The sequence below is a fragment of the Candidatus Arthromitus sp. SFB-turkey genome (genome assembly GCF_001655775.1).
GTDB classification, from domain to species: Bacteria; Bacillota; Clostridia; order Clostridiales; family Clostridiaceae; genus Dwaynesavagella; species Dwaynesavagella gallinarum.
Window position 1 is genome coordinate 57,672 of record NZ_LXFF01000023.1, and the last position, 57,671, is coordinate 115,342.

The following is a 57,671-nucleotide window of genomic DNA, read 5'->3' on the forward strand; positions in this document are numbered from 1 at the left end:
TTATTTTAGTGGTATAGATGAAGGGAAAACTAAGTTTATATATAAAACAATAAGAAGTGGACAAAAAGTTTTTTTTAATGGTAATGTCGTTGTAATTGGAGATATAAATAGTGGAGCAGAAGTTATAGCAACTGGGAATGTTATTGTTTTAGGTGAGTTGAAAGGAAGAGTTCATGCTGGGTTTAGTGGGAATAGGCAAACTGTTATTGCTGCATTTAGATTGTATCCTGAAATTTTACAAATAAGTGATACTGTAGCTACTTCACCTGAAGGATATCCAGAAGTTGCAAAATTAAAAAATGGTTGCATTGAAGTGGAACCATATAGTATAAATAAATATGTATATTAGTAAAAATTTCCAATTCTTAATCATTAAATTTTATTAAAGTTATATTTTAATAATAGTGGTATTTGTAGGGGGTATACTATGAGTGAATCAATAGTTATAACATCAGGAAAAGGTGGAGTAGGTAAAACTACTACAACTGCTAATATAGGAACTGCACTTGCTTCTTTTGATAAAAGTGTTATAGTCGTTGATGGAGATACGGGGTTAAGAAATTTAGACGTTTTGATGGGGTTAGAAAATAGGATAGTTTATACTCTATTAGATGTTATTGAAGGTAAATGTAAACTTAAGCAAGCTATTATAAAGGATAAGAGGTTTAATAATTTATATCTTCTTCCTACGGCTCAGACTAGAGATAAAAATGATATTACTACTAAGCAGATGCAAAAATTAATAAATGAGCTTAAACAAGATTTTGATTATGTTTTGATAGATTGTCCTGCAGGTATTGAACAAGGATTTGAAAATGCAATTATAGGTGCTGATAGAGCAATAGTTGTAGTTAATCCTGAAATAACATCTGTTAGGGATGCGGATAGAGTTATAGGGAAATTAGATGCCAAAGGTCTTGATAGGCATCAATTAATAATAAATAAGCTTAATTATTCAATGACTAAAAAAGGTGATATGTTAGATGTTGATGATATAATGGAGACGTTATCAATAAAACTTTTGGGAGTTGTACCTGATGATAAGGGTATAACTATATCTACGAATAAGGGTGAACCTGTAGTTCTGTCTAATAAGTCTAAAGCAGGTAGTGCTTATATTAATATTGCTAGAAGAATAATGGGTGAAGAAGTTCCATTTATGAATTTAGGAGATGAAAATGGATTTTTTAAGTCTTTAGTTAATATTTTTAAAAGATAGTAAAGGTTTTGGGAGGTGTGTCATAATGTTAAAATTTCTTTATAGTAGACCTTTACCTAAAGAAATAGCTAGAGATAGACTTAAGTTTATAATTATTAATGATAGGGACGGTATAACACCTTATGTTTTAGATATTATTAAAAATGAAATTCTAACAATAATTGTTAAGTATGTAAATATTGATGTTAATAGTGTTTCAATTAATTTGTACAATGGTGGAGAATTTGATGTTGAGGGGAAATCTTCGAGGTTAGTGCTAACGGTTCCTTTTTATCAAAATTGTAATAAATAAAGGTGAGAGTTTATTGAAATATATTTTGTTAAAAATTCGTCAGGTTAGGCGAATTGATTTTGTTATATTATTTAGTGTAATTGTTTTAGCTTTATATGGAGTTATCAACATATTTAATGCAACTAATTCTAATTCTGCAAGAAGACAATTGTTGTTTGTTATAGTGTCATTAATTATTTTATGTATAATTTTGTTTATAGATTATTCCAATATAAAGCCATTTATATCTTTGTTGTATTATTCGAATGTTATATTACTTATATTTACAAAGATATTTAGTGAAAAAGTAAATGGTGCGAATGGATGGATTCAAATAGGTAGTTTTACTTTACAACCTTCTGAGTTTATGAAAATTTCTTTGATTTTAATGTTAGCTAAGGTTATAGATGAGAATGAGGGTAAGATAAATGAAAAAAATATGATTTTTAAATTAATGTATTATATAATTGTACCTGTTATAGCTATTGTTATTCAACCCGATATGGGAATGACCTTGGTTTGTTTTATAATGAGTATGGGTATTTTATTTGTGGCTGGATTAAATATTAAATTTTTTTTGGGAGGTTTTTTACTTTCTATTTTTTCTGTGTTATTAATTTGGGATACAGATATTTTACCTCAGTATTGGAAAAGTAGAATAATTTCTTTTCTTAATCCGTCAGCAGATTCTTTAGGAAATGGACTTCAAGTGTTACAGTCTAAGATTGGGGTAGGGTCTGGAGGAATTTGGGGTAAGCATAATATTCTTTCGGGTAATAATCAAGATAGTTATGTATCTCAGTTCGTGCCTGAACCACAAAATGATTTTATATTTTCAATTATTGGAGAGTATTGGGGATTCGTAGGTGCTATAGTATTATTAGTTATATTTTTAATTATAATTTTAAGAATGATTAAGGTAGCTAGAAATTCTAAAGATGTTTTTGGAGAATTATTTTGTGTTGGAATGATATTTTACATATTATATTCGGTTTTTCAAAATATTGGAATGACTATAGGATTGTTACCTGTTACTGGTATTAATCTTCCTTTTATAAGTTATGGAGGAAGTTCAATATTAAGTAATATGATTGGTATTGCTATGGTTTTAAATATTAATATGCGTAAAGATCCTATTGCATTTAGTGTTTAGTTTTTATTAGTTATATAAAGTTAATTCGGGAAATATATTTATAAAATAATTAATTAAATTTTATAGGTGTATTTTTGTATAGTGATTATAGAATATTAAAATTCATTTTAATTATTTTATATTGTGTTATTTTTATAAAGAATATCGAGTATGTTTTATTTTCAGTTTTGGCTATTTGTATACACGAATTAGCACATATTGTATTTTTGAAAATTAGTGGTGTAAGTATAGTAAATTTTAAAGTTTCATTTTTAGGTTTTGAAATATATTTAAGAGAAAAAAAATGTATTAATAGGGAACTTATTGTATATTTTGTAGGAAGTTTATCTAATATATTGATTGGTATTTTATTTTTGGTTATTAAAAATATATTTACTGTGGAGATTTTTGATAAATTTATAATTGTTAATTTTGTAATTGGATTTGTAAATTTGATTCCGGTATTTCCTTTAGATGGTGCTATTATTCTTAAAAATATATTATTTAGAAAGTTTAGATTAAATACTGCAGTGTTTATAAGTATTTTTGTAAGTGTATTTTTAGCAATTATTATATTGATATTTATTATGAGTTTATTTTTAAAATTTTCATTTATTAATATTACTTATGTAGTAGTGTTTATTTTTGTAATTGTAAGTACATATAAAGAGTATAGGTTATTTATAAGTACTTTTGTAGTTAGTAAAATTGATTATAAAAAATATTTGTTTTTGAAAGAAAAGTATCTTAAGACTGTTTTAATTTCAGTGACTTATGATACTGAATTATTAGATCTAATTAGATTATATAAGTTTAGTAGATTCTCAGTATTTTGTTTTTTAGATGGTGAACTTAAAATTATAGGAATGATGAACGAATTTAATGTATTGGAATGTTATAAGAAATTTGGAAATATTACGATTAGGAAGTATTATGAAAAAAATTTAAAATAGATTGGGAAATATTTTCCCAATCTATTTTTTTAATTTAATACAAGACCGATAAATAAAATGAATATTATCCAAAATGAAAATAATGCAACCTGAAGTTTCATTTAATATCTCCTGCAATATATTTGTGCAAATACGATGACAATTATAATATAAAATTTTAAAATTTACAATATAAATATGTTTATATTTGCATTTTTTCATGAAATATGTTACAATCTCTCAAGTAACCGCACTTTATAGGTATTTAAGATAATGGTTCACCTATTGGGGCGAGTCTTATTTTTATTGAGGAGGTTTTTTATGTATGCTATTATAGAAACTGGTGGAAAACAGTATAAAGTAAAAGAAGGGGACATTATATACATAGAAAAATTGGATTTGAATGCTAATGATTCATATGAGTTTAACAATGTTTTAGCTGTTTTTGGTGAAGGTTCAAATGTTAAATTTGGAAAACCTTTTGTAGATGGAGCTAAGGTTAAAGCAAGTGTTGTTGCTCAAGTTAAAGGTAAAAAAATAATAGTTTTTAAATATAAGCCAAAGAAAGATTATAGAAGAAAAAATGGACATAGACAGCCTTATACAAAGGTAAAGATTGAAAAGATAGAGGCTTAATTTTGATTAATATACGATTAGTTCGTAAAAATGATAATTTTATTAAATTAGAAGTATGTGGTCATTCAGGTTATGATATATTAGGTAGAGATATTGTTTGTGCTGCGGTTTCTACTATTACTCAAGGTGTTGTTATTGGGTTAGAGGAAGTTATATGTAAAGATTTTTATTATCGTATAGATGATAAAAATGCTTCTGTTTTTATAGACATTTCTCGTTATGATAAAGGTAATATGAGTAAAGCACAAATATTATTAAATACTTTTAAGTATACTATTGATAGTTTGATTTTAGATTATGGAAAATATATTAAAATGAGAATTGAGGAGGAGCAATAAGGATGAGAATTAATATTCAATTGTTTGCATCTAAAAAAGGTGTTGGTAGCTCCAAGAATGGTAGAGAAAGTCATTCTAAAAGACTTGGGGTTAAAAGATCAGATGGTCAATTTGTTTTAGCTGGTAACATATTGATGAGACAAAGAGGTACCAAAATTCATCCAGGTACTAATGTTGGTCTAGGTAAAGATCATACTCTTTTTGCAAAAGTTGATGGTGTTGTTAGATTTGAAACATTCGGTAAAAACAAAAAGAGAGCTAGTGTTTATCCAGTTGAAGTGAGTATTTAGTTTTATTTAATATTTTAAAAGACAGGGTGGTTAATTTTTATGTTAATCATCCTAATTTTTTATAAAAATATTCTGATGGAAGGTGAATTTATGTTTGTAGATGTGGCAAAAATTTATGTGCGTTCTGGAAAGGGAGGAGATGGATGTGTTTCTTTTAGGCGTGAAAAATATGTTCCATTAGGTGGGCCGGATGGTGGTGATGGAGGAAATGGAGGAGATGTATTATTTGAAGTTGATAACAACATAAATACGTTAATCGATTTTAAATATAATAGAAAATTTATTGCAGAAAACGGTGAAAATGGTGGCACGTGTAAATGTTATGGAAAAGATGGAAAAGATGTTGTTATAAAGGTTCCAGAAGGTACTATAATTCGTCATGCTGAAAGTGGAAAAATTATTGCTGATCTATCTGATAAGAATCAAAGATTTTTGTTATTGAAAGGAGGAAAAGGAGGAAAGGGAAATTGTAAGTTTTGTACTCCAACTAGGCAATCTCCAGATTTTGCAGAACCAGGTATGCCTCATGATGAAATGGAATTAATTTTAGAATTAAAATTAATTGCAGATGTAGGTCTTATTGGTTTTCCTAATGTAGGGAAATCTACATTAATTTCAAAAGTTACCAATGCTAAGCCTAAAATTGCAAATTATCATTTTACTACATTACATCCTAATTTAGGTGTTGTTGATTATAAGGGTATAAAAGGATTTGTTATAGCAGATATACCAGGAATTATTGAGGGTGCTTCTAAGGGAATTGGTCTTGGACTTGAATTTTTAAAACATATTGAAAGGACAAGGGTTCTTGTACATATATTAGACGCTTCAGAAATTGATGGAAGAGATTCTTTTGAGGATTTTAAATTGATTAATAATGAATTGAAGCAGTATAATTCTGTTTTAAGCAGTCGTCCTCAGATTGTAGCACTTAATAAAAGTGATATAGTGTTTGGAGGAGATAAAGAAAGATTAAAAAGATTAAAATCTAATATAAATTCTTTAGGATATGAAAATATATTTGAAATTTCAGCAGTTACAGGTGAAGGAGTTTTAGAGTTATTAAGTAAGGTGAAAGAAATTGTGGATAATACGCCTAAAACTATTTTAGATTTTAGTGATGAAGATATGTATGTGTTTGAACCAAAAAGATTTACTTATGAAATCTCAAAAGAAACTGATGATTTTGGAGAAGAATATTATTTAGTTACAGGAAGTTTTGTGGAAAGGCTTTTGAATTCTGTTAATATTTATAATTTTACTTCCCTTAGATATTTTCATAAAGTTTTGAAAAATAAAGGTGTAATTGATGAATTGAAAAAAATTGGGGTTAAAGATGGAGATCTAGTAAAATTAAATGAGTTTGAATTTGAGTTTATGGGATAAAATAATCTTAAAAAATTTAATTGAAGGTGTTTAACTTTGAAGTTTGGAATTTTTGGAGGAACATTTAATCCAATTCATAATGGACATATAAATATAGCTTTAAAAATTTATGATAAATTTTCTCTAGATAAAATTTTGTTTATGCCTAATAAAATACCACCACACAAAAATATCAAAAATGTATTGGATGAGAAAATTCGTCTTGATATGATTAATATTGCTATAAAAAATTATGAATTTTTGAATATTGAAGATTATGAATTAAAAAAAGATAATATTTCCTATACTTATGAAAGTTTAGAGTATTTAGATAGGATATATAAGGGAATTGAATTATTTTTTATAATAGGTTCAGATAGTTTTCTTAATTTTGATAAATGGCAGAAAATCGAAAGAATTTTTAGAAGTTCAAATATTGTTGTTTATTTGAGAGAAGAAGCTCATAAAGATAGAATAATTAAAATTAAAGAAAGATATGAAGAGCTTTATAAGGGAAAAATATATTTACTTTTTGATAAAATAATAGATATATCTTCTACAGAAATTCGTGAAAAAATATTTAATGGAGATGATATATCTAATTTAGTTCCTAAGTGTGTGTATGAATATATAATTTCAAAAGGATTATATAGGGAGTAAATTATGGATTTTGAAAAAATAGATAGTTATTTGAAAGAAAATTTAAATGAGTTTAGATATCAACATACTTTAAGGGTTGTTGATATGGGAATTATTTTAGCTAATAAGCATGGGTATGATGATATTTTAAAAGTTAAGCTTGCTTGTTATTTTCATGATGCTGGAAAAAATTTATCTCCTAATAAAATTTTAGATATGGTTTCAAATGAAGGATATAAACTTACATGTGAAGAAATTGAAAATATTCATATTTATCATGGTGTTGCTTCTATGATTATTGCACGTGATAAATTTAATATTAATGACATGGAAGTTTTAAATGCTATAAAAAATCACGTTACAGGTGTAGAAAAAATGACTATTCTTGATAAAATTGTTTTTTTGGCTGATTTTTTTGAAATGGGTAGGGATTTTGATAGAGTTCATAAATCAAGAGATGCAGCTATAATAGATCTAAATTTAGATGAGGCTTTAATTTTAGCATATGATTCTACAATTAATGAGTTGGTTTCAAAAAGAAGATTTATACATGAAAATACTTTAAGGGCAAGAAATTTTATTTTAAGAAAACTTAATAATTGTTGTTGATGAAAGGAATTTTTGAAAGCTTGAATTTTTTAAAATATAAAATTTTACATGATATTAAAGATGTTAAAATAAGGGATTATTTAAAGTATGAAAAAGGATTAAGTTCTAGATTTATTAAACAGGCATCTATTGAAAGAAGGGTTTTGGTTAATGGTTCTAGTGTAAAATTGAACTATTACCTTAAAAAAGGTGATGAGATTAATATAAAAATAAATAGAAAAGATGAAACTCAAAATATAGAGCCGATTTTTATGGAGTTAGATATTATTTATGAAGATGAATTTATACTTGTTATAAATAAACCTCCATTTATAGTTGTTCATCCAAGTAAAAGCCATGAAATATCTCTTGCAAATGGTATTATGTATCATTTTAAAGTTAATAATAGTGATTCTATTGTTAGGCTTGTAAATAGACTTGATATGAATACTTCAGGAATGTTGGTTGTTGCGAAAAATCAATATTCTCATATGTTTTTGTCCAAACTTATTCAAGAGAATATTTTTAAGAAGGAGTATCTAGCAATTGTTCATGGAAATCTTAAAGAGGTTGAGGGAGTTATAGAGAAAAATATTTTTAGACCATCAGATGATTCAATTAAAAGAGTTGTTCATAATACAGAAGGGCAATATGCTAAGACCATTTATAAAGTTATTGAACGATATGAAAATAGTGATCTAGTTAATGTTTTAATAGAAACTGGCAGAACTCATCAAATAAGAGTACATATGAATTATTTAGGACATCCTATAGTTGGAGATGATTTGTATGGATTTGAAAATTCTGAGGTTAAAAGACAATTGCTTCATGCACATAAGATAAAATTTCATCATCCATATACAAAAGAAGTGTTAACTTTTAAATGTCCGATGCCTGATGATATGTTAAATTATATAGAAAAGCAAAATAATCTTAAAATTTAGATTATTTTGCTTTTTTATTTTGAGGTTATATGTATTTTTTTAATTTTGCTAAATCCGTAATCAAACAAATTGATTATATCTTGAAGATATTCGTCTTTACTTTTTGCTTTTAAAGCAACTGCTATTAAATCTATGTTGTTATTTCTTGCTGAGGCTGCAAAAGTATATTGAGCAGGTGTTGTAAATCCTGTTTTTCCAAGCAGTGCGTGTTTATAATAATATTTACCGTTTTTTAGCAAGAGTTGATTTTGATTACAGATATTAAAGAAATCTCCATTTGTTCCTAGAATTTTATGAGATTTTGATGTTGAGATTTCAACGAATTTTTTGTTTTTGATTGCGTAACCTAAAATTTTGCTTAAATCATATGCACAAGTGTAATGATCATCATCATGAAGACCACTTGAATTTACAAAGTTTGAATTGTGAGCTCCTATAGAATGAGCTTTTCTATTCATAAGTTTTGAAAATGTTGCTTCACTTCCACAAACATGTTCCGCTAGTGCTATTGCACAATCATTTCCAGAATTTAACAAAAGTCCATATAAAAGATCTTCAACTGTGTAAAATCCTCCAGCATATAGACCAACTTTTGTTCCATTAATATTGGATGCTTTTTTTGAAACTTTTACTCTTTCATCTAAATCTAAGGTTTCAAGAACTATAATTGCTGTTAAAATCTTTGTTGTTGATGCAGGATAAAATTTTTCGTAAGCGTTTTTTTCAAATATTACATCAGAGTTTTGAGGTGTTATAAGTATTGCAGATTTACTTTTAATAGATAGAGTTGAATTGTTTAAAGAATATGGGTATATTTTAAATAAGAATATATTAATAAATAAACTGATAATTAGTATTTTAAATAGAATTTTCATTTAATCCTCCGAGTCTAAATTTCAAAGCATTGTTTATTATTTACATTGTTTGTTTAAATTATTAATTTTAAGCACTGAGTATTGTGTAAAAACTTTAAACTTTTTTGTTTAGAAAATGTTAAATAATGAAATGAATATAAAAAATATTTTTAGGTGAGTTGTAATGTTTAAAAAAGAGAATTTGTTAAAATATTTGTTGAGTATTGCAATAATAACTATTTTTTTATCAGTGTTTTTGTTTTATAATATTTCTTCAAGTGAAACAGAAAAACAGATTTTATCATTAAATGAATTTACTCATGAAGAAGAGAGTAATGAGATTAAAATTGAAGATGTTCAGGAAAATATATTTGTTGAAATTAAAGAGAAGTTTTAAATCCAGATGTTTACGAACTTGAAAAAGGAAGTATTGTAAGAGATTTGATTTTAATCTCAGGAGGTCTTACAGAAATCGGAGATACTTCAAATATAAATCAAGCAAGAGAGCTTCAAAATGGTGAATGTATAGTTGTATTATCAAAACAAGAAATATTAGATATGAAAAATAATTCAAATGAAATTTTAAAGGTTGATAATGTTAGTAGTTTTAATGTTGAGTCTTCTTTTGATGATGATAAAGTAAATATAAACACTGCGTCAAAAGAAGAACTTAAAACTTTAAGTGGAATAGGAGACGGTTTAGCGGAAGCTATAATTAGTTATAGAGAAGAAAATAATGGATTTAATACAATTGATGATATAAAAAATGTTTCAAGAATTGGGGATAAAACTTTTGAAAAATTTAAAGATAAAATAATAGTTTAAATATATGTTTAAAAATGCTATACTTTAATTCATAAAAAATTAAGGAGGGGGATATAAGTGTGGATAAATATAAATTAACACATTTTAGTCAAACCTCTGGTTGAGGAGCTAAAATAGAACCGGAGGTTCTTTCAAATATTTTAAAAACGTTGCCAGTGTTTGAACATAAAGATTTAATAGTTGGATTTGAAAATAGTGATGATGCTGCTGTTTATAAATTAACTGAGGATTTAGCAATAATATCTACATTAGATTTCTTTACTCCAATTGTTGATGACCCGTATGTATTTGGACAAATTGCTGCTACAAATTCTTTAAGTGATGTCTATGCAATGGGTGGAGATCCTATATTGTGTTTAAATATAGTTGGATTTCCAAAATGTTTGCCAATAGAGATTTTATCTAAAATTTTAAATGGAAGTGCTAGTAAGGTTAAAGAGGCCGGTGCCATTGTAATAGGTGGGCATTCTATACAAGATAATGAACCTAAGTTTGGATTATCTGTGGTTGGAAAGGTTAATCCTGAATTTGTTTATAAAAATTATGGAGCAAAAATAGGAGATAAACTTGTTTTAACCAAAAAACTTGGAGTTGGTTCTATTATAACGGCAATAAAAGGGGAAATATGTTCAGATCAAGCGTACAATGAAGCTGTTAAATACATGACTACTTTAAATAAGTATGCTTATGAAGCATCAAAATCAGTAAAAGTAAATGCTTGTACAGATATAACAGGGTTTTCTTTAATGGGACATGGATATGAAATGGCATATGGTTCTAAGGTTTCATTACATTTTGATAAAAATAAGATTCCTATTATAGAAGAATGTGTTGAGTATGTAAAAGATGGATTTGTACCAGAAGGAACTTATTCAAATAAACGTTATTTAAATGGAAAAGTTTATTGTGAATGTGAGGAATGGTTTGAAGATATATTATTTGAGCCACAAACTTCTGGGGGATTATTGTTTGCTGTTGGTACAGAGTGTTTGGACAAGTTTAAAGAAAATTTGGATAGTAAGGATGTATTTTATGAAGTTGTTGGTGAGGTTAAGGAGTTATCAAATAAATATATATATGTAAAATAAAGGAATGATTTATTTTTGAAACATTTATACAAAAAAATTCCAAAAATAGATGAATTATTAAATTTAGAAAATGTGAAAAAGTCGCTTAAATTATATCCAAGAGAATTTATATTAGAGATATTGAGAGATATTTTAAATATTTATAGACAAAAAATAAAAAATGGGGAAAACATAGAAATAAACCTTAATATAATTTCAAATGTTTTTGATGAAGAATTACATAAAAAATCTCAAAAAAATCTCAAAAGAGTTATAAATGCTACAGGAGTTATAATACATACAAATCTTGGAAGAAGTAAGATGTGTAAAGATGCTATTAATCATATAGTTGAAGTTGCTGAAAATTACTCCACCCTTGAGTATGATTTAGAAAATGGAACTAGAGGCAGTAGATATTCTCACGTAGAGGATATTATTTGTAAAATATTAGGTTGTGAGGCAGCGCTTGTAGTAAATAACAATGCTGCAGCTATAATGATAGTTTTAGATACATTGTGTAAAAATACTGAGGTTATAGTTTCTCGTGGTGAATTAGTTGAAATTGGGGGCTCTTTTAGAATACCTGAGGTTATGAAATTTAGTGGAGTTATTTTAAAAGAAGTTGGCTGTACAAATAGGACTCATTTATTTGATTATGAAAATGAAATAACTGAAAATACAAGTGCGTTTTTAAAAGTACATACTTCTAATTATTACATTGATGGTTTTGTTAAGAACGTTAAAGTTGAAGAACTTAATGTTCTTAAAAATAAATATAACAAGATTATTATAGAAGATATTGGAAGCGGGACTATAGTAGATTTTTCAAAATATAAAGTATATTCAGAAGAGGATTTAGTACAAAATTCATTAAAAAATGGTGCTGATATTGTAACTTTTAGTGGAGATAAAATGTTAGGTGGACCTCAAGCTGGTATTATAGTTGGGAAAAAAGATTTAATAGAAAAAATTAAGAAAAATCATTTATTAAGGGCTTTGAGGATTGATAAATTTACACTTGCTGCACTTGAGTCAACTTTTAGATGTTATTTAGATGAAAAATATGCTATTGAAAATATCCCTACACTTAAAATGATTACATATAAAGAAGAGGATTTAAAATTTAAAGCAGAACAATTATTAGATTTATTGAAAGATTTAAAAGAGTTTAGTATAGAGGTAGAAGAAAATTTTTCTATAGTTGGCGGAGGTTCTATGCCTAAAACTAAACTAAAAACATATGTTTTAGATTTAAAACATGATAGATTTTCTCCTGAAGATTTAGAAGTTAAATTAAGAAATAGTAAAATTCCTATTATAGTTAGATTAGAAAAAAATTCTATAAAATTAGATGTTAGAACTATAGAAGAGGATGAATTTAAATATATTTTGGAGTCGCTTGTTGAACTGAGGTGTTATTAATTTGAAAAATATTATAATAGGAACGGCAGGGCATGTTGATCATGGTAAAACATCACTTATAAAACTTTTGACTAATATTGATACAGATTCTTTAGCGGAAGAAAAGAAACGAGGTATATCTATAAATTTAGGATTTGCGTTTTTTGATCTTCCATCTAAAAGAAGAGCTGGTATAATTGATGTTCCTGGTCATGAAAAATTTATAAAAAACATGCTTGCTGGTGCTACTGGAATTGATGTTGTTTTATTAGTTGTTGCGTGTGATGAGGTAGTTAAGCCACAAACTAGAGAACATTTAGATATTTTAAGTATGTTAAATATAAAAAAAGGAATAGTTGTTTTAACAAAAAGGGATTTAGTAGATGATGATTGGTATGAATTAGTTAAAGAAGAAGTTAGAGAAGAAATTTCGCATACTTTTTTGAAAGATTCTAAAATCATAGCTTTTTCCTCTAAAACTAAAATTGGTTATGATGAGCTCGTAAATGAAATTGATAGAATATTAGATGAAGATTTTGAAAAAATTGATAATGGAATATTTAGAATGCCTATAGATAGATGTTTTACTGTAAGTGGTTTTGGAACTGTTGTTACGGGAACTATTATATCTGGAAAAATTGGTTTAAATGAAAGTGTTGTTATATATCCAAATCAAATTGAAGCTAAAGTTAGAAATATTCAAGTTTATGAAGAAAATTGTGAAGAGGCATTGGCAGGGCAAAGATGTGCTCTTAATTTATCTAATATAAAAAAAGAGGATATTGAGAGAGGTTTTGTTGTTTCTAAAAAAGATGTTTTAATTCCTAGTTATATGATTGATTGTAAATTTTATTCTTTGTCTAATTTGGATAAAAACATTTTAAATCGTCAAAGAATAAGGTTTTTTCATGGAACGAGTGAAATAATTGGTAGAATACATATTTTAGATAAAAGTGAGATTCAAAATAATTCTGAAGCTTATGTTCAGTTTCATTTAGAAAAACCAATAGTATCATTAAAAGATGATAGGTATGTTGTTAGGCTGTATTCTCCTATGATAACAATTGGAGGAGGATATATTATAAATCCAGTTGCAAAAAGAGTTAAAGGAAATAAAGATAAATATTTAGAGAGTATTAAGATAAAGGAAAAACAATTTGGAACTGAATATATGTCTTTAATTTTAAAAGATGATAAAGATATTATTTTAAGTGTTGATGATATATGTGAAAAATATTTACTATCTAAAGATAATGTTGATATTGAATTAAAAAAAATGGTTAACAATAATATTGTAATTGAATTTGAAGATGGTTTTAAAAAATATTTTGTACACAAAGATAATTTGGAAAAGATTTTTTTAAATATGAAAGATATTTTGTCTGAATATCATCAAAAAAATAAATTTAGGATTGGATTTTTAAAAGAGGAACTTAAAAATAAGATTGGTATAAAAAATTTAAAACCTAAGATTTATGATAGAGTTTTAGATTATTTTGAAAAGGAAGGATTTATTAAATTAACTTCTAAATATGTTTTACTTTCTGATTTTGATATAAAATTTTCAGATGATATTCAAAAAATGGTTGATTCAATTATTGAGGAATATAAGATTAAAAAATTTATTCCCCCTAAAATTAAAGATTTGGAAGTTAAATTTAATTCAAAGTATTTTGCACAAATTCATGAATATTTAGAAGATATAGGTATTTTATATAAATTAAATCCAGAAATGTATTTATTAAAAGAGGATTTTTTATATGCTAAAGACAAAATTGTTGAATTTTTGAAAAATAATGGATTTATAGAATTAAAAGATGCAAAAGAAATTTTAAATTCTAATAGAAAATATTTAGTTATTTTACTTGAACATTTTGACGAGTTAAAGATTACTCGAAGAGATGGAGATAAAAGAGTTTTGTTTTAATTAAAAAAGGAAATGTATATTTTACATTTCCTTTTTTAATTTTATACTTTACTTGGTTTGAGTTTTCCAGCTAAATATATAAATGGTGTATCTAGAAGAGATACTATCATTTTTAGAATATAAGTTGAGAAAATTATTTCTATTATTACACTTACAGGGAATATTCCTGCAAATGCTAAGGTGTTAAATAAAATATTATCTAAAATTTGACTTAATAATGTACTTCCGTTATTTCTAAGCCAAAGAAATTTTCTTGAAGGAAGTTTATTTTTGAAAAATTTAAATAGGGATATATCTATATTTTGTGAAATTAAATAAGTTGTAACACTTGCAAATATTATTCTTGGTTGAATAGAAAATATATTTTTTATGCTTTGAAATATTTCTACTCCATTTTCATCAGGAGTCATAAATGTAACTATAAGCATTAAAATAGTTCCTATTATCATGGAAACAAATCCTATTATTACGGCTGTTCTTGCATCTTTTTTTGAATGATATTCAGATAAAATATCTGTTATTAAAAATGTTGAAGCATATGTTATGTTTCCTAGAGTTACGGCCATAGAAAAAAGTTCTAATGTTACTACAACTTGAATGTTAGTTATGATTGCGGCTATTGGTATATATACGAATAAACCGAGTTTTCCAAAGAACTTGTACATTGCACATATCATAAAAAAGTTAAAAAATAGTAATATAAACCATAAAATTTCGTTTTGCATTGTGTTGCTCCTTTATATTAAAATGAATTTTTAAAATTTAAATGGGAAAAATACATTAGTATTTGATTTTAGGAGGTATTATTTTTGATTCTTGCTAATGTATTTTTAAGCGTCGCTATGTTTTTAAACAGCATTAACATTGTTAATTTTAATGATAAATCAAATAAAAATCAATTGTCAGTGGAGAAAAATGATATATTGACATTAAAGTTTGAAGAAAATTCGTTTAATTTAGATAATCTAGCCCCTAAATATTTTTTAGATGCTCAAATAACTGAAATGAAATGTAAAGGTCTTATGAGCAAAAGCTTTGAAAAGAATTTTGATGAATTTTATACTGAGTTAAATGCAAATATAAAATTTTTAGAGGATGAAATTGAAAGGTTAAAAAATAATTCTCAAGCTTTTACTAGTGAGTATATTTTTCATAGGAAAAATCACATTATAATAGAAATCGAATCTTTACGAGACAAAATAGAAGAGATGAGTTTGAAACAGAAACGAAAACTTTTATGTTATGAATATAGAAATAATGAAATGCAGAAATATGGTGGATTTTTAGGATTTAGTGTTATATATAATGACAAAGATAATCCTTTTTTAATTGGAACAATTGTTATGCCTGAGTATATAGGTAAACTTGAACCACTTATAACACATAAATCTATTAGTTTATATAGAGAAAGATATAAAAATTTGAATGATATACATACTGAACCTTTGAGTTATTTTGATAGATATTTTCTTAATACAGCAGGATTTAAGTAAAATTAAATAAATTGTTAAATTTTATACATACTAACTTGAAAAAGTGAAAAATTTACATTAGATTATAATTATTATTAAATGATAATTATCTAAATTTATGTAAATATGTATGGAAGGAAACTAATGACAAAATTAATAAGAGTTTTAGACGATTATTCTGAGTTTAAATTAAATTTTTCTATCGGATCTCATAATGTAATTTTATTTGAAGACGATAGATTAAAAATTAATTTAATAAAGCTAATTTTTAATATGTCTGAAAAAAATTTAAGAAGTACACCATATGTTATAAGTGGCTTTAATTTAAAACCTTATTTAAATTTATTTGATAATATATATGATAAGTTAAGTATTGATTTAGATATAAAATCACATCATAAATTAACACTTATACAATATTGTGATATATTTGATTTTAAAAATTTTAATAGTGAATTTTATTTGTTAAATAATTTTGATAAATTGAAAAGTATGTTTATAGTTTCTTTATTTAGTCGTAGTAAGGTTATTTTATTTGAGAATGTGTATTCTTTAGAAGTGAGAACTTATGTTAAGTTTATTATGGATTTAGTAGAGAAGTTCAATTTGTTTTCAGATAGAGTTTTTATAGAAATGAAAAAGCAAGTCATCGTTTAAATTGACTTGCTTTTTTGTATTGAATATATGTTTGAATATAAAAATGTAAGTAAAATTGATGTTATGATTTTAGTTATGTTTTTTGAGAGAAATTTTGAATTGTCAGAGGTAATATTTGAAAATGTAGGAACTGTGTCATTAGTTTTATCTTCATGTTCTTGAACAGTTTTTTTAATTTCATCTATTGAAAATTCTTTATTATAAATAGCTTTAGAGTCTATATTTTTTATTTTAATAAATTTTTTATAAAGTTCATCTATAGATGTTTGAGGGTCGTTAAAATTTTCTCCATATATACCTATTAAAATTCCATCATAGTCTTTTGATTTTGGTATAGCATTAATATCTTCATACAATATGTTAATGTTTCCTGTATCAGAAATCTCAAAATATTTTTCATTCATGTTACAATTAAATTTCAAATTTGAGTCATTTATTTGTTTAATTTTATACGTACCTTTATTTAAATTTGAAATAATTATTTTATTTGAGTTTGAATGAGAGAAAGTTTCTATTAAAGAGTTATTTTTATATAGCTCATATTTTATATTTTTTAATTCTTCTGTATTTTTAGTGTTAGTTATTATCGTTATGTTTTTGTTAGAGTAGGTTAATGTTTTATATAATAGTGAAATGCACTTTGCCAAATTATTTATAGGTTTGTTTTTTAGATTATTGATTATAAAGTCAAGATCATCGTTATTAGAATGTAAAACCATACCTAAATCTGAATTTCTATAGTTTGGATATCCTGTTTGTTTGTTTATAGAATCCCAATTTGTTGATTCAAAATACGCAAAAGGTATTCCTTCATGTCTAAAATATACATGGTCGCTATAATCAAAGCATTCACCTTCTAAAATTGAAATTGAATTTTCATTTTTGTTTTTTAATCCTGGACTTGTTTTTATTTCAATGTTTTCTTTAAGTGCCATATCTAAAATTTCATCTCTAAACCATCCTCTAGATCCATAATCTCCGTAAATATATAAATTATCTCCACTCAGAATGCTGTCAATATTTATGTATAGTAAGGTATTCGATTTTTCTTCTGAAGTCATATTTTTAACAAAATACCTTGAGCCAAATAGTCCCATTTCTTCAGCATCAAAAGCTATGAATTTTATATTATAAGGAAGAATTAGTTTATTTAATTTTTGTGCTAATTCTAGAAGTACGGAAACACCAGATGCGTTATCATCTGCTCCATTACAATTTGTTGAATCGTAATGAGCACCAATTATTATTTGTTTATTGTTTAATCCTTTTTTAAAGGCGATTATATTTTTAGAAATTTTTTTGTTATTTTCAAGTGGCCATACGAAATTTTGTTCTTCAACATTGTATCCATATTTTTGAAATTCATTTTTAATATATTTTTGAGAATTTAATATTAATTTCGTACCACTTATTCTCGGAGTTTTTGATAAATATTCAATATGTTTAAGTGAATCTTTTCCAAATGTCATTTTGTTTAAAGTATAAGAGCTAGCATGAATGTTTGATATATTAAAAACTAGAAATAGGCATAGAAGAAATGTAACAAATTTTATAGAAATATTGTTATATAAATTTTTCATTATAAAATATCTCCTTGAAAATTATTTGTTTGTATTTTTTGTATTTATAAATGAAAAAATTTATTTTATAACGTTAATATTTATTTAAATTTGTGTTTACCAAAAATATTGTTTGTGATACGATTTAGATATTTAGTCATTAAAGGTTAATTTTTAATTTTATTAAGTGAATAGATTTATTTTTTTAAATATGGAGGATAGAAAATTATGAATAATAAAAACCCTATGGGAATTATGAAAATAAAAGGTTTTGGTGAAATTAAATTTGAACTTTATCCTGAAATTGCTCCAATTACAGTTTCAAATTTTATAGATTTAGTTAAAAAAGGTTTTTATAATGGATTAACTTTTCATAGAATTATTAAAAATTTTGTGATTCAAGGGGGATGTCCAGAAGGATCAGGAATGGGTGGACCTGGATATTCAATAAAAGGAGAATTTAAATTAAATAATGTAGAAAATAATATAAAGCATGAACTTGGAGTTTTATCTATGGCAAGAGCTAATCATCCAGATTCTGCAGGGAGTCAATTTTTTATAATGGTCGGTAATGCACCGCATTTAGATGGAAGTTATGCTGGATTTGGTAAAGTTATAGATGGAATAGATATTATTTTAAATATTGCAGATGAGCCAGTTTTTGGAGATACACCAAATAATAAACCTATTATAGAAAATATAGAAATTGATACTTTTGGAATAGAGTACGTATTAACAGATGATAATAAAATTAATTAAGGAGGGAGTTTATGATAGAAATTACATTAAAAGATGGAAGTAAAAAAGAAATTTATGAATCAATTACAGTTTTAGACTTTGCAAAATCAATTAGTGAAGGATTAGCAAGAAATGCAACTTGTGCTGAAGTTGATGGAGAAATTGTTGATTTAAGACATGTTATTGATAAAAATTGTACGGTTAATATATTAACTTTTAATGATAATGATGGTAAAAAAGCTTTTTGGCATACTTCTAGTCATATTCTTGCTCAAGCTGTTAAAAGATTATTTCCAAGTGTTAAACTTGCAATAGGACCAAGTATAGAGAATGGATTTTATTATGATTTTGATATAGAAACTCCATTTTCACAAGATGATTTGAAGAATATTGAAGAAGAAATTAAAAAGATATGTAAAGAAGGATTGGAAATTGAAAAATTCGTTTTATCAAGAGATGAAGCAATAAAATTAATGGAAGAAAGAGGAGAAACTTATAAAGTTGAGCTTATAAATGACATACCTTATGGATGTGAAATTTCATTTTATAAACAAGGTGAATTTGAAGATTTATGTGCTGGCCCTCATTTATTTAATACAAAGAATATTAAAGCCATTAAGCTTCTAAGTGCAACAGGTGCTTATTGGAGAGGAAATGAAAATAATAAAATGTTGACTCGTGTATATGGTATATCATTTCCTAAAGCAAGTATGCTTAATGAATATTTAGAAATGCTAGAAGAAGCTAAAAAAAGAGATCATAATAAAATTGGAAGAGAACTTGAATTTTTTACAACAAATGAATTTATAGGTCAAGGGTTACCTCTTTTAATGCCTAAAGGAGCTAAACTTATGCAAATTCTTCAAAGATTTGTTGAAGATGAGGAAGAAAAGAGAGGGTATGTTTTAACTAGAACTCCAACATTTGCAAAAAGTGATTTATATAGAATTTCAGGACATTGGGATCATTATAGAGATGGAATGTTTATTTTAGGAGACGAGGAAAAAGATTCTGAAGTATTTGCTCTTAGACCAATGACTTGTCCTTTTCAATTTATGATTTATAAAGCTACTCAAAAAAGTTATAGAGATTTACCTATAAGATATGGAGAAACTGCAATTTTAAGTAGAAATGAAGCATCAGGTGAAATGCATGGACTTATAAGAGTTAGACAATTTACATTATCAGATGGTCATATAATTTGTACACCAGAGCAATTAGAAGATGAATTTAAAAACTCATTAGATTTAGTTAAATACATTATGGAGTGTATTGGAATAAATGAAGACGTTACTTATAGATTTTCTAAATGGGATAAGAATAATAAGGAAAAATATATTGGAGAAGAAGAGCTTTGGGAACAAACTCAGTCTAATATGAAACAAATTTTAGATAAACTAGAAGTAAATTATGTAGAAGCAGATGGAGAAGCAGCTTTTTATGGACCAAAATTAGATATACAATTTAAAAATGTGCATGGAAAAGAAGATACAATAATTACAATTCAAATAGATTTTAGTTTGGCTGAAAGATTTGATATGGTTTATATTGATTCTGATGGGAAGAAAAAGCATCCTATGATAATTCATAGAAGTTCAATTGGATGTTATGAAAGAACAATTGCAATGCTTATTGAAAAATATACAGGAGCTCTTCCGGTTTGGTTAAGTCCTGTTCAAGTTAGGGTTCTACCAATATCTGATAAATTTAATAATTATGGTGAAAAAGTAACAAATGAGTTAAAAAAATTAGGCATTAGAGCTGAATGTGATTACAGATATGAAAAGATTGGATATAAAATAAGGCAAGGTCAATTAGAGAAAATACCTTACTTATTAATTGTGGGTGAAAAAGAGGAAAGTAATTTAGAAGTATCAGTTAGGGATAGAAAAGATGGAGATAAAGGAAGTATGAATTTAGATTTATTTATCTCTTTAATTACGGAAAAAATACAGAATAAAAAATAGAAAAACATATATGTTTTTCTATTTTTTATGCATTTTAATTTGGTAAAATTTATGTAAAAATATAAGTAAGATTAATAAAATAGGAGATAATTAACAAAAATCATTTAAAAGTAATGAAATTTAAAACTTAGTAAATTTGAGTTTTTTAAATTTATTAATTATAGTAATAACATACTTTTAGCACTCTGAAGTAGTGAGTGCTAATTAATAGAGGTTATTTTAAATAGGAGGTTGTATTTGATGAATATAAGACCACTTGCAGATAGAGTTGTACTTAAAAGGCTAGAAGCAGAGGAAACTACAAAATCAGGAATTGTTTTAGCAGGTAGTGCAAAAGAAAAACCACAAGAAGCTGAAGTTATGGCAGTTGGTCCAGGAGGAGTTTCTTCTGATGGTAAAGAAATTAAAATGGAAGTAAAAGTTGGAGATAAGGTTTTAATTTCTAAATATTCTGGAACAGAAGTTAAGGTTAATAGTGAAGAGTATATAATTGTTAAACAAGAAGACATATTAGCTGTTGTTGAATAATTTTGGGAGGTAAAAAAATAATGGCAAAACAAATTTTATTTAGTGCAGAAGCTAGACGTGCAATGCAAAAAGGTGTGGATATTTTAGCTGATACGGTTAAAGTTACTCTTGGACCAAAAGGAAGAAATGTTGTTTTAGATAAAAAATTTGGATCTCCGTTAATAACTAATGATGGAGTTACTATTGCTAGAGAGATTGAGCTTGAAGATGCTTTTGAAAACATGGGTGCTCAACTTGTTAAAGAAGTTGCAACAAAAACTAATGACGTTGCTGGTGATGGTACTACAACTGCAACTGTTTTGGCTCAAGCAATAGTTAGAGAGGGTATTAAGAATGTTACATCAGGTGCTAATCCTATTTTAATAAGAAATGGTATAAAAATGGCAGTTGATAAAGCTGTTGAAGAAATAAAGAAAATTTCTAAAAATGTTAATGGTAAACAAGATATATCAAGAGTTGCTTCTATATCAGCTGGAGATACAGCAGTTGGTCAACTTATAGCAGATGCTATGGAAAAAGTTGGAAATGAAGGAGTTATAACTGTTGAAGAATCAAAAAACATGGATACAACTTTAGAAGTTGTAGAAGGTATGCAATTTGATAGAGGTTATATAAGTCCTTACATGGTAACTGATGCAGAAAAGATGGAAGCATCTTTAGAAGATCCATATATTTTGATAACTGATAAGAAAATTTCAAATATTCAAGAAATACTTCCAGTTCTTGAACAAATAGTTCAACAAGGTAAAAAACTTTTAATAATAGCTGAAGATATAGAAGGAGAAGCTTTAGCTACTTTAGTTGTTAATAGATTAAGAGGTACATTTACTTGTGTTGGAGTTAAAGCTCCAGGATTTGGTGATAGAAGAAAAGAAATGCTTAAAGATATAGCTATATTAACAGGAGCTCAAGTTATATCTGAAGAATTAGGTTATGACATAAAAGAAACTACTTTAGAAATGCTTGGAAGAGCTGAAAGTGTTAAAATAACAAAAGAAAACACTACTATAGTAGATGGTAAAGGAAATAAAAATGAAATTTCTGAGAGAGTTTCTCAAATAAGAACACAAATTGAAGATACAACTTCAGAGTTTGATAAAGAGAAGCTTCAAGAGAGACTTGCTAAACTTTCAGGTGGAGTTGCTGTAGTTAAAGTCGGTGCAGCTACTGAAACAGAACTTAAAGAGAAAAAATTAAGAATAGAAGATGCGTTAGCAGCTACTAAAGCAGCAGTTGAAGAAGGAATAGTATCAGGTGGTGGAACTGCTTATGTTCACGTGCTTAGAAAAATCGGAAATTTAACTTCGGAAGTTGCTGACGAGCAAGTTGGAATAAATATAATTTTAAGAGCTTTAGAAGAGCCAATTAGACAAATTGCGTTTAATGCAGGAGTTGAAGGTTCTATAATAATTGACAAAGTTAAGTCTAGTGAAGAAGGAATTGGATATGACGCTTTAAATGGTCAATATATCAATATGGTTGAAAATGGTATAGTGGATCCAGCTAAAGTTACAAGAACAGCTCTTCAAAATGCAGCATCAGTTGCTTCAACATTTTTGACAACAGAAGCAGCAGTTGTTGATATACCAGAAAAAGAAAAACCAATGGCTCCAGCACCAGGAATGGGAATGGATGGTATGTATTAAAAAATATTTAAGGTTTGAATTTTTGTTCAAACCTTTTTTAATTTTTTAAATTGAAGTTGTTAAATAGTAATAAAAAATTTTATATATGTACAAATTAATACTATGGTTATAAGCATTTGTTAGAGGAGAGAATTAAATTGTTCAAAAAATTTTTTAAAAAGAAAGAATCAGTAGAGAAAACTCAAGAGGTTGAAAATGTTTTAGGAAAAGATATTGAAGAAAATCAGTTATCAGATGAAGACGAAAATAAAAGTTTAAAAAATATAAATAATTTTGAAGAAGTAAAAAGAGCAGTATATACTATAGATTCAAAAAATGTGGAGTTTAATGAAAAAACTGATAAAATTTTAAAATATGTTAATTCTCAACATAATATGTTTGATACTATGGAAAAAGACGCCATAGATAGGATAAATGATTATAAAGATATGAATGTTGTCATAGATGGTATAGTTAACATAATAAAAGATGAAGAAAATTTAGTTTTAGAAGGTGAAAATAAAATAAATTTTCTAATTTCAAATGTTGATAAATTAATATCCAATTTTTCTAAAATAAATAAAGTTTTCGAAAATTTAAATAACAAAATAACTGATATTAATAAATTTACGGAAGTTATAAATAAAATTTCAAGTCAAACTAATTTGTTGGCATTAAATGCTTCTATTGAAGCAGCAAGAGCTGGAGAAGCTGGAAAAGGTTTTGCAGTTGTTGCAGATGAAGTTAGAAAACTTGCTGAAGAGACTAAAAAAGCATCTGAGCATATTAACAAAACCATAGATGAAATTACGAAAGAAACTGAAGAAATTTCACACGAAATGAGAGAAAATATATCGGAAATTACAGTTATTAAGGAGTCTTCAGAGGATACTGTAAAGACGTTAGATTCTTTAAAACAAATTAATAATAAAAACCATATAGAAATAGAAGTTGTAAGAGATAAATCCAAAGAAGCAAAACGACTTATACAATCAATGATAAATGAATTTATAAAAATGAAGGATGTTTTTAAATTAAAAGAAGAGGCAGTTAAAGATGTTTTAGAGATGTGTGCGTATTATGTTGAAAATTTAGATATGTTGAAGGATATATTGAATAAAAGTGAATAAAATGTCAATTTAATATTGAATAAACAAAATTATTTTTGAAAGAATTTTACTATTACGAGGATTAAACAATATGAGGTGATAGTAAATGAAATTTCAAAATAAGAAAAAAGATGGATTTAGCATAATTGAAGTAATGGTATCTTTTGTTATTATACTTGTTATTGTTCTTTTGATAGGACCTAATTTGTTTTCAACATATGAAAGATCGAAGGAAATGTCTAAAGTAAGTGATGCAAATGCTATTATGAATGCTGTAGATATGCACAATCTAAATTTATTTGTTGATGGAGATATGGAACCAATATCAGAAAGTACTACTATGTCTGAATTTAAGAAAGTAAATGATGAAAAAAAGTATTTAAATAATTGGCCTAAATGGGTAGAGGATTCTATGACAATTAAAAATATTAGAGATATTGCTAATAGAGTTGAAAAATCAGAAACTATTTCTCAAAGTTTAGATAATAGAGTTTAAAGATGATATCGGTTAATATAATTTTGTTTTCAATTTTATTTTGTATATTACTTAATATTTTTATTGTTAAAATTATAAGTGTTGTTGATTATGAAATTTTAGGTTTACATAATAGAAATAGTTCGATTATAAAGGTTTATAGAAAAATATTTAAAGATAAGAGTATATTATTTAGGTTTTTTGCTTTAGGAATAGTTTTTATAATTTTTAATTACATAATTTTGTTTAAAATATTTAATAATTTTAGTTTTGTTTTAATTTATAGTTATCTAAAATATTATTATTTATTTTTAATTTTATATATTTTTGCATTTATAGATTACATAACATACTACGTTTATACGGTTTTATCATATCCTTTAATAATTTTTTCATTACTGATTTTTATGTTATCATTTTTACAAAAGAGAAGTTTAAAGGCAAACTTAGAAACTATAGTTCTTATAGCATTTTTTTATCTAATGATAAAGAAATTTAAATTTCTAGGAGAAGGTGACTTCGATATAATTTTAATAATTTCTTTAACTTTGGGAGCATTACCTACAATATTCATATTTTACTTGTCTATTATAATGTCTGGATTTATAGGTTTGTGGATATTGATGAAAAATTCTTTTAAAATAAAAAATAATAAAATGGCATTTGTACCATTTGTTTTTGTGTCGACATTTTTGTTTATAATTTTAAAAATTTAAGAGATGTAACAAACAGATAATCATTAATTTTATTTAATATTTAAAATGGTATTGAAAGTTATACCATATAGTAGTACAATTGTATAAATATACTTAATTTATTGAGTTGAAATAGTTTTTGTCATTATTTTAGGGTTAGTTTTGTAATAAGTAAAGATTAAGTGTTAATCGAGTATTAATATTTACTACTAATGGTTTTAAATTTATAAATACTTTTTTGATATTAGATCTTTGATTTAAAGTTAAAGGTTAGCTATTTAGATGCCCTAATTAACGTTTTACTTTTTATATGTGAATTGTTAATTTTTGGCATCTTTTTTTATTAATATTTAGGTGGTGTAATAAGTGAAGCAGTATATAATAAGGAGACTATTATTGTTTATACCAATAATATTTGGAATATCTTTTATTTTGTTTTTTTTGTATGTTTCATCTCCGGGAGATCCTTTGTCAGGTATAATTTCAACACAGCCTGGTATAACAGCTGAAAGGATAGAAGAACTTAGAGTTTTATATGGACTTGATGGAAATATTTTTGAAAGATATTTTAATTGGTTGAAAAATGCTATAAAGTTTGATTTTGGAGTTTCATTAACTTTTAAGGAATCCGTTAGCTCGGTATTAGGAGTTTATATATGGAATTCATTTTACTTAAATGTTTTGTCTTTTTTATTTTCAATTTTTGTTTCAATTCCTTTAGGGATATACATTTCTACAAAACATGGAAAAGCATTGGATAAATGTGTTCTTACATTTTCGTTGTTATTTACCTCTTTACCCACATTTGTATTAGGAATAATAGCAATAAAGTATATTGCGCCTGTACTTGGTTTACCAATAATTGGTATGACAACAATTGGTAGTAATTATACGGGATTTGCTTATATAAAAGATGTTCTTGTTCATACAATTTTGCCTTTTGCAATTTTAAGTTTGTTTAGTTTGGCTGGAACGTTAAGAGTTGTTAAGACTTCTATGCTTGAAATAATAAAACAAGACTATATAAGAACAGCTAGAGCTAAGGGAGTTAGTGAAAAAGCTGTGATTTATAAACATGCTTTTAGGAATGCTTTAATTCCACTGATACCTATAATTGTTGGAGGAATTGTTGTCTTGTTTAGTGGTTCTATAATAATTGAACAAGTTTTTGGTTGGCCAGGAGTAGGAAATATAACTTATCAAGCTATTTTAAATAGAGATTATCCTTTATTGATGGGAGCAGCTATGTTTTATGCTGTATTGACTATTTTTTCTAATTTATTGACAGATATTATTTATGCAGTGGCTGATCCAAGGATAAGACTTAAATAGGAGGTGATATTGTGAAGCAAGATAAAGAATTGTTTATTGAAGAAAGTGGTCAAAATGTAGATGAAAATTATAAAACTCAATCTCCATTTAAAATGATAATTAAGAGATTTTTGAAAGATAAGTTGGCAATAGCTGGTCTTATTATGCTTGTAGTAATATTGTTTTTGATTTTAGTAGTTCCTATTTTTACTAAAGATCCATCAGCGATAGATATTGTTATGAAAAATAAACCACCATCATCTGAACATATTTTGGGTACAGATGCATTAGGTAGAGATGTTTTTGCGAGAGTTTTAGAAGGAGGAAGATTTTCTTTCTTTGTTGGTTTTCTTGCAACTATTATATCAGTGTTTTTAGGAACTATATTTGGTTTAATTGCTGGTTATTATGGTGGAGTTGTAGATATGATTATAATGAGAGTAGTAGATATTTTGATGAGTATACCAACATTACCATTATTGATCATATTAGCTGCTTTTCTATCAGATTTAGAAGTTGATCCACAGTATAGAATTTATATAACTCTTGGTTTATTGGCATTTATATTTTGGACTACATATTGTCGAAACATTCGTGGTATAGTACTTCTATTAAGAGAGCAAGAGTATATGCAGGCTACAGAAGCACTTGGATTTTCAACATTAAGAAAGTTATTTGGACATTTGTTACCTAATATACTACCTTACGTAATACTTTATATTGCTACAGGTCTTGGTAGTATGATGATTTTTGAAGCTAGTCTTAGTTATTTAGGACTTGGAGTTCAGCCACCATATGCTTCACTTGGAAATTTGTTACAGTCTACTCGTAACTTCTTTGATTTAACAAGAAGAGTTTGGTTATGGATTCCACCTACGATATTGTTGTTTGCTTCTGTTTTATCAATTAACTTAGTTGGTGAAGGTTTGAGAAATGCTGTTGATCCAAGACTTAAGAAGTAGGAGGATAAAATTATATGGATAAAAAAATAGTTGAATTTAAGAATTTATCAATTTCATTTAAAATAGATGAAGGTATAGTTAGAGCAGTAAATGATGTTAGTTTTGAAGTTAGAAAAGGAGAAGTTTTAGGTATTGTTGGAGAATCAGGATGTGGAAAATCTGTTACTTCAATGTCACTTATGAGACTTTTGCCTGTACCACCTACTATATATGAGTCTGGAAGTATAAATTTAAATGGTGTTGATATTTTATCTTTATCAGAAGAAGAGATGCGTGAAAAAAGAGGATCAGAGGTAGCTATTATTTTTCAGGAGCCTATGACTTCTCTTAATCCTGTTATGAAAATTGGACATCAAATTTCTGAAGTAATGTTAATTCACCAAAAAATATCTAAAAGTGAAGCTAAGAAAAGAGCAATTGAGTTAATAAATTTAGTTGGTATTCCTAGAGCTGAGTCTATATTTAATTCTTACCCTCATGAATTATCTGGAGGAATGAGACAGAGAATTATGATAGCAATAGCACTTGCGTGTAATCCTAAAGTTTTGATTGCTGATGAACCAACTACAGCCTTAGATGTAACTATACAAGCACAGATTTTAGATTTAATAAAAAATATGAAATCTAAATTTGATATGTCTATTATGATGATAACTCATGATTTAGGTGTTATAGCAGAGATGGCTGATTATGTTATTGTTATGTATGCAGGTAAGATTGTTGAAAAAGCTAAAGTTTTAGATATATTTAAAAATCCTAAACATCCATATACTATTGGACTTATGAAATCTAAGCCTACTTTTGAAGGAAATAATGAAAAATTATATTCTATACCTGGTCAAGTGCCTAATCCTATGAATCTTCCTAATTATTGTTATTTTTATGAAAGATGTGATAGAAGAAAAGATATTTGTAAAAAAGGTATACCTGATTTAATATCTGTTGGAAATTCGCATTATGTTTCTTGTTATCTTTTAGATAAGGAGGGAGAATAATGAGCGATAAAAATATACTAGAAGTTAAAAATTTAAAGAAATATTTTCCTATAAAGAGTGGAGTTTTTCAAAAAGTTGTGGGAAATGTTAGAGCGGTTGATGATGTTTCTTTTGAAATAAATAAAGGTGAGACATTTTCTCTTGTTGGAGAATCAGGATGTGGAAAGTCAACTTTAGGAAGAACAGTTTTGAGATTGTTGGATAAAACAAGTGGTAGTGTTAAGTTTAAAGGACTTGATATTCATTCTCTTTCTAAAAAAGAAATGAGGAAGTTAAGATTAAAAATGCAAATTATTTTCCAAGATCCCTTTAGTTCTCTTAATCCTAGAAAAACAGTAAGTGATTTAATTGGAGAAGCTCTTATTGCACATAAATTTGTAAATAGCAAAAAAGAGTATTATAATAGAATAGAAGAGGTTATGGAAGTATGTGGCCTTGCAAGATATCATATGAAGCGTTATCCACATGAATTTTCAGGAGGACAAAGACAGAGAATAGGTATAGCTAGGAGTTTAGTTTTGAATCCGGAATTCATTGTAGCAGATGAACCGGTTTCTGCGCTTGATGTTTCTATTCAATCTCAAATAATTAATTTATTACAGGATTTTCAAGAAAAATATGGTTTCAGTTATCTTTTTATTTCCCATGATTTAAGTGTAGTTAGACATATTAGTCATAAAGTTGGTGTTTTGTATTTAGGTTCTCTTGTAGAAGTAGCAAGTAAAGATGATTTATACAATAGTCCGATGCATCCATATACTCAAGCATTAATATCTTGTGTTCCTTTACCTGACCCTGAGAAAAAAGTTGATAGAATTATATTAAAAGGTGACATTCCAAGTGCTTCAAATCCGCCGTCAGGATGTAAATTTCATACTAGATGTTTGCATGTAAAAGATATTTGTAAAGAAGAGGTTCCTATTTTAAAAGAAGTAGGAAACGGACATAAAGTATCTTGTCATTTATATTAATAAATAAAAAATTTGGTAGTAATTTTAATGATTATAAATTTTTATAGTTATTAAAATGAATAATTATTAATTTTTGGAGGTTAGTTTTGAGAAAGAGAAAATTAATTAGTGTTATAGGATTAGTTTTAGGGGCAATGTTTTTTATGTCTTCTTGTTCGTCAAATACAGGTAGTAATGGTACAAAAAATGATGGTAATGTAGTTACGCAAACTAGTGGAGTTAATCTTGTTAGTGGTACTGGAGAATACGATGAGGAAACTTTGTATTTAATTGGAAATAATCCAAATGGTGTTCCTAGTACTGCTAAAAATAGAAAGGATACATTAATAGTTGGAATAGTTGCTCCAAATGGTGTATTTAATCCATTATTTGAAGAATCGGCTTATGATGCAGATATTAATGATGCTATGTGGGCACCGCTTCTAGAATTAGGTTATGATGGATTAATGGTTTCAGGTATAGCAGAAATGCCCGAGGTTTCTGAAGATGGAAAGAAATATACATTTACATTAAAAGAAGGTGTTAAGTGGCAAGATGGTACACCAATAACTTCAGAAGATATTGAATTTACGTTTAAAGTTTTAATGGATAAGACTTACACTGGTAGATTTGAAAGAGAAAATTTAGATGTAGTAGGATGGAAAGATTATAGAGACGGCGTTACTGATTATATTGCTGGTTTTGAAATAATTGATGACAGAACATTTTCTATAACTTTAAATTCTGCAAATGGTAAAAATATATATTATTTCAATGTTAAACCTCTTGCTAAACATATATATGGAGTTGATTATGTTCAAGGAAACGCTAAAGATTTAGAAAAGTATCATAGAACTCCTTTTGGAAATGGTGCTTATAAGTTTGTAAGCTATAAAGATGGAGAAGAAGTTGTTTTAGTTGCTAATGAAAATTATTACAAAGGAAAACCAAAAATTGAAAATTTAATTTTTAGAGTAGTTAATGAAACTAATCAGCTATTGTTGTTACAAAATGGAGATATTGATGTTATAAGAAAAGGTATGAGTGTTACTGATGAAAATTTACAGTTATTAGAGCAACTTGGATTTGCTAATGCTATTATAACTGAAAATTTAGGATATGGTTATATTGCCATAAATCATAAAGAAGAAATACTTCAAGATGTAAATGTAAGAAAGGCTTTGGCTTATGGATTAGATAGACAATCTGTTGTAGAAGCAGCATTTGGAGGTCAAGCTAATGTTATAGATATACCTCAATCTACCGTATCTTGGGCTTATCCTGATGATGAAGATTTTGTTAAATATCCATATGATCCAGAAAAAGCTAAACAACTTTTAGAAGAAGCTGGATGGAAAGTTGGTTCAGATGGAATAAGAGAAAAAGATGGAGTTAAATTATCACTTAAGTTTTTAGCATCATCTCCAAATTCAGTAAACGATGCGTTAGTACCTATAATGATTCAAAATTATAAAGATATAGGAATAGAAGTAAAAGCCGAGCAAATGGAATTTAGAACTTTGATTGAAAAGCAAACTGAAGCAAAAGAAGGTAAATTTTCTTATCATTTAGCATTTTTGGCTTGGGCATTGACTCCAGACCCTGATTCATCTTCTGTATTTGGAACTGATGGATCAAGTAATAAGACTTTGTATTCAAATCCAGTAGTAGATGAATTATTGAAAAATGCTTTGAATGAAATGGATCAAGATAAGAGAAGAGAATTATACAATGAATTATATAAAGAACTTTCAGACGATTTACCATATATATTCTTGTACCAAAGAAAAAATATGGATGTTTATTTAGCAAGAGTTAAAGGTATGGAGGGAGCAACTCCTTATAGATCATTTATTGAAGATTTAGAAAAACTTTCTTTAGAGTAAAAAGATTTAATTAAACCTTGCCTTAATATTAAAATTAATTTAGTATTTTGGTAAGGTTTATTTATTTTTTAAAATATTTTGGGAGGAATTTGATGGGGAGATTAAAAAAATTTTTGATATTCATTTTGGTAATAAATATTTTGGTTTTTTATTCTTGTGAACCAGGTGAACTTCAATTAAAGATAGATGAAATAATTTTTGAAAATGGGAAAAATGAATTTGATCAGAAAACGTTATACTTGAGAGCTAAAAATCCACAAAATATTCCACAAAAGGCTAAAAAAAGAAAAGATACTTTAATTATTGGAATGCCTTCTCCCAATGAAATTTTTAATCCTGTTTTTGCGGTTGCGGCTAATGATGTGGATATAAATGATTCAATGTGGGCTCCAATTTTAGAAATAGACGGTAATGGGAATATTTTAGATGGTATAGCTTATATGCCAGAAATTTTTGAAGAAACTAATACTTATGTTTTTACTCTTAAAGAAAATTTAAAATGGCAAGATGGAACTCCATTAACTTCTTATGATATAGAATTTACTTTTAAAGTTTTAATGGATAAAACATATACAGGAACTTTTGAAAGAGATAATTTTGATATTGTTGGTTGGGAAAATTATAGAGATGGTATAACTCCAAATATTGAAGGATTTAAAATTATTGATGATAGAAAGTTTTCAATTACATTTAATTCTTTGAATTCTAAAAAAAATTATTATTTTGAGAGAATAAAACCTCTTGCTTTACATGTTTATGGTGTTGATTATGTTCAAGGTCAAGCCAACCAGCTTGAAAAATATAATAAATCTCCATTTGGAAATGGCGCATATAAATTCGTTGAGTATATAGATGGAGAAGAAATAAGGCTAGTTTCTAATGAGCATTATTATAAGGGTCAGCCTAAAATACCAAATTTAATTTTTAGAATAGTAAATGAAAACAATCAATTATCATTACTTGAAAATGGTGATATTGATATGATAAGGAAAAATGTATTGGTTGTTCAAGAAAATATTGAAATTTTAGATAATATGGGTTTTGTTGAAGCTGCTATAACGGATTATTTAGGATATGGTTATATTGCTATAAATCATAACGAAACTATTATGCAAGATAAGAATTTAAGAAGAGCATTAGTTTATGGATTAGATAGACAAACTATAGTTGATGTTTGTTTTGGAGGGTTTGGAAGAGTTATAGATATTCCACAAAATACGAATTCTTGGGTTTATCCTGATGATGAAAATTTTACTAAATATTCTTATGATCCAGAAAAGGCTAAAGAACTTTTAAATGAATCAGGATGGGTTGTTGGCTCAGATGGAATAAGAGAAAAAGATGGTCAAAAATTAGTTTTAAAATTTTTAGCTAGTACCCCAAATGAGGTAAATGATATTTTAATTTCAATTATGCTTGAAAATTATAGAAGAATAGGGATTGAAGTGGTAGTAGAACAAATGGAATCTAAAACATTATTACAAAAACAAAATGATGCTAAAGAAGGGAAATATTCATATCATTTGGCTTTTTTATTTACTCCATTCGCTAACCCTGATCCAGATTCTTCATCAAGATTTTCAACAAATGGTCCTTCTAACAGAATAGCTTATTCTAATGAAAAGGTTGATAAATTGTTAGAAGAGGCATTAAGTGAGAAGAATGAAACTAAGAGAAAAAATTTATATGGAGAACTTTATAAAGAGTTATCAGATGATTTACCGTATATATTTTTGTTTGAGAAAATGAATATGGATGTTTATTCATCAAAGGTTAAAGGTATGGAAAATATAAGTTTGTATAGGTGGTTTACAAAAGATTTGGAAAAATTGTATTTTGAATAATAAAAAAGCTATCTTAAATTTAAGATAGCTTTTTTATATAGTTATAATTGGTCGTATTTGATTATTATTTAAAGCATTTAACATTGTATCTATAATTTTTGAGTAATTTGCAACAAGTGAATTTGGTTTTTTACAAATATCATCTTGAACCATTGGTGAAAAATAAATATTTTTTGTGTTTATAAGAGTTGCTATATTTTTAAGAGTTAAACCTAGTGAATCATTTGAAGAAAGTGCTATGACTAAAGGTTTATTTTGGCTTCTTAAGAAAGATTTCATAGCCATAGTTACAGGAGTATCGTTTATTCCGTTTGCAAATTTTCCTAAAGTGTTTGATGTACAAGGTGCTACAAGTAATAAATCTAAAAAATTTTTTGGACCAATTGATTCAGCTTGTTCAATTGTTTTAATTATAGGATTTTTAGTTTTACTTTCTAAAAATTCTAAGGTTTTTTCTGGTGTTATAAATCTATTTTTTATACTTTGTACATTGAATGAAATAATCGGAAATATTTCTACATTAAGTTCTAAAAGTTTCTCAATTAATTTGAATGATTCTGAGAAAGTACAAAAAGAACCTGTTAAAGCGTATCCTATTTTTAAACCTTTTAAATTTTGCATAAATTACCTCTTTGAATATTAATAAAAGAAAAGCATATATAAAAAAATATTCTTTATATTTTAAAAAGTTACTTAAAAAAAGATTACCTTTTAAAATCGAAAATTTAAGGTAATCTTTTATATATATTTATATGAAATTTTTCAAAATTTTGAGAAGATATAATTTTAAAATTGTCCAAATTAATATTGAGTTTTATTGAATCATTTATATTATAATTCTTTGTAAATTCATTTTTGACCACTGTTAAATGTATTTCATCATAATAGGGATTAAAATATTCGTAGATTTGTTTTCCACCTATTATAAATACAGTTTTATTAGTCAATATTTTAAATACGTCATTTATATTTTTAAAAACACTATATGAATTATTTTTTGATTCACTGAGTGTTTTAGAGATTATTATATTTTCTCTATTTGGTAATGGATTATTATTTAAACTTTCAAAAGTTTTTCTGCCCATAATAACAGTATTATTAATTGTTTTTTGTTTAAAAATATGTAAATCGTCTTTGAATTTATAAATTAAATCATTATTTAAACCAATTGAATTATATTTATCAATACATGCAATTAAATTTAACATAAAAAAGTCCTTTTATATTCCAAGTTCAAATTTTATTTGAGGAGATTGAAATTTATAATTTTTAATTTCAAAATCATCTATTGTAAATTCATAAAAATTTGTTTTGTTTGTATTTAATTCTAAAATTGGTTGTTCACCAACTTCTCTATTTAAAATAATCTTTGCTGATTCAAAATGTCTATCATATATGTGAAGATTATTTACAACTCTTGTAAATTTTCCAGGTTTTAAATTACATGATTTTGATATCATCATTTGAAGAGCTACGTATTGAATGCAATTTATTGATGAAGCTACAAGTAAGTCTGAACTTCTTTGTATAAGCATTAAGTCTAAAAAATTATCACGAACTGAAAAAAGCGTTTGAAAAGCACAAGGTTTTAATCCATCACTTTCATTAAAATCATTTTCTTGCCACAAATTAATTATGTGTCTTCTACCGTATGGATCATTTTTTATTCCATCTAAAAGTTTGTTCATTAAATCATATCTTTTAACAGTTTCTCCGTATCTTATTCCAATAGTATTTGGATGAGTTTTGCTTTCCCAATCATCCCACCAGTGAATGTTGTATTTATTTTTCAAAACATTTAAATCTGATGTTTGGTCTTGATATATCCATAGAATTTCTTTAATCGCATTTTTAATAGCTATTTGTCTTAAAGTTATTATTGGAAATTCATTTTTGGATATGTCGTAAGTTTCAACGTAATGAGTAATAAATTTTGTAAACGCAGGAGTACCATCTTTATATTTTGGTCTTGGATTTTTATCATAAACTCCATTATTTAAAATTTGTTCAATACAATTTTTATGGTATATATCAGCAATGCAAATCATTTGAATCTAAGTCCTTATCATAAAATTTTAAATATATGGTACTAGATTTTTAAAATAATTTCTATATTTTTATGTTAATAAATATATTGAAATATTAATATTAATAAATTAATGTGTTGTTAAGACGATGTATTTAACTTAAGGTTTTGATTTTTAATTGATAAATTTTTGAGGTGATGTTGTGAAGTGTTGTTTGGTCATAGATATTTCTAAGATAAATTTAAAGATAATAAGTGTAGTACTTAGAGAAGATAAAATATTTATGCAAGAAATTCATAGATGTTCAAAAATACTTATAAGAAACAAGGACTCGAAGTTATCCTTAAACATAGATAAAATAATTAAAGAAATAAATGAGGCTTTGGTGAGCGTTAAACAGATAGGTTATAATGTTGAATCTATTTCTGTAAACTCATCAATAAATGAATTTGTACTATTGGATGAACATGATAATTTAGTGAGAGATATTTTTGTAGAATATTCTTTAAATTCAAATTACTTAAATAAAATAATAAATGAGTTGGGAATGGCTTATATTTACAGAAAAACAGGTATAAGTTTTAATTTAAACAATGCATTATATAAATTGATGATGTATAGAGATTTATATCCGGAAGATTTTTTGAAAGTAAGAAAAATTCTATCTTTTAGTGATTATATAAATTATAGATTAACTGGAGAAATTTTTCATGAAAGGGCACAACTTTCTTTGACGCAAATTTTCAATTTTAAAAATCAAGATATAGACGAAGATATTTTGAATTATTTGGATTTAAAAGATAGGTTAGAATTTAATTTAGTTGATTATGGAAAAAGTGTTGGAAAATGTAAAATAAATGGAGTAGAAGTAATAGCTCCTTATGGAAATAATTTGTTATCATCATTTCTTACAACTGATGTAACAAATAAAAATTCTATTTTTATAGTGAATTCTTATGAAGGAATTATTGGATGTACAGAAAATTTTTCTAAAATGTATCTGGAAGGAATTAAATTTGATTTAAATCACCAGTTGTTTAATGAAGAATTGGTGAAAATATTTAAATATATACCTTGTTATAGATTAGTTGATGATTTTTTGAAGAATGTTGAAAATAATTATATGATTGAGAATGCATGGAATGTGATGAATGATAATGAATTTATTGATTATATAATTGATTTTGATAGTGATATATTTAGAAATTCAGCAGCTCTTATAAATACTGTAAAATATTATTTTGAATTTAAATTAAATAGTTTACCTGATTCAATATCTAATTTTATAAGAATTGTATATGATAGTTTTGCTGTCTACTATAAAAAATGTATAAAAGATTTAGAAAAAATAACTGGTGGAATTTTTGATAGCGTTTGTATGGTTGGGGATTACAGTATAAATAATTCCTACAATCAATTTATAGCTGATATAATATTAAAAGATTTGGAAGTTGGACCTAAGGAGTCTGGAATAATTGGTAATGCGATTAATCAGTTTATATCTTTAGGAAAAATTAAAAATATTTCTTATGCTTATGAAATATTGAAAAATTCTTTCAATTATTTGAAAATTAAGTATAGTGGTAAAAAAATTAATTATAAGTACTTTGAAAATATAGTTTAAAAAAATAAGCTGCTCTTTATTTTGGGCAGCTTATTTTAATGTATAAATATGGATTTTTTGAAAATTTATATGTTATAATTATAGCTATATTTATTTGTGTATAATTGGGGGATAGTTTTATGAAAAGATATGTAACTAAAATTTCAGGATCGGACCACTACATATACAAAATAGGATTTGGAACTTATGATATTTTAAAAAGTGGATTGACTACTGATGAAATAAAAGAGCTTTTAAGTGATTTTATTTCTATGGGAGGAAATGTTATTGATACTGCTAGATGTGATATAGGACCTAGAAAATATGAAGTTGAGGAAGCACAAAAATTAGTTGGACAATGGATTAAGGAGTCAGGGAAAAGAGAAATTTCTTGTCTAGTTGCTAAGAGCAATTGTCTTTTAAATAGGAAGGAATCAAAAGAGAGTTTATTAAAAGAGGACTTAGAACTTAGTCTTAAAAATTTAAATACTGACTATATAGATGTTTTTTTAGTTAATGGTGATGATAGGGAAACGGAAGTTTCTGCTATTTTAAATGAGCTTGAAAGATTTAAGTTAGAGGGCAAGATTTTGAATTATGGTTGCTCCAATTGGAAGCCTTATAGAATTAGACAAGCTATGGAGTTTGCAGTAGAAAATAATTTAGATGGATTTACAGTTAATCAAATGCTTTGGAATGTTGGTTCTAAATATATGAATCCTTTTAAAGATCATGATTTGTACGTTAAGATGAATGAAGAAATGATGGAAATTCATCGACAATATAAAATTCTTGCTATGCCGTATAATTCTTTAGCAAATGGAATGTTTGCTAAGCTTTATACAAATGAAAATGAACCAGGTTCTATAGATATTGAGAGTTTAAAAGAGAATTCACCTTATTATACAAAGTCAAATTTGAAAATTTACGATAGAATGAAAAAAATTGGTGATAAATATATAGCAGCTCCAGGGTGGGTAGCTCTTGGATATTTGTTTAATCAAGAAATAGATACATGCTCTATTTTATCTTGTAGAAGTTTAAGTCAATTAAGAGAAGCGTTTGAAGCTATAGATAGAGGATATACTTATGAAGATTTTAGAGATATAGATGTTTTTGAAAAAGAGATGGCTTTAGTTTAGGACACAAAAATTTCATAATTGTTAAAAATAAAAAATGAAAGTGTGATTTTGTTTGAATGAAGAATTCAATGTTATTGATATAAAGGATATTTTTAAAAATAAAGTTGTTTTGCATGTTCCATTAAAATACATGATAAAAGCTATTAAAGTTGAAGTTTGTAATTTGTTTTTTATAAAAGTTAATGTTGATTTATATGAAGTTGTAATTGAAGGATTGATTCCAGGAAAAATATATGAAAATTTGTGTTTAAAAATATATTATACAAATGATAAATTTTTAAAATTAAATATTAATAAATTTAAGACTCAAAATGGTAATGAAGTTGAAAATATTATAGTTAATTTTTATAGAGAGTTTATGAAAAAAGAAATTGGGGAAAATAAATTTAATTATTGGAATGAAAATATAGATTCAGGAAAGAAAACTCTCAAACAATTTTTTAATTATGTTTTGAAGATAAATAAATTTTGTATTGGTAAATTAAATGATATGGAATTTTTAAGTTGCCTTTATAAAATGTTGATAAGTGAATTTAAAAATGATCTATTATATTTTTGGGTTTTTTATTTTGAATTTAATCTTAAGGGATTGAATCAAATAGAAAAGCGAAAAGAAATTTTTAAAAAGATGTTTGAGGAGTACAATAGTAATATTAATAAAGAAAAGTTAATTTGTAATTAAATTTTAAAGTGAGGTATTAAAGTACGTGAAGAAAATTTTTACAGATATTAAAAATCATAAATTTTTTACTGTGTTTATCATGGTTTTTATATTACTTGTTTTGTATAAGTTAATAGATTATATTCCTACAGTTTGGGTTCATTTTAAAAATTTTACATTTAATCTTTTAGATATATCCAAACCGATAATTATTGCAGCAGTCATGTCCTATATATTAAAACCATTGATTAATTTAGTAGATAGATTGTATTTTAAACTTTTTTATAAAATAAAAAAGGATCAAGATCCACTGCAAATTATTTCTAAAAAACAGTTTTCAAAAATTAGATTATTAACAGTTATAACTGTTTTGTTAACTTTAAGTACTATTATATTTGTATTAATTTTGTTCATATTGGAGCCATTTTTAAATAGTTTGAAGGCACTTATACGAGAGCTTCCATCATTTGTTGATTTAGCAAATAAATTTTTAAGTAATTTAGAGCTTGAACCCCAAATTATATCTGAGATTAATCAAAAAGTTGCTTATTTTTTAAATACTAATCTTGCAAATTTGTTAAATACATCAGTTTCTGCTTTAACTACCTTTATTTCAAATACAGGAATTTTTATATTTAATTTCTTAATTGCGGTAATTTTATCAGTGTATATTTTAAGAGACAAAGAGAAGATAGCAAGATTTTTTTCAGTGTTGATAGATATTATTTTTTCAAAAAATGTTTCTGATAAAATTAAAAGTTTTTCAATTAATTTAGATAAAATATTTGGTGGATATTTTACTGGAGTAATTGTTGATGCTGTATTTGTAGGATTTTGTTCATTTGCATTAACAGCTATAATAAAAAATCCATATGCAGTTATAATTGGTGTGTTAGCTGGTGTTAGTAATGTTATTCCTTATTTAGGTCCACTTATTGGGGCACTTGGAGCCTTTGTTTTAGGTTTGCCTTCAGGACTTACAGTTGCAATTTTAGGATTTGTACTTTTGATGATTTTCCAACAGATAGAAGGAAATCTTATTCAACCTAAAATTCTTGGAGATTTTGTTGGATTACCACCACTTGTTGTAATTATTTCTATAATAATAGGTGGAGGATTATTTGGAGTAGTTGGAATTATTATTGCATCACCTGTTGTTGGAGTTATTTCTTTGTATTATAAGAGATATTTAAATAAGATTGATAAAGAAATTTAATTAAAAAAGTGTATTGTAATTTATTTCAATACACTTTTATTTTTTAAACTTGTTTTAAAGAAAATGTATTTCCATCTTCATCATAGAATTCTGTAAAAATACCAAATCCAGTATTTTCAGGTTTTTTGGAAAATTTTACTCCTTTTGAAGATAATTCGTTAAAAGTCTTTTCTATATCTTTTGTAAAAAATGTTATTGTGCTATCAGAAGTTTTAAAATCTTTTTTAAGAGCTTTAGGGTAAAGAACTAGAGTTGTTTGTCCAGTTTTAGGAACAACTTCTATCCAAGAATAATTATCTTGCATAGGTGTATCAATTTTTATTTCAAATCCAATTTTTTCAGTCCAAAATTTCTTTGCATTTTCTTGATTATCAACAAAGATAAATACATTACAAATATTTTCTATCATTTTTTATCCTCCAATTCTAAAATAATATTCTAATATAATTGTTTCATAATTAATGTGATATATTCAATCATGATTAAAAATTTTAATACAAAGTTAATAATTAAGTGTAAAAAAATAAAAAATATTGTATACTTGATTTGTATTAGGAAGAAAATAATAATACTAACCTTATGGATTAATTTTTATTTAAATAAGTTAAAGGTGATATTAATGAATGATAATTTAAAGAAATATCAAGACATTTTGATCAATTTAACTTTAGAGAATAAGACAATATATTTAGATGAGATTGATAAAAATAAATTTTTTGATTTATACAATTTAAAAAAGTTTAACGAGGAATTGTATTTAAATCTTATAGATTTTATATTTTCTGATAAGGATAACATTTTAAAAATAGTTGACGACCCTTTGGAATGGCAAAATGCAAAAATAGAAGATATAAAAAACATAGTAAATAAAGAGAAAAATGAAAAATTAGAGGAATTTGAAAATAATACGGATTTTGAAGACCGTGATGAATATAGAAATTTTTTAGAAAATTTTTATAGAAACAATATAAATAAGCATTTAGATGTTTTAAATGAAAAGTATAGTTATATGTCAGGAATAATTTCAGATTTAGAAATTTTATGTAAAGATGATAAAGAAAAATATTTATATGTGGGATATCCTTTTGTTGAAGGATATGTGGATGAAAAAAATTATGTTAGAATGCCACTTTTTTTAATACCAATTAGGTTATTTAATGAAAATAATTCTTGGTATTTGGAGAAAAATTTAAATCAAAAGATTGAAATAAATAAATATTTGTTGCTTATATTGAAACAAATATTTAATGATAAACAGATTGATATTAAAGAAGAATATAGTTTTAAAAGTGAATTTAAAAGAGAAGTAATTTATAACGTTTTAGATTTTTTGAAAAATTATGATATTACATTAAATTTTAATGATGGATTTTTAAATAGTAATATTGAAAAATTTTCGGATATTTTAAATAGTTTTGTTGATGGTAAACCATATTTAAAAGTTCGAAATTTTATTGTTATTGGAGATTTTCAAATAATTAATGATGAATTTAATGATTACGAATATTTAAAAAATGTTGATATATCAGAAAGTGTTATTTTTAGAATTTTAGATAAAGAAAATAATAATTGTTTGGATAATGTAAAACCAAGTGAAAACCTATATGTAAAAGATGTTTTAGATTTTAGTCAACAAAATGCTATAAAATTTGTGGATAACAAGAATGTTTGTCTTGTAAATTCTCCAATAGGAACAGGAAAGAACACAACAATTTTTAACTTTATACTTGATAAAATTTCAAAAAATAAAAAAGTTTTGTTAGTTACGAAAAATAATCATTTTCTTGAAAAGATGTATTCTAAACTTTCAAGTATAAATTCAGTGGTTATGAAAGTAACTAATTGTGAAAAAGACTTTTATGACAATTTTATAAGAGAGTTTAATGCTATAAATACATTTAAAAATGATGATGTTTTTTGTGAGCATTTTGAAAAAGTAGTTGAAGATATTTGTAATAAATATTCGTTTATAAATGAAGCTAATGAAGTTTACAATAATGTGGAGAAATTTGGATTATCTCTCCAACAGATGTATGAATATACAATGGGAATAGATAATGATAATTTAGATAATGAGGCATTTAAGAAATTTACAAGTAATAACCCAGTTTCAGGATGTACATTTAATGAAATAGTTTCTTCCATAAATAAGATTAAAAATGAGGGACTTATAAATCTTTTTATTGAACATAAAGAGTATTTAAATAAATACAAAATTGTGAATTTTATTAGAGATGATTTTGAAATAGAAAAAAGAGAAATTTATATTTTAAGATTAGAGGATTTAAAATCTAGAAAAGTAGCTTTGGATATTGAAAAAAATGAATGTAGTTTAAAGATTATAGAGCTTTTTAAAGAAGGTAATTTAACTAAAGGTGAAATAATTAATGAAGCTAGAAAGTTTGATAAAAGTTATGTAAATAGAGAATTTGTTTCTGATGAAAGTAATGATTCTTGGTTTAAAAATTTAAGCTTTTTGAAAAACAAAAAAGGCAGTAAAGATGATATTAGTGAAGCTACAAGTGAAAAAGTATATTCAAATGTTGAAGGATATTATAGGTCTGTAAGTAGACTTGTTGAAGATATAAGTTTTTTAGAAGAAATTTTGAAAATTGAGAATTTTAACTTTATAAGGGATAAGGTTTTAAATTTTGAAGATATTACTGAATTTATAACAACGCTTTTAGAAATGTTAGAATCTTTTCATAAGTTTTTAGCAAGTACTTATAAAATTCAAAACTTCGATAGAGTATTGAGTGATATATTAGAGTACATTTATAATAACTCTGTAAATGAACAGATGATGAATGATAATTTAGAAGAGATTTTGAAATTTTCTGTACTTATAAATATTATGAGACGCCATCATAAGTGCGGAGATGAACTTATGAAATATAAATTTGTTGATGAATCTTTTGAAAATTTAAGACAATTATTTGAAGAAAGAAAAGATGGAATTGATAAGTTTGTATTAAATAAGGTTAAAAGTCATGCTTTTAATTACATTTGTAATGGTAATAAAGAGAACTTTGTTAGAGATGTTATATCTAATGTAGAAAATTACTCAATTAAAAGATTTATGAGAGAAGTTTTTGATATTTGTTTGGAATTATTTCCGTGTTTTTTAATTGAACATAGTTTAGTTTCGTCAACATTACCAATGATTGAGGGAATGTTTGATTATATTATAATTGATGATGGTCATGGTTATTATATTTCAGATGTTATTCCACATATGTACAGAGCAAAGCAAGTTGTTGTGTTTGGTGACGAAAAGCAGATTAATTCTCAAAACAAAATATATAACATAATTTCTTCTCAAAGTGATTATGTGTGTGATAATTTATTCAAATTTATAAAAGATAGATATGAGTTTTTAGAGTTAAGATATTTGTATTCTGAAGGTTCGGAAATTTTAAGTGAGCTTTCAAATGTATTTTTTAATAATTTGGATATTATAAAAGCTCCAAATTTGGTGAAATTTTCAGAAATTAAAACTCCATTTGATATATTTAAAATTAATTCTCAGGTTGTTGATGGAATTAATGAAAATGAAGCAGAATTTGTTGTTAGTCTTTTGTATGACATACTTAAAAATAAAAATATTGAACAATCAATTGGAATTGTTACTTTAACTAAAGATTACGCTGATTTAATTTCTAAAATTTTAGAAGATAGGATAAAATTAGATCAAACATTTAACTATTTGTACTATAAAGAATGTAAAAAATATTCAGATAAAACTTACGATGGAATTTATGTAAAAAGTATAGGAGAGATTAATTACGATAGAAGAGATATTATAATTTTCGCTTTAGGTGGAGGTTTTAATATTGAAGGTGCATTTGAATTAAAATTTGATGAGATAGAAGATAGTACAGGATTAAATAAATTAAATATTTTTATGAATCTTGCAACTAATGAAATGAAAATTGTTTCATCCTTTAACATTGAAGAACTTAATTTAAAAGAATATGATAATGAAAATATAAAACTATTGAAAAGATATTTAAGTTATGCAAAATCAATTTCAATTGGAAAAGTTGATGAAGTTATGAGTAATTTAAATGAATCAACTTGTGCTAAAGATAAGTGTGAAGATGTAATAAATAAAATACAACATAAATTAGCTGAGAAAGGTTTAGTTGTTGATAGAAATTTCGGAAATTTATCCTATAAATTTGATTTAGCAATATATGATAATGATTTTAAACAGTATATTTTATTTGTTGATCTTGATGGAAAGTTAATCAAAAAATTTAAAGATCCTACTGAGAGAAATATTGATTCTGTTATATATTTTGAGAAATTTGGATGTAATATTTTGAAGATTTGGAGTAAGGATTTATGGACTGATATAGATAGTCAGATAAATTATATTGTAGATGTTTATAGAAATATTAAAGAAAATTTATTAATTAATAATTCATCTGTTTCGGATTTTAAATCAAATAGATTGAAAATATTAAGTAAGTTTGTAAATATTTTAGATGGAAGATATAGGGAATTAATCTCTAAAATAGATGTAAAATAAACAGAGGTAGTGCTTTTTAGCACTACCTTTATTTTTTTTATTACAAAATTGTTTCAAAATATTGAATGAAGTTCATAAATATGTTAATATAATGTGTACAAAGTATTGAAAAACTTTTAAGAGGGGATTATGAAAAAAATAAAAATTTATTTATTTTGTAAGGATAAGCTAATTGAATGGGAGATTGATGAGTCTCAAAATAAAACGGTTGATTTTTTGTTAGATAGATTTAGTACACTATTTATCAAAGATTATGTGATTTCTTTTGAGTATGAGGACGGATTTTATAAATTGAAATCAACTCATGATTTAGTGTTTATGTATAAAAATCAAAATGTTAAATCAAAATCAATTTTAGATGGAGATATTTTGGTTTGTAATTTTCCTTATGAAAGTTCTAAAGTTGTTTTACTTATTCAATTTGAAGATCAATTTAATTCCGTTTTTTACAAGTTTAATGTAAAAGGAATTGATCAAATTAAAATTGGTAAAAGTGAAGATAATGATATAATTTATAAAAATTCAAATGTTTTGGATTATCATATAGTTTTAAAATTTAAAGAAAATAGAGTAGTAGAAACAGTTAGTGATGCTGTTGGATGTTATATAAATCAAGTTAAATTTGTAAAATCTGAACTTAAGTTTGGAGATGTTATTTTTCTTTATGGTTTCAAATGTGTATATTTAGGAGATTATATAGCTGTAAATAATCCAAATGAAAATGTATATTCTGAACTTCCCATTGTTAAAGAAAATAAAATTAATAGTTCTCTTCCTAAAAAATTTATAAATTTTAAGAAGAGTATTGTTGATAGAGATAAATTTTATGATGATTTAGATGAAGATAAAAGTATTACTATAAACCCCCCTAATATTGATTTTAATTTTAATTCTAGATTTTTGTATTTTGGAGTTATACCATTAGTTACAGTTACTTTTGTTCTGATAGTTTTAGGTTTGTTTTTTAAGAATGTTGGTAGTATGGTTTATTTAATCTATGCAGGAGTAATTGGTATATTATTTACTTTGATTTTTTATGTGGTTGGAGTTACTTCAAATAAATCTAAGATTAACCAGAAAGTAAAAGATTATAATTCGTATTTAAATAATAAGTTTAAAAAACTTACTTTGATTAGAGAAGAAAGAGTTAGAGCTTTATATCAAAGATATCCCAAAGTTATTGATTGTTATAAGAGAGTTATTAATTTTGATAAGAAACTTTGGGAAAGAAATAGTGATGATAAAGATTTTTTAAATTTAACAATCGGACAAGGTAATTTATATTTTGAAAATCTGTATATAAAATCAGATGTTGTTTCTAATTTGCCTGAAGATCATGAGCTTTATAAAAATTATCTTAAAATTACAAGTAATTTTAAAACGATAAAAAAGGCACCAATAACTATTCCTTTAAGAGAAATTAATAAGATTGCAATTGTTGGAGATATGAGCAGACTTTATGATGTTGTGAAGAATTTTTTGGTTCAACTTATATCATTACACTCGTATCGAGATTTGAAGATTGGTTTTTTATATTCAAAACAGCATGAAAGTAATATGGATTATGTTAAAGAAATTCCTCATGTGTACTCAGAAAAGAAAGATTTTAGATATGTAGCTTCAAATAATGAGGAACTTGTTGACGTGATTTATGATATTAAAAACATCATTTCTGAAAGAGAAGCAATGTTGTCAGAGGATGAGAATCAAGAGTTTAGAACTGGTTATGTAATTTTTATATTTTATGATTTTAGTTTAGTTATAGATTCGTTCTTGAAATATATAAAAAAGGTTAGTAAGAAAATTAATGTTTCGTTTGTTCTTGTTACAATAGATAACAAAAATGTTCCTAGTTCATTTAGATATGTTTTAGATATTGATGAGGATTCTCAAACGTTTTATAAAATTCAAGATAATGGTGTAAAAAAGTTAGTTATTCCACATGATTACTCTGATATATCGAATTTGATTGATATGAATAAGTTTGTTTATTCATTGTCTAAAATTAAAATGTTTGATAGTTCAGATGATATTAAGAAATTTGAAAATAAATCTATTTTTGATTTGTATGGGATTTCTCATATAGATGATTTGAATATTCGTGAAAAGTGGAATAAAAACAAATTATCAAGTATGAGCGATATTCCAATAGCTGTTAAAAATAATAAAGAGATATTTTCGATTAATATTCATGCGAAACACAATGGACCTAATGGAATTATACTTGGTGAAAGTGGAATGGGAAAAACGGAATTTATAAAAAGTTTAATTTTGTCTTACTGTATAAATTTTCATCCTAATACTTTAAATTTTATAATTTTAAAATCAAACCATAATTTAAAATTAAATCCGTTTATAAATTTACCACATGTGGTAGACATTTTGGATAAAGAAAGTGAATCTGAAAAAAATAGATTAATTTTATTGATAAAAAATGAGATAAGTAAAAGACAAGCTTTATTTGATAGTTTAAAAGTAAATGATATAAATTCTTATTTAAATATATATGATAATTATTCAAATACATCTATAATACCTCATCTTGTTATAGTTATTGATGATGTTAGTGATTTGGATATAGGATTTATAAAGGAATTGACAGATTTGTATGCTTCCATGTCAGTTGTTGGAATTCATGTTATTCTTTCGACTAATAAGGTAGATTTATTTGTTGAAGGGAATGAAATAGATTTATCCAAGTTTAATTTTAAAGTGTGTTTTAGATTTTCAAGTATAAAAGATATGTATAATATTTTGGAAGATAACAGTATTTCTAATCCAAAAAGCTCCGGTTTATTTAATGTGAAGTTTTCTGATTCTCAAATATTTAAAAATGTAGAAGTTGCTTTTTCTAATGCTGAACATGATATTGAAAATAGTGATGAAAATTTAGATGTTGTTAATAATTGCGGATTGATAGTTAAAAAAGTTAGTAGAATACAGTATTTTGAGGATTCTATAACTCAACAAATTTCAATTATAGATAAAATTATTAATTTGTCTAATGAAATGGATTTAAATATATCTATTTTTAATTCTTCTTTAAGATATTTGTGTCTTCAAGATTTAGTTGGATATGCAAGTAATTTTAATGGTTTTATGTGGTGTGATTCTAGAAATAAATGTTCGGCTATAGTTGGAATTATAGATGATCCTAAATATCAGGTTCAAAGATTTTTAGAGGTTGATTTTAAAAACTTAGGAAATTTATTTGTTTATGGTGCACCTGGAACAGGAAAAAGTACTTTAGTAAAAACTTTGGTTTATTCTCTTTGTTGCGAATATAAACCAAATTATCTAAATGTTTATATGGTTGATGTTAATACGAGAAATACAGATTATTTTAGTTATGCCCCTCATGTAAAAGATATTGCATATAGCAAAGATGAAGTTAATGGATTATTTAAAAAGATATTAGATGAATTTGAATTAAGAAAGAAAATTTTTGAGAATTTAGATATTTCATCTGTTGAAAATTATAAAGTTAAAACAGGAGAACAGCTTCCATATGTAGTTTTAGTTATAGATAGCATTCAAGATATAGTTAATAATGTTTGGGATTATAGTAATTTTATAAAAATGTTAGCTAGAGATGGAAAATCTTACGGTATATTTGTTTGTGTTGTTTCATGTGAGTATGGGGAAATTGAAATAAAGTTATCAGAGTATTTTGATAATAAATTTGTGTTGAGATTAAATAATGAAGAGATTTATAGGAAGATTTTAGGAGAAGATTGTAGTATAAATTCTAAATTTAAAGGAAGAGGACTTGTACGTTATTCAGATGGAAAAGGAAGTAGAATTTTAGAATTTCAAGTAGCTATTCCTATGAATTGTGAAAATGATGTTGAACTTAATAATAAACTTAAGTCTTTATTTATACAAATGAATGATATAAACAACAGAATTTATGACGTATCAGATATTAAAGAAGCACTTGATAATGAAACTATAAAAGATTTTGAAATAAATCATGATTATGAGATGATTGAAGAAAAATCTGAAAAAAGTTTTGATGATAACAGAAAAAATAATTTAGAAGAAACTAAGGAATTAACTTTATCAGAAGTCATAAACGAATTTGATGTTATACCAAAAACTATTTCAATTATGCATAATGGGATAAGTAATAGTAAAGTGGTTATAGATAACATTTTTAATATTTTAAGTAAGAGTGGAGTTAAATGTTATTTCCTAGATAATTCTGATAATAAGATTAAAGAATTTAATCACAGTAAATTTTATTGGTATGCTTCTGATAAAAATAAAGTTAGAGAGTTTTTAATTTGGCTTCAAGAGGTTGTTAAAAATAGAATTGATAAGCAAGACTTTAATTTATCAAGTGAAGAAAAATTATGTGTGTTTATACCTGAGGTAGATATATTTTTAAAGCATCTTGATGATAATATGTTTGGAATTTTAAATAATATTTTAAACGTTGATAAAGAAATTGGAATTTATTTTGTTACTTCTTTAAATAAGAAAAGCGGAATAGATAAAAGATTTTTAAAGATTTTAAATTTCTTGCTAAAAGATGGATTAACTATAGTTTTAAATCATGAACATGATTTAAATATGGGAACATTTGTAGTATATAAATCTGAAAAAATTTCAGTAACTATAGATTAAAGTTTGTTGGGAGTAATTGATATGGTATATATACAAGTTTGTATTCCAGAGAAAAATAGAATTTATGATTTTAAGATATCTACTCAACTTAACATTGCTACACTAAAAAGTTTGATATTAGAAGCAGTGTATAATGTTAAATATGATAATGAGTTTATTAGAGAAAATTATTTATTTTTAAGTTTCAATGATAATAAAAAGTTGGAAGATGATTTAACTATAGACGATTATGCAATTCATAATGGTGAAAAATTTTTATTAATATGACATATAAAAAAGCATGCTATAATTTTAAAAGCATGCTTTTTATTTTTAAATCATATTATTCAATAATATATTTTATTTTTAGGAGGATTAATGAGTAATAAAATAAAAAAATCAATTATAATTGGATTGGTTATGAGTTTTTTTAGTTTTATAGTTGTATTTGCTCAAACAAAATCTAATTTTAATGTGCAAATATTAAATACTCATGGTCAAAATGAAATGATTTATTTAATAAATGAAAATGGAGAATTGATAAAATTAAATAAAGGTATGGAAGATATTGTTCCTGACGATTTACCAGAACTTTTATCTCTCAGTATTAATGAAAATGATTTTATTGCACTTACTGAGGATAACAAAATAATTTCTTCCATTGATTTCAGAATATCTGATGAAACAAAGGTTAGTAAAATTGATGGCAAGTTTCTTTTAACAATTGATGGAAGGGTTCTTTCAGAGAATCAAAAAACCTCAAAATTTCTTGAGAGTTTTAAAAATGTTAAGGATATAAAAGCTTTAAGTGATAAAGTAGTTTTGATATATGAACAAGATGATACAGTTTCAATAGTTGGAGATGGAACTAATGGTATTAGTGTTATTAAAGGTTTGACTAATGTTATAGAAGCAGTTATATATCAAGATAATGTTTTGCTCATAATAAAAAAAGATGGTAGAGTTGTAGGATTAGGTGATGGATATGAAAAAATTTCTTCCAAAGTTGAATTAATCCTTAATGCTAAAAAATTTATAAAAGAAGATGAAAATTTGTATGTTGTAACTTTTGATAATAAAGCAATACCAATATTTGAAAAAGATTTTAAAGCACCATCAGAGTATCTTTCTAATGTAGAAAACATTGTTATAGATAGATTTTCATCAGGAGAAAGTGTTTTATATAAATCTTATTTCATAACTACAGATGGAAAATTGTTTTATCATATACAAAGTGATAATGAAATAAGTGATTTTAATGAACAGAAAATAGAATATATGAATACTTTTGAAAATGTTAAAATGGTTTATGAATCTGGGTATTTAACAATAGTTCTTCATAGAGATGGATCAATAACAATACCTTACAATATTCATCACGAATTAAATGGAGTTACAGGTGTAAAAGATGTTGTTTTAAAGAATCAAAGTTATGTTGTTTATTTTGAAGATGGGCAAGTAGTTACATCACTTGAAAATTTTATTTTGAATAAAAAGGAAAACTTTTTTCAAAATGAAGAAGATATGACTTTGTATAGTTATTTAAATGGAATTTTCTTAAATATTCTTAACAAAGATTTTTCAGAAGAAGAATTTGAATTTTTAAAGTATTCTATAACAAATAGTAAAGAAGAATTTGAGAAATTTATACGTAGTATATGTTTGGATAGAAAATTTTTGATGTTTGATTATTCCTATGAGGAAATTATAAATAATTTATATAAATCAATTTTAAATACTGTTCCTAGTGAAGATGAGTATAGACATATGAATGTTATGATTATTGATAAGATGGTAGAAGAGTCTAAAAATAAAGATGAGATTGTTAATGAAATTTTAAATTATATATTTGAAAATCCTATTTTTGAAGATATATTTAATAAAATTACTCAAATGTAATTTACAGTGGTTGAACATGTTTTAAATGTTTTGTATAGTTATAACAAGATAAGATTTCTGTGTAATAGTGGAGGGATTTTTATTATGAATAGAATTATTACAATTGGGCGAGAATTTGGAAGTGGTGGACGAGAATTTGGAAAGCGTCTTGCTGAACATTTGCAAATAGCATATTATGATAAAGAAATTATCACAGAAATATCAAAGAAAACTAGATTGGCAGAAGAATATGTTCAGCAAGTAGTTGAAAATAGACCTATAATATCTTTTCCTATTACAATAGGACATAGTTTTTATTCAATATTTAATCCTGTTTTGGAACATAGTAATAATGTTTATATGGAACAAAGTAATACTTTAGTTGAAATGGCTAAGAAGTCTGATTGTGTTATTATAGGACGTTGTGCAGATTATATTCTTCAAGATTACAATCCTTTTAAAGTATTTGTGTATTCAGAATTTGATTTTAAGGTTAAAAGGTGTATAGATAAAGCACCTGAAGGTGAAAATTTATCTGAAAAAGAATTAAAACAGAGGATTTTAGAGGTAGATAAAAATAGAGCTAAGTATTATCAATTTATTACTGGTAAAAAATGGGGAGATAGAAAGAATTACGATTTGTGTATAAATACTTCAAAATTATCAATAAAAGATGTTGCTAAGGGAATTGCAAAAATGTTTCTTAAATCTTAAATAAAATAAGAGGGTTAGCTTAATAATAATTAAATTTACAATTGTGAGTTGTAATTTATATTGTTATTTTAATAGCTAGCCTTTTTTTATTTGAAAATTATATATTTACATTTTTTTATATTTTATATATAATAATATTTGATGGTTCATGCAGATATTAGCTATACATGGAGATAGTTGTGTTTAAAATGGTGAATAATAGGAGGAATTTATAGTTATATGATTAAAAAAAATTTTACTTTTAGTGTGGTTATCATATTTGTAAGTTTATTAATTGTAGGATGTAGCAAAAGTCAAAGTAGCAATTTGGATAATTATAAAGGAGATGTTACTGAATATAGTAGTGAATTTAAAAATCTTGAAGAAAGTTATGGTGCAATATTAGGAATTTATGCAGTAGACACAGGGACAGGTAATGTTGTTTCTTATAATGCTGATGAAAGATTTGCATATGCTTCTACATATAAGGCATTAGCAGCAGGTGCGATTTTAGAAAAATATTCAATTGAAGAACTTGAAAATATTGTACATTTTACAGAGCAAGATGTATTGTCCTATGCTCCAGTAGCTAAAGATAAGGTTAGTACGGGCATGACTATTAGAGAAATATGTGAGGCTGCTGTTAGACAAAGTGACAATACTGCTGGTAATTTGCAATTTGATCTTATTGGTGGTCCAGAAGGATTTAAAAAATCTTTAGAAAAAATAGGAGATAATATTACAGAACCTTCTAGAAAAGAAACTGAATTGAATGAAGCTACTCCAGGAGATATTAGAGATACTAGTACACCTAAACAATTAGCATTAGATTTAAAAGAATATGTAGTAGGTAATGTATTATCGGATGATAAAAAAGCTATATTTATAGATTGGATGTCAAATAATGCAACAGGAAATGCATTAATTCGTGCAGGTGCACCTTCTGATTGGGTTGTAGCAGATAAAAGTGGTGCAGCTTCTTATGGAACAAGGAACGATATAGCTGTTGTGACTCCTCCAGGAAAAGATCCTATATTTGTAGCAATACTTTCTAAGAAGCAAGGAAAAGATGATAAGTATGATAATAAGTTAATTGAAGATGCGGCAAGAATAGTTTTTAAATATATTCAATAGAGGAAATAATTTAACATTATATTTTGTTATGAATTATAGTTCAATAAATAAAAGAGTTGGTGAAAGTTTCACTAACTCTTTTATTTTATTTCAATAGTATAAGTTTTAATAATTTTGCCAATTTCAATTGTTATAGTTCCTTCGCATGGAATTTGAACTGGATAGAAAACTCCATTTATATCAAAAATTCCAACATCACTTGTTAATTTTAAATCGGGTAAGAGATAAATATCTATTGGATTTAAATTTGTATCGTAAGCAACAAAGTTTAATTTTTTATTTTCGTCTCTGTTTATTTGTGGTGAATCATGAAAATAAAATTCTTTAATGTCTGTTGTGTAAGGTAGAAGATTTGTAATCATAATTGAATTTGAAATAGATCTATCTTCGCGAGCTAAATTTATTTTTTTAAGTGCATGAATGCCTAATTCTCTAATCATCATAGAGGTTGACCCTCCACCATCAAGATTAATTGCTTTATAAGCGCCTTTTGACTTTAAAAAATTTCCAAGCTCAGGCAAAGACATTCCTTTAAATGAATCTTTTTTATCTACTGTTAAAATTATTAGTGTATTTCTGTCTGTAAGAGCTAATGCGGTTCTGTGATTTTTTGAATATACAGAACTTGAATTCCATGTTTCAGAAAAATAATTTTTATCTGGTATTTCGTTATCGTACAATATGAATTCATGTCCTGTTAATAGATGTTTGATTTGTGGTGTTGAATAATCACTAGATTTTTTGATTTCAAAGTTAATTTCAACATCCATATTATTAAATGCTTTTGAGAATAAACTTTTTTTATCGTTGTAGGCAACTATTGCAATTTCATCTTTGAAAATTTTGTATGTATTTGCTGGATCATTTATAATATTTTTGATTTTTCCTTTGATTGTTTTTAAATTGTAAAATGATGAATCTAGATCCTCAGGTGTTATTAAAATTATTAAAGCATCTTCCTTTTCTTTTGGAAGGTATATTGTTGAATTTTCATTATTTTTATGATTAAAAATATTTATTGTATTTTCTATATAGTCATTTCTGTTTATTGAATCTATGTTTACTTGTGTTTTGTATGAATTATTGTCTATGAGATTAATATTTCCGCTAAAATGGTAATGGTCAATATCTATACTATTATCTTCAAGTATTGCAAAACAAGGTCTTAAAATTTCCTCATCTTTTGTTAATGAAGTTGAAAAAAATTCTCCATTTATTAAGTTGTTGCATACAGGAATTCCACTTTCAAGATTAAAAAAATCCCCATTTATTGCACCAATTATGTTCTTTTTATTTTCTTGTTCTTTTAACACTTGATTATTTAAAGTCTCTTTGCCATTTGTTGTATTTTTTGATTTATGGCACATTAAAGAATAGGTAGAATTTATTAAACCTAAATCCATTTCTATGTAATTGATATTTTGATGATTTGAATTTTTGTTCATAAAATTATAGATTACTTCATTCACATGATTTACACCAATACCTATTTGAGTTGATGAGATTGTTTGTTTATGTTCTTTAAATGATTTTGAGCATATTGAAATTTTTTCAAATGAAATAATAAGAGCAGCCATTAAAAAAATTTTAATAAATAGATTAATATTTCATCACCTCTTAGTTATTATTTTAGTGCTAAATTATTATTCGTAATCTAAATTTAAAAAATACTTAATATTTTAAAAGAGATTTATGGAGGAAAACTTATGAATGTTATGATTGTTGATGACGAAGAAAAATTAGTTAAGATATTAAAATTTTATTTTGAAAAAGAAGGATTTAATGTTTTTGAAGCTTTAAATGGAGAAGATGCTATAAAGAAATGTGATTCTAATAAAATCGATTTAGTAATTTTAGATTGGATGATACCAAAATTAAATGGAATTGAGGTTTGTAAATACATAAAAGAAAATATGAATACAAAAGTTTTGATGCTTACAGCTAGAACTCAAACTGAAGATGAGTTAGAAGTACTTGGAATTGGTGCAGATGAATATGTTAAGAAGCCTTTTGATTTAAGAGTTTTAATAATGAGAGCTAAGAAATTATTAAATATTGATAAAGATGTAACTTTTAGAGATATACGTATTAATTTTAATGATAAAAAAGTTTATAGAAACAATGAAATATTAAATTTGACAAAAATTGAATTTGATTTATTGAGTTGCTTTGTAAAAAATAAAGGAATTATTTTATCAAGAGATAAGATAATAAGTTTAGTTTGGGGAATCGATTATGAAGGAGACTATAGAACAGTTGATACTCATATTAGGCGTTTAAGAGCTAAGATTGGAGAAAATAGTATAAAGACTTACAGAGGAATTGGATATAGTTTGGAGGTGGATTTAAATTAAGATAAAAAATAAAATTTTTGTGAGCAATTTTTTATTTATAATATTTGTATTTTTAATTTTAATGATTATAAATAAATTTTATATTCTTGAGAAAAGACAAGCTTTAAATGAAGTTTATAAAGAAATAAATAATCTTGAACTAGATGAATTATTTAATGTTATTACAGATATTGAAAATAAAACTTTAACAACTATTGTATATGTGAAAGATTTTGGAAATGTTGATGTAATAAATGACGAGATAATCAATGCTTTAGAACGTAAAAAAATAAAATTGAATAAATTTTGGATAACAGAAGAAGTATTAGAACAATTAAATTACACAAGTGTTAATAAAATTTATGATCAAGAATTAGTTAAATATAAGTTTTATGTTAAAATTCTAAAAAAAGAAAATTATATTTTTGTAATTGGTTTAGCTTTATCAAGTATTAGTGAAATAATAAGTATAATCAATAAATTTATAATTTTAATAATTATATTTTCAATTATTTTGAATTGGGTAATTGTTAGGGTGAATTCCTACATGATAATTAAACCATTAAAAAATATAAAGGTATTGTCAAAAGATATTGCTTCTTTGAATTTTAGAACTGAAAATATAAAAACAGGAGATGAAATAGAAGATTTAGCAAATAGTGTAAATGATATGAGTAAAAGTTTGGAAAAAGCACATAAAGAGCTTAATACTCAGAATTTAAAGTTGAAAGAATTATTGTGCAATGTTGCTCATGAGGTTAAAACTCCATTATCCATTATAAAAGTTTATGTTCAGGGAATTGAAGATGGGTTTGATGATGGTACATATTTAGATGTTATTCATGATGAAATACATAAAATTGATGGTCTTATAGAAAATTTGTTATTGTGGTTTAAAATTGGACGTGAGGAAAATGAAAAAGAAAGAGTAGATTTATTTAAAATTATTAATGAGAATTTACACAAGTACAAATTAGTTTTTGATGAAAATAAATTAAAAGTTGATGTTAATATTTGTGATGGTTTAGATTATTTTGTTTTTTCAAATAAAGATCATATTAATATGGTTTTTGAAAATTTATTAACTAATGCAATAAAGTATTCAAATGATAAACGTATTGAAATTTTTTTAAACAAGGAAAATGAAAAAATTAAATTTAGAATTATAAATGTAATTGATAAAATTGAAGATGATATGGAAAAAATATGGATTCCATTTTATGTTTTAGAAAAGTCAAGAGATAAAAATTTTTCAGGAACAGGATTAGGATTACCTATTGTTAAGGAAATTTTAGAAAAATATGAGTTTGAATTTGGTGTTAAATGCACAGATAATAAGTTTGAATTTTATATTGATTTTAATTAATGTAAAATATTGGATAAATGTAACATTCATGTAACATAACCTTGATATATTTCTATCCGAGGTGAGTTAATTGAAAAAAATTGTTTTATCGTTACTACTAATGTTTAATATGGTATCTTGCGTTAGTGGGACTGTAAGCAAAAAAGTTTTAAGTAATGCTGATTATGAATATAAAACTGATTTTAATTTTGAGGTTAATCCAGAGAATTTTGATTTAAAAGTTATGTATGACGGAGTAACTGAAAATGTTTCTGATCCTTTAGAAAAAAGAGAAGTTAGTAATTTTAAAAATGATGGTAAGAAAGCATCGTGGACTTATGAAAAGGAAGGAATAGATGTAAATATTCAAAAGGAAAAGGAATATTTAGATGTTTCTATAAAATCAAATAAAAGCGATGAAAATAATTTTTCATGGCCGATGGTAAGTGGAGAAGAGTATATTCTTCCTATTGGACAAGGAAAATTAATTCCAAATAATGATGAAAATTGGAAAAAATATTTTAATCAAATTGGTGAGATTAAAGGTATTGAAGGATTGTCTATGCAGTTCTTTGGAGTAAATAAAGAAGAGTATAGCTTGGTTTATGTTATAGAAAATCCTTACAATAATACATTAACTTTTGATACAAAAGATAAAATAAAGTTTTCATTTGACCATGAGTTTCCTTCAATAAATGAAGATAAAGAATATGGTTTTAGAATTTATGTAGCTGATAAAGATGTTACGGATATTTCAAAAATTTATAGAAATTATTTAATTGAAACGGGGAAATTTAAAACTTTAAAAGAGAAGGAAAAGGAAAACAACAATATAAAGAAACTTTACGGAGCTTCTCATGTTTATTTTTGGAACAGCGTAGTAATTGGGGAAGACAATATTAAATGGGCAAAACTTAAAAATAATTTTCCAGAAGATTTAAAATCCTGGATACAAAAATTATTAAATGAAAAAGTTGAAGAAGGAAAAGAGTTAGCAGATGCCTTTGATGAGCTTAATAAAGAAGAATATGTAGCTAAGTATGTGAAAAACAACATTATAAAAGGCATAAGTGAAGTTGTGCAATTGAGAGAACTTTATAATGAAGAAATTTTTGAAACTAAAGATAAAGAAATTGAAAAGTATTTAGAAAAGGGAATAGACAATTTAAATGAAATTGAACTTATATATTTAAACAAAAGATTATTAAAATCAAAACTTTTAGATATGGTTGATCCTGTTGAGAAATGGGGAGATTCTTTAACAGTAGATGTCTTAGAAGATATGAAAAATTCAGG

Annotated in this window: 53 protein-coding genes and 1 other annotated feature (2 of these 54 cut by a window edge); of the genes, 45 read left to right on the plus strand and 8 right to left on the minus strand. The window is 25.4% G+C overall.

The features are described 5' to 3' along the window. From minC to A6P36_RS04520, 12 genes are all read left to right on the plus strand, one after another. A protein-coding gene (gene minC / locus A6P36_RS04465) for a septum site-determining protein MinC (protein WP_066761390.1) crosses the window boundary here: on the plus strand, window positions 1-349 show its 3' portion. The gene continues 278 nt to the left of window position 1, outside the view; 349 of the gene's 627 nt are visible here — the last part of the coding sequence; its start codon lies beyond the left edge, outside the window; its stop codon occupies window positions 347-349. Between the two features lie 78 nt (window positions 350-427). After that, complete coding sequence (gene minD, locus A6P36_RS04470; protein ID WP_066761392.1) at window positions 428-1,219, plus strand: septum site-determining protein MinD; 792 nt, start codon at window positions 428-430, stop codon at window positions 1,217-1,219. 25 nt (window positions 1,220-1,244) lie between these two features. Next, entirely contained in the window at window positions 1,245-1,511 is a 267-nt protein-coding gene (gene minE / locus A6P36_RS04475; RefSeq protein ID WP_066761394.1) for a cell division topological specificity factor MinE, read from the plus strand. A 13-nt stretch (window positions 1,512-1,524) separates the two neighbouring features. Then, complete coding sequence (rodA, locus tag A6P36_RS04480; RefSeq protein ID WP_066761396.1) at window positions 1,525-2,643, plus strand: rod shape-determining protein RodA; 1,119 nt, start codon at window positions 1,525-1,527, stop codon at window positions 2,641-2,643. A gap of 74 nt (window positions 2,644-2,717) precedes the next feature. Then, on the plus strand, window positions 2,718-3,575 hold the full coding sequence (locus A6P36_RS04485; RefSeq protein WP_066761398.1) for a hypothetical protein: 858 nt from the start codon (window positions 2,718-2,720) through the stop codon (window positions 3,573-3,575). A 215-nt stretch (window positions 3,576-3,790) separates the two neighbouring features. Beyond that, window positions 3,791-3,862, plus strand: a sequence feature (ribosomal protein L21 leader region). A gap of 13 nt (window positions 3,863-3,875) precedes the next feature. Beyond that, window positions 3,876-4,190 (plus strand): 50S ribosomal protein L21, encoded by a 315-nt coding sequence (gene rplU, locus A6P36_RS04490; RefSeq protein ID WP_066761400.1) that lies wholly within the window; start codon window positions 3,876-3,878, stop codon window positions 4,188-4,190. Between the two features lie 2 nt (window positions 4,191-4,192). Beyond that, complete coding sequence (locus A6P36_RS04495; protein WP_066761402.1) at window positions 4,193-4,528, plus strand: ribosomal-processing cysteine protease Prp; 336 nt, start codon at window positions 4,193-4,195, stop codon at window positions 4,526-4,528. 2 nt (window positions 4,529-4,530) lie between these two features. After that, complete coding sequence (gene rpmA, locus A6P36_RS04500) at window positions 4,531-4,818, plus strand: 50S ribosomal protein L27 (protein ID WP_066761404.1); 288 nt, start codon at window positions 4,531-4,533, stop codon at window positions 4,816-4,818. A gap of 90 nt (window positions 4,819-4,908) precedes the next feature. Then, window positions 4,909-6,204 carry a GTPase ObgE gene (gene obgE / locus A6P36_RS04505; protein ID WP_066761411.1) on the plus strand — a complete coding sequence of 432 codons (1,296 nt, stop codon included), beginning with the start codon at window positions 4,909-4,911 and terminating at the stop codon, window positions 6,202-6,204. A gap of 36 nt (window positions 6,205-6,240) precedes the next feature. After that, entirely contained in the window at window positions 6,241-6,843 is a 603-nt protein-coding gene (gene nadD / locus A6P36_RS04510; RefSeq protein ID WP_066761413.1) for a nicotinate-nucleotide adenylyltransferase, read from the plus strand. Window positions 6,844-6,846: 3 nt separating this feature from the next. Further along, on the plus strand, window positions 6,847-7,431 hold the full coding sequence (yqeK, locus tag A6P36_RS04515) for a bis(5'-nucleosyl)-tetraphosphatase (symmetrical) YqeK (protein WP_066761414.1): 585 nt from the start codon (window positions 6,847-6,849) through the stop codon (window positions 7,429-7,431). Between the two features lie 20 nt (window positions 7,432-7,451). Then, a complete protein-coding gene (locus tag A6P36_RS04520) occupies window positions 7,452-8,354 on the plus strand; it encodes an RluA family pseudouridine synthase (protein WP_066761499.1) in 903 nt (300 codons plus the stop codon). 14 nt (window positions 8,355-8,368) lie between these two features. On the opposite strand, the gene A6P36_RS04525 is transcribed toward A6P36_RS04520, so the two are convergent. Further along, window positions 8,369-9,229 carry a D-alanyl-D-alanine carboxypeptidase family protein gene (locus A6P36_RS04525; RefSeq protein ID WP_066761415.1) on the minus strand — a complete coding sequence of 287 codons (861 nt, stop codon included), beginning with the start codon at window positions 9,227-9,229 and terminating at the stop codon, window positions 8,369-8,371. A gap of 163 nt (window positions 9,230-9,392) precedes the next feature. On the opposite strand from A6P36_RS04525, the gene A6P36_RS08385 reads away from it, so the two are divergent. The 5 genes from A6P36_RS08385 to selB are packed head-to-tail and all read left to right on the plus strand — an operon-like array spanning window position 9,393 to window position 14,428. Further along, window positions 9,393-9,605 (plus strand): hypothetical protein, encoded by a 213-nt coding sequence (locus A6P36_RS08385; protein ID WP_242861658.1) that lies wholly within the window; start codon window positions 9,393-9,395, stop codon window positions 9,603-9,605. Between the two features lie 44 nt (window positions 9,606-9,649). After that, complete coding sequence (locus tag A6P36_RS08390) at window positions 9,650-10,033, plus strand: ComEA family DNA-binding protein (RefSeq protein ID WP_242861659.1); 384 nt, start codon at window positions 9,650-9,652, stop codon at window positions 10,031-10,033. Window positions 10,034-10,092: 59 nt separating this feature from the next. Continuing rightward, entirely contained in the window at window positions 10,093-11,121 is a 1,029-nt protein-coding gene (gene selD / locus A6P36_RS04535) for a selenide, water dikinase SelD (protein ID WP_082917617.1), read from the plus strand. A gap of 15 nt (window positions 11,122-11,136) precedes the next feature. Continuing rightward, entirely contained in the window at window positions 11,137-12,522 is a 1,386-nt protein-coding gene (gene selA, locus A6P36_RS04540; RefSeq protein WP_066761419.1) for an L-seryl-tRNA(Sec) selenium transferase, read from the plus strand. Window position 12,523: 1 nt separating this feature from the next. Further along, a complete protein-coding gene (selB, locus tag A6P36_RS04545) occupies window positions 12,524-14,428 on the plus strand; it encodes a selenocysteine-specific translation elongation factor (RefSeq protein WP_066761421.1) in 1,905 nt (634 codons plus the stop codon). A 41-nt stretch (window positions 14,429-14,469) separates the two neighbouring features. Here selB and A6P36_RS04550 read toward each other — a convergent pair whose 3' ends face one another. Beyond that, complete coding sequence (locus A6P36_RS04550) at window positions 14,470-15,153, minus strand: queuosine precursor transporter (RefSeq protein WP_066761423.1); 684 nt, start codon at window positions 15,151-15,153, stop codon at window positions 14,470-14,472. A gap of 84 nt (window positions 15,154-15,237) precedes the next feature. On the opposite strand from A6P36_RS04550, the gene A6P36_RS04555 reads away from it, so the two are divergent. Then, window positions 15,238-15,921 (plus strand): hypothetical protein, encoded by a 684-nt coding sequence (locus A6P36_RS04555; protein WP_156507978.1) that lies wholly within the window; start codon window positions 15,238-15,240, stop codon window positions 15,919-15,921. 123 nt (window positions 15,922-16,044) lie between these two features. Beyond that, window positions 16,045-16,557, plus strand: a complete 513-nt coding sequence (locus tag A6P36_RS04560; RefSeq protein ID WP_066761425.1) for a hypothetical protein — start codon at window positions 16,045-16,047, stop codon at window positions 16,555-16,557. Here A6P36_RS04560 and A6P36_RS04565 read toward each other — a convergent pair. Further along, window positions 16,554-18,137, minus strand: coding sequence for a M28 family metallopeptidase (locus A6P36_RS04565; protein WP_066761427.1), 1,584 nt, complete (start codon window positions 18,135-18,137; stop codon window positions 16,554-16,556). The genes A6P36_RS04560 and A6P36_RS04565 overlap by 4 nt on opposite strands. A 207-nt stretch (window positions 18,138-18,344) precedes the next feature. Here A6P36_RS04565 and A6P36_RS04570 point away from each other — a divergent pair, with 207 nt between their 5' ends. The 13 genes from A6P36_RS04570 (at window position 18,345) to A6P36_RS04630 (ending at window position 33,201) form a co-directional block, all read left to right on the plus strand. Next, window positions 18,345-18,875 (plus strand): peptidylprolyl isomerase, encoded by a 531-nt coding sequence (locus A6P36_RS04570; RefSeq protein WP_066761429.1) that lies wholly within the window; start codon window positions 18,345-18,347, stop codon window positions 18,873-18,875. Window positions 18,876-18,886: 11 nt separating this feature from the next. Next, entirely contained in the window at window positions 18,887-20,821 is a 1,935-nt protein-coding gene (thrS, locus tag A6P36_RS04575) for a threonine--tRNA ligase (RefSeq protein ID WP_066761431.1), read from the plus strand. Between the two features lie 240 nt (window positions 20,822-21,061). Continuing rightward, the gene (gene groES, locus A6P36_RS04580) at window positions 21,062-21,349 is read left to right on the plus strand and encodes a co-chaperone GroES (RefSeq protein ID WP_066761432.1); all 288 of its coding nucleotides are present in this window, start codon (window positions 21,062-21,064) and stop codon (window positions 21,347-21,349) included. Between the two features lie 20 nt (window positions 21,350-21,369). Then, on the plus strand, window positions 21,370-22,995 hold the full coding sequence (gene groL, locus A6P36_RS04585; protein ID WP_066761433.1) for a chaperonin GroEL: 1,626 nt from the start codon (window positions 21,370-21,372) through the stop codon (window positions 22,993-22,995). A 137-nt stretch (window positions 22,996-23,132) separates the two neighbouring features. Beyond that, window positions 23,133-24,104 (plus strand): methyl-accepting chemotaxis protein, encoded by a 972-nt coding sequence (locus tag A6P36_RS04590; RefSeq protein WP_066761435.1) that lies wholly within the window; start codon window positions 23,133-23,135, stop codon window positions 24,102-24,104. A gap of 85 nt (window positions 24,105-24,189) precedes the next feature. Beyond that, entirely contained in the window at window positions 24,190-24,579 is a 390-nt protein-coding gene (locus tag A6P36_RS04595; RefSeq protein ID WP_066761437.1) for a prepilin-type N-terminal cleavage/methylation domain-containing protein, read from the plus strand. A gap of 2 nt (window positions 24,580-24,581) precedes the next feature. Further along, window positions 24,582-25,274, plus strand: a complete 693-nt coding sequence (locus A6P36_RS04600) for a prepilin peptidase (protein ID WP_066761439.1) — start codon at window positions 24,582-24,584, stop codon at window positions 25,272-25,274. A 345-nt stretch (window positions 25,275-25,619) separates the two neighbouring features. Beyond that, window positions 25,620-26,585 (plus strand): ABC transporter permease, encoded by a 966-nt coding sequence (locus A6P36_RS04605; RefSeq protein ID WP_066761440.1) that lies wholly within the window; start codon window positions 25,620-25,622, stop codon window positions 26,583-26,585. Window positions 26,586-26,596: 11 nt separating this feature from the next. Next, the gene (locus A6P36_RS04610; protein ID WP_066761441.1) at window positions 26,597-27,526 is read left to right on the plus strand and encodes an ABC transporter permease; all 930 of its coding nucleotides are present in this window, start codon (window positions 26,597-26,599) and stop codon (window positions 27,524-27,526) included. A 14-nt stretch (window positions 27,527-27,540) separates the two neighbouring features. Continuing rightward, window positions 27,541-28,521: an ABC transporter ATP-binding protein gene (locus A6P36_RS04615; RefSeq protein ID WP_066761442.1), complete on the plus strand. Its 981-nt coding sequence runs from the start codon at window positions 27,541-27,543 to the stop codon at window positions 28,519-28,521. After that, window positions 28,521-29,492 carry an ABC transporter ATP-binding protein gene (locus A6P36_RS04620; protein WP_066761443.1) on the plus strand — a complete coding sequence of 324 codons (972 nt, stop codon included), beginning with the start codon at window positions 28,521-28,523 and terminating at the stop codon, window positions 29,490-29,492. Before A6P36_RS04615 ends, A6P36_RS04620 begins: the two co-directional genes overlap by 1 nt. Window positions 29,493-29,578: 86 nt before the next feature. After that, window positions 29,579-31,357, plus strand: coding sequence for an ABC transporter substrate-binding protein (locus A6P36_RS04625; RefSeq protein ID WP_082917618.1), 1,779 nt, complete (start codon window positions 29,579-29,581; stop codon window positions 31,355-31,357). A 92-nt stretch (window positions 31,358-31,449) separates the two neighbouring features. Continuing rightward, on the plus strand, window positions 31,450-33,201 hold the full coding sequence (locus tag A6P36_RS04630; RefSeq protein ID WP_066761444.1) for a peptide ABC transporter substrate-binding protein: 1,752 nt from the start codon (window positions 31,450-31,452) through the stop codon (window positions 33,199-33,201). 33 nt (window positions 33,202-33,234) lie between these two features. Here the strand turns inward: A6P36_RS04630 and A6P36_RS04635 are convergent, their stop codons facing one another. From A6P36_RS04635 to A6P36_RS04645, 3 genes are all read right to left on the minus strand, one after another. Then, window positions 33,235-33,822 carry a dipicolinate synthase subunit B gene (locus tag A6P36_RS04635; RefSeq protein WP_066761445.1) on the minus strand — a complete coding sequence of 196 codons (588 nt, stop codon included), beginning with the start codon at window positions 33,820-33,822 and terminating at the stop codon, window positions 33,235-33,237. 104 nt (window positions 33,823-33,926) lie between these two features. Beyond that, window positions 33,927-34,409 carry a dihydrofolate reductase gene (locus A6P36_RS04640; RefSeq protein ID WP_066761446.1) on the minus strand — a complete coding sequence of 161 codons (483 nt, stop codon included), beginning with the start codon at window positions 34,407-34,409 and terminating at the stop codon, window positions 33,927-33,929. 12 nt (window positions 34,410-34,421) lie between these two features. Further along, window positions 34,422-35,249, minus strand: a complete 828-nt coding sequence (locus A6P36_RS04645) for a thymidylate synthase (RefSeq protein WP_066761447.1) — start codon at window positions 35,247-35,249, stop codon at window positions 34,422-34,424. Between the two features lie 181 nt (window positions 35,250-35,430). Here A6P36_RS04645 and A6P36_RS04650 point away from each other — a divergent pair, with 181 nt between their 5' ends. From A6P36_RS04650 to A6P36_RS04665, 4 genes are all read left to right on the plus strand, one after another. Continuing rightward, complete coding sequence (locus A6P36_RS04650; RefSeq protein ID WP_066761448.1) at window positions 35,431-36,852, plus strand: FGGY family carbohydrate kinase; 1,422 nt, start codon at window positions 35,431-35,433, stop codon at window positions 36,850-36,852. Between the two features lie 119 nt (window positions 36,853-36,971). Beyond that, entirely contained in the window at window positions 36,972-37,973 is a 1,002-nt protein-coding gene (locus A6P36_RS04655; RefSeq protein ID WP_066761449.1) for an aldo/keto reductase, read from the plus strand. Window positions 37,974-38,025: 52 nt separating this feature from the next. Then, window positions 38,026-38,655, plus strand: coding sequence for a hypothetical protein (locus A6P36_RS04660; RefSeq protein ID WP_066761450.1), 630 nt, complete (start codon window positions 38,026-38,028; stop codon window positions 38,653-38,655). Window positions 38,656-38,680: 25 nt separating this feature from the next. Next, window positions 38,681-39,850 (plus strand): AI-2E family transporter, encoded by a 1,170-nt coding sequence (locus tag A6P36_RS04665; protein ID WP_066761452.1) that lies wholly within the window; start codon window positions 38,681-38,683, stop codon window positions 39,848-39,850. 43 nt (window positions 39,851-39,893) lie between these two features. Here A6P36_RS04665 and A6P36_RS04670 read toward each other — a convergent pair whose 3' ends face one another. Continuing rightward, window positions 39,894-40,259, minus strand: a complete 366-nt coding sequence (locus A6P36_RS04670; protein ID WP_066761453.1) for a VOC family protein — start codon at window positions 40,257-40,259, stop codon at window positions 39,894-39,896. Window positions 40,260-40,469: 210 nt separating this feature from the next. On the opposite strand from A6P36_RS04670, the gene A6P36_RS04675 reads away from it, so the two are divergent. From A6P36_RS04675 to bla, 6 genes are all read left to right on the plus strand, one after another. Continuing rightward, window positions 40,470-44,384, plus strand: coding sequence for a hypothetical protein (locus A6P36_RS04675; RefSeq protein ID WP_066761455.1), 3,915 nt, complete (start codon window positions 40,470-40,472; stop codon window positions 44,382-44,384). Between the two features lie 129 nt (window positions 44,385-44,513). Beyond that, window positions 44,514-49,013 carry an FtsK/SpoIIIE domain-containing protein gene (locus A6P36_RS04680; protein ID WP_066761457.1) on the plus strand — a complete coding sequence of 1,500 codons (4,500 nt, stop codon included), beginning with the start codon at window positions 44,514-44,516 and terminating at the stop codon, window positions 49,011-49,013. Between the two features lie 21 nt (window positions 49,014-49,034). Next, window positions 49,035-49,280 (plus strand): hypothetical protein, encoded by a 246-nt coding sequence (locus A6P36_RS04685; protein WP_066761459.1) that lies wholly within the window; start codon window positions 49,035-49,037, stop codon window positions 49,278-49,280. A gap of 90 nt (window positions 49,281-49,370) precedes the next feature. Then, window positions 49,371-50,891, plus strand: coding sequence for a hypothetical protein (locus tag A6P36_RS04690; protein ID WP_066761460.1), 1,521 nt, complete (start codon window positions 49,371-49,373; stop codon window positions 50,889-50,891). 84 nt (window positions 50,892-50,975) lie between these two features. After that, window positions 50,976-51,584: an AAA family ATPase gene (locus tag A6P36_RS04695; protein ID WP_066761461.1), complete on the plus strand. Its 609-nt coding sequence runs from the start codon at window positions 50,976-50,978 to the stop codon at window positions 51,582-51,584. Window positions 51,585-51,803: 219 nt separating this feature from the next. Continuing rightward, window positions 51,804-52,697: a class A beta-lactamase gene (bla, locus tag A6P36_RS04700; RefSeq protein ID WP_066761462.1), complete on the plus strand. Its 894-nt coding sequence runs from the start codon at window positions 51,804-51,806 to the stop codon at window positions 52,695-52,697. An 80-nt stretch (window positions 52,698-52,777) separates the two neighbouring features. Here the strand turns inward: bla and A6P36_RS04705 are convergent, their stop codons facing one another. After that, window positions 52,778-54,274, minus strand: a complete 1,497-nt coding sequence (locus A6P36_RS04705) for a phosphodiester glycosidase family protein (RefSeq protein WP_242861660.1) — start codon at window positions 54,272-54,274, stop codon at window positions 52,778-52,780. A gap of 129 nt (window positions 54,275-54,403) precedes the next feature. Here A6P36_RS04705 and A6P36_RS04710 point away from each other — a divergent pair, with 129 nt between their 5' ends. From A6P36_RS04710 to A6P36_RS04720, 3 genes are all read left to right on the plus strand, one after another. Beyond that, window positions 54,404-55,051, plus strand: coding sequence for a response regulator transcription factor (locus A6P36_RS04710; protein WP_066761464.1), 648 nt, complete (start codon window positions 54,404-54,406; stop codon window positions 55,049-55,051). A 61-nt stretch (window positions 55,052-55,112) separates the two neighbouring features. After that, window positions 55,113-56,396, plus strand: coding sequence for a sensor histidine kinase (locus tag A6P36_RS04715; protein WP_242861661.1), 1,284 nt, complete (start codon window positions 55,113-55,115; stop codon window positions 56,394-56,396). Between the two features lie 70 nt (window positions 56,397-56,466). Next, window positions 56,467-57,671, plus strand: partial view of a glycoside hydrolase gene (locus A6P36_RS04720; protein WP_066761466.1) — the 5' portion only. 1,087 nt of this gene lie beyond the right edge of the window; only the first 1,205 of its 2,292 coding nucleotides appear in the window; its start codon is at window positions 56,467-56,469; its stop codon lies beyond the right edge, outside the window.

What these genes read in the sequence shown, in the direction of transcription:
- A6P36_RS04615 (WP_066761442.1), top strand. Translation starts at nt 27,541, where the DNA reads ATGGATAAAAAAATAGTTGAATTTAAGAATTTATCAATTTCATTTAAA.
- groL (WP_066761433.1), top strand. Translation starts at nt 21,370, where the DNA reads ATGGCAAAACAAATTTTATTTAGTGCAGAAGCTAGACGTGCAATGCAA.
- yqeK (WP_066761414.1), top strand. Translation starts at nt 6,847, where the DNA reads ATGGATTTTGAAAAAATAGATAGTTATTTGAAAGAAAATTTAAATGAG.
- A6P36_RS04670 (WP_066761453.1), bottom strand. Translation starts at nt 40,259, where the DNA reads ATGATAGAAAATATTTGTAATGTATTTATCTTTGTTGATAATCAAGAA.
- bla (WP_066761462.1), top strand. Translation starts at nt 51,804, where the DNA reads ATGATTAAAAAAAATTTTACTTTTAGTGTGGTTATCATATTTGTAAGT.
- A6P36_RS04695 (WP_066761461.1), top strand. Translation starts at nt 50,976, where the DNA reads ATGAATAGAATTATTACAATTGGGCGAGAATTTGGAAGTGGTGGACGA.
- A6P36_RS04645 (WP_066761447.1), bottom strand. Translation starts at nt 35,249, where the DNA reads ATGATTTGCATTGCTGATATATACCATAAAAATTGTATTGAACAAATT.
- A6P36_RS04675 (WP_066761455.1), top strand. Translation starts at nt 40,470, where the DNA reads ATGAATGATAATTTAAAGAAATATCAAGACATTTTGATCAATTTAACT.
- A6P36_RS04550 (WP_066761423.1), bottom strand. Translation starts at nt 15,153, where the DNA reads ATGCAAAACGAAATTTTATGGTTTATATTACTATTTTTTAACTTTTTT.
- A6P36_RS04620 (WP_066761443.1), top strand. Translation starts at nt 28,521, where the DNA reads ATGAGCGATAAAAATATACTAGAAGTTAAAAATTTAAAGAAATATTTT.
- rplU (WP_066761400.1), top strand. Translation starts at nt 3,876, where the DNA reads ATGTATGCTATTATAGAAACTGGTGGAAAACAGTATAAAGTAAAAGAA.
- A6P36_RS04635 (WP_066761445.1), bottom strand. Translation starts at nt 33,822, where the DNA reads ATGCAAAATTTAAAAGGTTTAAAAATAGGATACGCTTTAACAGGTTCT.
- rpmA (WP_066761404.1), top strand. Translation starts at nt 4,531, where the DNA reads ATGAGAATTAATATTCAATTGTTTGCATCTAAAAAAGGTGTTGGTAGC.
- A6P36_RS04600 (WP_066761439.1), top strand. Translation starts at nt 24,582, where the DNA reads ATGATATCGGTTAATATAATTTTGTTTTCAATTTTATTTTGTATATTA.
- A6P36_RS04710 (WP_066761464.1), top strand. Translation starts at nt 54,404, where the DNA reads ATGAATGTTATGATTGTTGATGACGAAGAAAAATTAGTTAAGATATTA.
- A6P36_RS04640 (WP_066761446.1), bottom strand. Translation starts at nt 34,409, where the DNA reads ATGTTAAATTTAATTGCATGTATTGATAAATATAATTCAATTGGTTTA.
- obgE (WP_066761411.1), top strand. Translation starts at nt 4,909, where the DNA reads ATGTTTGTAGATGTGGCAAAAATTTATGTGCGTTCTGGAAAGGGAGGA.
- thrS (WP_066761431.1), top strand. Translation starts at nt 18,887, where the DNA reads ATGATAGAAATTACATTAAAAGATGGAAGTAAAAAAGAAATTTATGAA.
- A6P36_RS04705 (WP_242861660.1), bottom strand. Translation starts at nt 54,274, where the DNA reads ATGGCTGCTCTTATTATTTCATTTGAAAAAATTTCAATATGCTCAAAA.
- A6P36_RS04690 (WP_066761460.1), top strand. Translation starts at nt 49,371, where the DNA reads ATGAGTAATAAAATAAAAAAATCAATTATAATTGGATTGGTTATGAGT.
- A6P36_RS04715 (WP_242861661.1), top strand. Translation starts at nt 55,113, where the DNA reads ATGATTATAAATAAATTTTATATTCTTGAGAAAAGACAAGCTTTAAAT.
- groES (WP_066761432.1), top strand. Translation starts at nt 21,062, where the DNA reads ATGAATATAAGACCACTTGCAGATAGAGTTGTACTTAAAAGGCTAGAA.
- A6P36_RS04655 (WP_066761449.1), top strand. Translation starts at nt 36,972, where the DNA reads ATGAAAAGATATGTAACTAAAATTTCAGGATCGGACCACTACATATAC.
- A6P36_RS04595 (WP_066761437.1), top strand. Translation starts at nt 24,190, where the DNA reads ATGAAATTTCAAAATAAGAAAAAAGATGGATTTAGCATAATTGAAGTA.
- A6P36_RS04680 (WP_066761457.1), top strand. Translation starts at nt 44,514, where the DNA reads ATGAAAAAAATAAAAATTTATTTATTTTGTAAGGATAAGCTAATTGAA.
- A6P36_RS04630 (WP_066761444.1), top strand. Translation starts at nt 31,450, where the DNA reads ATGGGGAGATTAAAAAAATTTTTGATATTCATTTTGGTAATAAATATT.
- A6P36_RS04570 (WP_066761429.1), top strand. Translation starts at nt 18,345, where the DNA reads ATGAATAATAAAAACCCTATGGGAATTATGAAAATAAAAGGTTTTGGT.
- A6P36_RS04685 (WP_066761459.1), top strand. Translation starts at nt 49,035, where the DNA reads ATGGTATATATACAAGTTTGTATTCCAGAGAAAAATAGAATTTATGAT.
- A6P36_RS04560 (WP_066761425.1), top strand. Translation starts at nt 16,045, where the DNA reads ATGACAAAATTAATAAGAGTTTTAGACGATTATTCTGAGTTTAAATTA.
- A6P36_RS04565 (WP_066761427.1), bottom strand. Translation starts at nt 18,137, where the DNA reads ATGAAAAATTTATATAACAATATTTCTATAAAATTTGTTACATTTCTT.
- A6P36_RS08385 (WP_242861658.1), top strand. Translation starts at nt 9,393, where the DNA reads ATGTTTAAAAAAGAGAATTTGTTAAAATATTTGTTGAGTATTGCAATA.
- minE (WP_066761394.1), top strand. Translation starts at nt 1,245, where the DNA reads ATGTTAAAATTTCTTTATAGTAGACCTTTACCTAAAGAAATAGCTAGA.
- minD (WP_066761392.1), top strand. Translation starts at nt 428, where the DNA reads ATGAGTGAATCAATAGTTATAACATCAGGAAAAGGTGGAGTAGGTAAA.
- A6P36_RS04525 (WP_066761415.1), bottom strand. Translation starts at nt 9,229, where the DNA reads ATGAAAATTCTATTTAAAATACTAATTATCAGTTTATTTATTAATATA.